At 65.3% G+C, this 57,037-nt stretch carries 50 protein-coding genes and 4 tRNA genes (2 of these 54 cut by a window edge); 31 read left to right on the top strand and 23 right to left on the bottom strand.

Annotation, left to right across the window (positions count from 1 at the left end):
• The 4 genes from G473_RS0101715 to G473_RS0101730 all read right to left on the bottom strand — a co-directional run.
• Positions 1–283: the 5' portion of an ABC transporter permease gene (locus G473_RS0101715; protein ID WP_029011688.1), read on the bottom strand. Its footprint begins 389 nt before the window's first position; the window shows 283 of its 672 coding nt (coding positions 1–283); the start codon lies at positions 281–283; its stop codon lies off the left edge, out of view.
• Positions 284–296: 13 nt separating this feature from the next.
• Positions 297–1,010 (bottom strand): ABC transporter permease, encoded by a 714-nt coding sequence (locus G473_RS0101720; RefSeq protein WP_029011689.1) that lies wholly within the window; start codon positions 1,008–1,010, stop codon positions 297–299.
• Positions 1,011–1,062: 52 nt separating this feature from the next.
• The gene (locus G473_RS0101725; RefSeq protein ID WP_029011690.1) at positions 1,063–1,944 is read right to left on the bottom strand and encodes a transporter substrate-binding domain-containing protein; all 882 of its coding nucleotides are present in this window, start codon (positions 1,942–1,944) and stop codon (positions 1,063–1,065) included.
• Between the two features lie 92 nt (positions 1,945–2,036).
• Positions 2,037–2,831 (bottom strand): ABC transporter ATP-binding protein, encoded by a 795-nt coding sequence (locus G473_RS0101730; protein ID WP_029011691.1) that lies wholly within the window; start codon positions 2,829–2,831, stop codon positions 2,037–2,039.
• Positions 2,832–2,998: 167 nt separating this feature from the next.
• On the opposite strand from G473_RS0101730, the gene G473_RS24525 reads away from it, so the two are divergent.
• Positions 2,999–3,958: a hypothetical protein gene (locus G473_RS24525; protein WP_035704984.1), complete on the top strand. Its 960-nt coding sequence runs from the start codon at positions 2,999–3,001 to the stop codon at positions 3,956–3,958.
• 689 nt (positions 3,959–4,647) lie between these two features.
• Here G473_RS24525 and G473_RS24530 read toward each other — a convergent pair.
• Complete coding sequence (locus tag G473_RS24530; RefSeq protein ID WP_084437577.1) at positions 4,648–7,995, bottom strand: SIS domain-containing protein; 3,348 nt, start codon at positions 7,993–7,995, stop codon at positions 4,648–4,650.
• Positions 7,996–8,203: 208 nt separating this feature from the next.
• Here G473_RS24530 and G473_RS0101750 point away from each other — a divergent pair, with 208 nt between their 5' ends.
• Positions 8,204–9,535 carry an MFS transporter gene (locus tag G473_RS0101750; protein WP_029011693.1) on the top strand — a complete coding sequence of 444 codons (1,332 nt, stop codon included), beginning with the start codon at positions 8,204–8,206 and terminating at the stop codon, positions 9,533–9,535.
• Positions 9,536–9,678: 143 nt separating this feature from the next.
• On the opposite strand, the gene G473_RS0101755 is transcribed toward G473_RS0101750, so the two are convergent.
• Both G473_RS0101755 and G473_RS24535 read right to left on the bottom strand, forming a co-directional pair.
• Entirely contained in the window at positions 9,679–9,909 is a 231-nt protein-coding gene (locus G473_RS0101755) for a hypothetical protein (protein WP_029011694.1), read from the bottom strand.
• Between the two features lie 296 nt (positions 9,910–10,205).
• The gene (locus G473_RS24535; RefSeq protein ID WP_154667212.1) at positions 10,206–11,027 is read right to left on the bottom strand and encodes a tetratricopeptide repeat protein; all 822 of its coding nucleotides are present in this window, start codon (positions 11,025–11,027) and stop codon (positions 10,206–10,208) included.
• A gap of 51 nt (positions 11,028–11,078) precedes the next feature.
• Here G473_RS24535 and G473_RS0101765 point away from each other — a divergent pair, with 51 nt between their 5' ends.
• Together G473_RS0101765 and G473_RS0101770 are read left to right on the top strand one after the other, a co-directional pair.
• Positions 11,079–11,978 (top strand): SDR family oxidoreductase, encoded by a 900-nt coding sequence (locus tag G473_RS0101765; protein WP_029011695.1) that lies wholly within the window; start codon positions 11,079–11,081, stop codon positions 11,976–11,978.
• Between the two features lie 129 nt (positions 11,979–12,107).
• Positions 12,108–13,367: a DUF445 domain-containing protein gene (locus tag G473_RS0101770; RefSeq protein ID WP_029011696.1), complete on the top strand. Its 1,260-nt coding sequence runs from the start codon at positions 12,108–12,110 to the stop codon at positions 13,365–13,367.
• Positions 13,368–13,416: 49 nt separating this feature from the next.
• On the opposite strand, the gene G473_RS24540 is transcribed toward G473_RS0101770, so the two are convergent.
• The 4 genes from G473_RS24540 to G473_RS0101790 form a co-directional block, all read right to left on the bottom strand.
• A complete protein-coding gene (locus tag G473_RS24540; RefSeq protein WP_154667213.1) occupies positions 13,417–13,851 on the bottom strand; it encodes a hypothetical protein in 435 nt (144 codons plus the stop codon).
• Positions 13,848–14,516, bottom strand: coding sequence for a DsbA family protein (locus G473_RS24545; protein WP_051329777.1), 669 nt, complete (start codon positions 14,514–14,516; stop codon positions 13,848–13,850). Before G473_RS24545 ends, G473_RS24540 begins: the two co-directional genes overlap by 4 nt.
• 109 nt (positions 14,517–14,625) lie before the next feature.
• Positions 14,626–15,000, bottom strand: coding sequence for a hypothetical protein (locus tag G473_RS0101785; protein ID WP_154667214.1), 375 nt, complete (start codon positions 14,998–15,000; stop codon positions 14,626–14,628).
• Between the two features lie 96 nt (positions 15,001–15,096).
• Positions 15,097–15,870 carry an ABC transporter ATP-binding protein gene (locus G473_RS0101790; RefSeq protein ID WP_035704986.1) on the bottom strand — a complete coding sequence of 258 codons (774 nt, stop codon included), beginning with the start codon at positions 15,868–15,870 and terminating at the stop codon, positions 15,097–15,099.
• 122 nt (positions 15,871–15,992) lie between these two features.
• Here G473_RS0101790 and G473_RS0101795 point away from each other — a divergent pair, with 122 nt between their 5' ends.
• Positions 15,993–17,312 (top strand): ActS/PrrB/RegB family redox-sensitive histidine kinase, encoded by a 1,320-nt coding sequence (locus tag G473_RS0101795; RefSeq protein WP_029011699.1) that lies wholly within the window; start codon positions 15,993–15,995, stop codon positions 17,310–17,312.
• A 38-nt stretch (positions 17,313–17,350) separates the two neighbouring features.
• Positions 17,351–17,938, top strand: coding sequence for an ActR/PrrA/RegA family redox response regulator transcription factor (locus tag G473_RS0101800; RefSeq protein ID WP_029011700.1), 588 nt, complete (start codon positions 17,351–17,353; stop codon positions 17,936–17,938).
• Positions 17,939–18,016: 78 nt separating this feature from the next.
• On the opposite strand, the gene G473_RS0101805 is transcribed toward G473_RS0101800, so the two are convergent.
• Entirely contained in the window at positions 18,017–18,838 is an 822-nt protein-coding gene (locus G473_RS0101805; protein WP_029011701.1) for a zinc-ribbon domain-containing protein, read from the bottom strand.
• Positions 18,839–19,032: 194 nt separating this feature from the next.
• Between G473_RS0101805 and G473_RS0101810 the strand changes: the two genes are divergently transcribed.
• The 9 genes from G473_RS0101810 (at position 19,033) to truB (ending at position 29,422) form a co-directional block, all read left to right on the top strand.
• Positions 19,033–19,917, top strand: a complete 885-nt coding sequence (locus tag G473_RS0101810) for a cell division protein FtsX (RefSeq protein WP_029011702.1) — start codon at positions 19,033–19,035, stop codon at positions 19,915–19,917.
• The gene (locus G473_RS24550) at positions 19,914–20,543 is read left to right on the top strand and encodes a YdcF family protein (protein WP_245579967.1); all 630 of its coding nucleotides are present in this window, start codon (positions 19,914–19,916) and stop codon (positions 20,541–20,543) included. Before G473_RS0101810 ends, G473_RS24550 begins: the two co-directional genes overlap by 4 nt.
• A 102-nt stretch (positions 20,544–20,645) precedes the next feature.
• Positions 20,646–21,413 carry a lysophospholipid acyltransferase family protein gene (locus tag G473_RS24555; RefSeq protein ID WP_035704989.1) on the top strand — a complete coding sequence of 256 codons (768 nt, stop codon included), beginning with the start codon at positions 20,646–20,648 and terminating at the stop codon, positions 21,411–21,413.
• 224 nt (positions 21,414–21,637) lie between these two features.
• Complete coding sequence (rimP, locus tag G473_RS24560; RefSeq protein WP_084437571.1) at positions 21,638–22,429, top strand: ribosome maturation factor RimP; 792 nt, start codon at positions 21,638–21,640, stop codon at positions 22,427–22,429.
• 35 nt (positions 22,430–22,464) lie between these two features.
• Positions 22,465–23,961 carry a transcription termination factor NusA gene (gene nusA / locus G473_RS0101830; protein WP_029011703.1) on the top strand — a complete coding sequence of 499 codons (1,497 nt, stop codon included), beginning with the start codon at positions 22,465–22,467 and terminating at the stop codon, positions 23,959–23,961.
• A gap of 51 nt (positions 23,962–24,012) precedes the next feature.
• The gene (locus G473_RS0101835) at positions 24,013–24,780 is read left to right on the top strand and encodes an RNA-binding protein (protein WP_245579968.1); all 768 of its coding nucleotides are present in this window, start codon (positions 24,013–24,015) and stop codon (positions 24,778–24,780) included.
• 47 nt (positions 24,781–24,827) lie between these two features.
• The gene (infB, locus tag G473_RS0101840) at positions 24,828–27,599 is read left to right on the top strand and encodes a translation initiation factor IF-2 (protein ID WP_029011705.1); all 2,772 of its coding nucleotides are present in this window, start codon (positions 24,828–24,830) and stop codon (positions 27,597–27,599) included.
• A gap of 364 nt (positions 27,600–27,963) precedes the next feature.
• Positions 27,964–28,488, top strand: a complete 525-nt coding sequence (gene rbfA / locus G473_RS0101845; protein WP_029011706.1) for a 30S ribosome-binding factor RbfA — start codon at positions 27,964–27,966, stop codon at positions 28,486–28,488.
• Positions 28,478–29,422 carry a tRNA pseudouridine(55) synthase TruB gene (truB, locus tag G473_RS0101850; protein ID WP_029011707.1) on the top strand — a complete coding sequence of 315 codons (945 nt, stop codon included), beginning with the start codon at positions 28,478–28,480 and terminating at the stop codon, positions 29,420–29,422. Before rbfA ends, truB begins: the two co-directional genes overlap by 11 nt.
• Before the next feature lie 101 nt (positions 29,423–29,523).
• Here the strand turns inward: truB and G473_RS0101855 are convergent, their stop codons facing one another.
• Positions 29,524–30,945: a hypothetical protein gene (locus tag G473_RS0101855; protein WP_029011708.1), complete on the bottom strand. Its 1,422-nt coding sequence runs from the start codon at positions 30,943–30,945 to the stop codon at positions 29,524–29,526.
• A gap of 198 nt (positions 30,946–31,143) precedes the next feature.
• On the opposite strand from G473_RS0101855, the gene G473_RS24565 reads away from it, so the two are divergent.
• A complete protein-coding gene (locus G473_RS24565; RefSeq protein WP_051329779.1) occupies positions 31,144–36,012 on the top strand; it encodes an alpha-2-macroglobulin family protein in 4,869 nt (1,622 codons plus the stop codon).
• A gap of 52 nt (positions 36,013–36,064) precedes the next feature.
• On the opposite strand, the gene G473_RS0101865 is transcribed toward G473_RS24565, so the two are convergent.
• A complete protein-coding gene (locus tag G473_RS0101865) occupies positions 36,065–37,246 on the bottom strand; it encodes a M14 family metallopeptidase (protein ID WP_051329780.1) in 1,182 nt (393 codons plus the stop codon).
• A 66-nt stretch (positions 37,247–37,312) separates the two neighbouring features.
• Here G473_RS0101865 and G473_RS24570 point away from each other — a divergent pair, with 66 nt between their 5' ends.
• The 3 genes from G473_RS24570 to G473_RS24575 are packed head-to-tail and all read left to right on the top strand — an operon-like array spanning position 37,313 to position 40,442.
• Positions 37,313–38,590, top strand: a complete 1,278-nt coding sequence (locus tag G473_RS24570) for a hypothetical protein (RefSeq protein WP_051329781.1) — start codon at positions 37,313–37,315, stop codon at positions 38,588–38,590.
• 12 nt (positions 38,591–38,602) lie between these two features.
• Entirely contained in the window at positions 38,603–39,535 is a 933-nt protein-coding gene (locus G473_RS0101875; RefSeq protein ID WP_154667215.1) for a hypothetical protein, read from the top strand.
• A gap of 4 nt (positions 39,536–39,539) precedes the next feature.
• The gene (locus G473_RS24575; protein ID WP_051329782.1) at positions 39,540–40,442 is read left to right on the top strand and encodes a glycosyltransferase family 2 protein; all 903 of its coding nucleotides are present in this window, start codon (positions 39,540–39,542) and stop codon (positions 40,440–40,442) included.
• A 57-nt stretch (positions 40,443–40,499) separates the two neighbouring features.
• On the opposite strand, the gene G473_RS24580 is transcribed toward G473_RS24575, so the two are convergent.
• The 6 genes from G473_RS24580 to G473_RS0101910 all read right to left on the bottom strand — a co-directional run bounded on the left by G473_RS24580 (position 40,500) and on the right by G473_RS0101910 (position 47,963).
• On the bottom strand, positions 40,500–40,973 hold the full coding sequence (locus tag G473_RS24580; RefSeq protein WP_035705058.1) for a helix-turn-helix domain-containing protein: 474 nt from the start codon (positions 40,971–40,973) through the stop codon (positions 40,500–40,502).
• A gap of 188 nt (positions 40,974–41,161) precedes the next feature.
• A complete protein-coding gene (locus G473_RS0101890; protein ID WP_029011711.1) occupies positions 41,162–41,956 on the bottom strand; it encodes a glycosyltransferase in 795 nt (264 codons plus the stop codon).
• Positions 41,953–44,952 carry an SLBB domain-containing protein gene (locus tag G473_RS0101895; protein ID WP_029011712.1) on the bottom strand — a complete coding sequence of 1,000 codons (3,000 nt, stop codon included), beginning with the start codon at positions 44,950–44,952 and terminating at the stop codon, positions 41,953–41,955. Before G473_RS0101895 ends, G473_RS0101890 begins: the two co-directional genes overlap by 4 nt.
• 123 nt (positions 44,953–45,075) lie before the next feature.
• Positions 45,076–45,954, bottom strand: a complete 879-nt coding sequence (gene aguB, locus G473_RS0101900) for an N-carbamoylputrescine amidase (protein ID WP_029011713.1) — start codon at positions 45,952–45,954, stop codon at positions 45,076–45,078.
• Between the two features lie 135 nt (positions 45,955–46,089).
• On the bottom strand, positions 46,090–47,079 hold the full coding sequence (locus G473_RS0101905; protein ID WP_210163204.1) for a FecCD family ABC transporter permease: 990 nt from the start codon (positions 47,077–47,079) through the stop codon (positions 46,090–46,092).
• Between the two features lie 2 nt (positions 47,080–47,081).
• Positions 47,082–47,963 carry an ABC transporter substrate-binding protein gene (locus tag G473_RS0101910; RefSeq protein ID WP_051329784.1) on the bottom strand — a complete coding sequence of 294 codons (882 nt, stop codon included), beginning with the start codon at positions 47,961–47,963 and terminating at the stop codon, positions 47,082–47,084.
• 88 nt (positions 47,964–48,051) lie between these two features.
• Between G473_RS0101910 and G473_RS28865 the strand changes: the two genes are divergently transcribed.
• The gene (locus tag G473_RS28865; protein WP_161630927.1) at positions 48,052–48,627 is read left to right on the top strand and encodes an AAA family ATPase; all 576 of its coding nucleotides are present in this window, start codon (positions 48,052–48,054) and stop codon (positions 48,625–48,627) included.
• Between the two features lie 24 nt (positions 48,628–48,651).
• Here G473_RS28865 and G473_RS0101920 read toward each other — a convergent pair whose 3' ends face one another.
• A complete protein-coding gene (locus tag G473_RS0101920; RefSeq protein WP_029011716.1) occupies positions 48,652–49,959 on the bottom strand; it encodes a pentapeptide repeat-containing protein in 1,308 nt (435 codons plus the stop codon).
• Between the two features lie 112 nt (positions 49,960–50,071).
• On the opposite strand from G473_RS0101920, the gene phoU reads away from it, so the two are divergent.
• The 3 genes from phoU (at position 50,072) to G473_RS0101935 (ending at position 52,303) form a co-directional block, all read left to right on the top strand.
• Positions 50,072–50,797, top strand: a complete 726-nt coding sequence (gene phoU / locus G473_RS0101925) for a phosphate signaling complex protein PhoU (RefSeq protein ID WP_029011717.1) — start codon at positions 50,072–50,074, stop codon at positions 50,795–50,797.
• A gap of 126 nt (positions 50,798–50,923) precedes the next feature.
• Positions 50,924–51,415 (top strand): PAS domain-containing protein, encoded by a 492-nt coding sequence (locus G473_RS0101930; protein ID WP_029011718.1) that lies wholly within the window; start codon positions 50,924–50,926, stop codon positions 51,413–51,415.
• A gap of 90 nt (positions 51,416–51,505) precedes the next feature.
• The gene (locus tag G473_RS0101935) at positions 51,506–52,303 is read left to right on the top strand and encodes a hypothetical protein (protein WP_154667216.1); all 798 of its coding nucleotides are present in this window, start codon (positions 51,506–51,508) and stop codon (positions 52,301–52,303) included.
• Between the two features lie 20 nt (positions 52,304–52,323).
• Here the strand turns inward: G473_RS0101935 and G473_RS0101940 are convergent.
• Together G473_RS0101940 and rlmB are read right to left on the bottom strand one after the other, a co-directional pair.
• Positions 52,324–52,398 (bottom strand) — tRNA-Thr (locus G473_RS0101940).
• Positions 52,399–52,453: 55 nt separating this feature from the next.
• On the bottom strand, positions 52,454–53,617 hold the full coding sequence (gene rlmB / locus G473_RS0101945) for a 23S rRNA (guanosine(2251)-2'-O)-methyltransferase RlmB (protein WP_084437574.1): 1,164 nt from the start codon (positions 53,615–53,617) through the stop codon (positions 52,454–52,456).
• A gap of 137 nt (positions 53,618–53,754) precedes the next feature.
• Here rlmB and G473_RS0101950 point away from each other — a divergent pair.
• The 8 genes from G473_RS0101950 to rplA all read left to right on the top strand — a co-directional run.
• Positions 53,755–53,839: transfer RNA gene (locus G473_RS0101950), tRNA-Tyr, on the top strand.
• Between the two features lie 77 nt (positions 53,840–53,916).
• Positions 53,917–53,990, top strand: a tRNA-Gly gene (locus G473_RS0101955).
• A 63-nt stretch (positions 53,991–54,053) separates the two neighbouring features.
• The gene (tuf, locus tag G473_RS0101960; protein WP_029011721.1) at positions 54,054–55,241 is read left to right on the top strand and encodes an elongation factor Tu; all 1,188 of its coding nucleotides are present in this window, start codon (positions 54,054–54,056) and stop codon (positions 55,239–55,241) included.
• A gap of 259 nt (positions 55,242–55,500) precedes the next feature.
• Positions 55,501–55,576 (top strand) — tRNA-Trp (locus G473_RS0101965).
• Positions 55,577–55,682: 106 nt separating this feature from the next.
• Positions 55,683–55,880, top strand: a complete 198-nt coding sequence (gene secE, locus G473_RS0101970) for a preprotein translocase subunit SecE (RefSeq protein WP_029011722.1) — start codon at positions 55,683–55,685, stop codon at positions 55,878–55,880.
• A 2-nt stretch (positions 55,881–55,882) separates the two neighbouring features.
• Positions 55,883–56,413, top strand: coding sequence for a transcription termination/antitermination protein NusG (gene nusG / locus G473_RS0101975; RefSeq protein WP_029011723.1), 531 nt, complete (start codon positions 55,883–55,885; stop codon positions 56,411–56,413).
• A 140-nt stretch (positions 56,414–56,553) separates the two neighbouring features.
• Positions 56,554–56,988 carry a 50S ribosomal protein L11 gene (gene rplK, locus G473_RS0101980; protein ID WP_029011724.1) on the top strand — a complete coding sequence of 145 codons (435 nt, stop codon included), beginning with the start codon at positions 56,554–56,556 and terminating at the stop codon, positions 56,986–56,988.
• A gap of 3 nt (positions 56,989–56,991) precedes the next feature.
• Positions 56,992–57,037, top strand: the 5' portion of a protein-coding gene (rplA, locus tag G473_RS0101985; protein WP_029011725.1) for a 50S ribosomal protein L1. Its footprint extends 662 nt past the window's final position; 46 of the gene's 708 nt are visible here — the first part of the coding sequence; its start codon is at positions 56,992–56,994; its stop codon lies off the right edge, out of view.

The raw sequence follows: 57,037 nt of genomic DNA on the forward strand, positions 1-57,037 counted from the left end.
ACCAATAAGGTTCGCGCAGCAGCGGCCACAGGAAACTTTCCCGCACGGCGACGAACTGGCCGGCGCCATAATAGATCAGGAAAAGCTGCACCAGCAGCGGGGTGGACCGGAACAGGAAGACATAAAGTGCCGCCGGCCCGGCAATCAGCCGGTTGGGCGACAGCAGCGCCAGCGCTACCAGCAGCGCCAGCACCAGCCCCAGAGCCAGCGACCAGGCCACAAGCTGCACCGTGACAAAGGCACCGGACAGCAGCGACGGCAGGGCGGACAGGATCATATCCATCGTGGGTCCCCCTTCAGGCCGTGGCGGTGCGGCGCACGCCGCGTTCGGCCCGGCGGCCCGCCCAGCGGAAACCCATGTCCGACAGGCTGGTCATGGCCAGATAGATCAAGGCGGCCGTCAGATAGAACAGGAAGGGCTGGCGAGTGGATTGCATGGCCATATAGGCTTGGCGCATCAACTCGGCCAGCGTGATCACGGAAACCAGGGTCGTATCCTTCAGGGTCATCTGCCAGACATTGCCCAGCCCCGGCAGGGCAAAGCGCAGGGCCTGGGGCACCAGGATGCGGCGCAGAATCAGCAGCCGGTGCATGCCCAGTGCCCGCGCCGCTTCCAACTGCCCCTTCGGCACGGCCTGCACCGCCCCCCGGATCACTTCCGCGGCATAGGCGCCGGACACAGTGCCCACGGCCAGGACGCCGATGCCAAAGGCCGGCAGTTCCACCCGCCCGCCATAGCCGAACAGGCCCGCCATCCAGGTGACCAGCCCATTGCCACCAAAAAACAGCAGCCAGATCACCAGCAGCGCCGGCACGCCGCGCACGATTGTGGTGTAGCTGGCGGCCAGCCAGCGCAGCGGGGCCGGCCCTGCCAGCTTGGCCGCCGCCGTCAGCGACCCGGCCACCAGACCGACCAGATAGGCCAGTACGGCAACCATCAGTGTCATCCCGGCCCCGGCCAGGATCTCATCACCCCAGCCGGTGGGACCGTAACTCAACAGTTCAAGCATGGGTCATCCGGCGGAAGGGGAGGGGACCAATAAACAGACAGGCATCAAGGGATCAGGGCATCGCGGTGTCGAAGCCGAACCACTGCACCGACAGGTTCTTCATGCTGCCATCGGCCTTCATCTCCGCCAGCGCCTTGTTCAGCGCGGCCAGCAGGTCCGGCCGGTTCTTGGCGATGGCGATGCCCTGGCCCCGGCCAAACAGCCCGCCATCGAAACCGGGACCGAAAAAGCTGAAATCCTTGCCTTCCGGGCGTTGCAGGAAGGCGTTCCAGGTCACGGCATCGGCCAGCCCCACCTCAATCCGGCCGGTCTGCATGTCCAGTGCCAGATTTTCCTGCGTGTCATAGCGGCGCAGGGTGACGACATCCCCCAGATATTGTTCAGCGAAATTGGCATGGATGGTGGCTGTCTGCACGCCCATCACCTTGCCCTTCAGGGCGGCGCGCAGCTTGTCGATGGCGGCCTGTTCTTCCGGCGTAATTTCGGTCAGGTCCACCTTTTCCACCCCGAAATCCTCCTGCTGGAGCGGGTTGGCATTGGCGGAAACCAGATAGGCCGGGGTCGTGGTGTAGCCGGCGGAGAAATCCACAGCCTGCGCGCGCTCATCGGTGATGGACATGCCGGCAACGATGGCATCGAAACGGCCGGCCTGCAGCGCTGGGATCATCCCATCCCAGGCCTGGGCGACGAACTGGCATTCCGTCCCCATCCGCTTGCAGACATCCTTCATCATGTCGATCTCAAAACCGACCAGATCGCCGCTTGCGTCCACCATGTTATAGGGCGGATATGCCCCTTCCGTCGCCACGCGCAACGGGTTGGGGACGCCGCCGGCCGCATTGGTGCCCGCCGTCTGCCCGGCCTGATCATTCTGGCCGCAACCGGCCAGCGCCGTAACCCCCGCCAGCGCCAGCGCCGCGATCCACTTCTTCATGCCCGACCCTTTCTGAACCCAGATTATATCGTCTTGTTGGTTTGTAGTGTCCGGGTCCTGGCGGCCCGGCGTCAAGCCTCTTGGGGGCCCTGTCAGTGTTGGCCCTCACGGGTCAGGAACTGGCGGCACCGCTCACTTTTCGGATTGCCGAACACCTCTTCCGGCGTGCCCTGCTCCTCAATCCGGCCCTGATGCAGGAACACCACCTTGTGCGCCACTTCGCGGGCAAAGGCCATTTCATGGGTGACGATCAGCATCGTGGCCCCTTCGGTCGCCAGATCACGCATCACCCGCAGCACTTCCCCCACCAGTTCGGGGTCAAGAGCCGAGGTCGGCTCATCGAACAGCATCACCTGCGGCCCCATGGCCAGCATGCGGGCAATGGCGGCGCGCTGCTGCTGCCCGCCCGACATTTGCGACGGGTAGGCGTCCCGCTTGGTGGACAGGCCCACCTTGGCCAGCAGGCTTTCCGCCCTGGCCACCGCCTCTTCCCGGTTCTGCCCCAGCACATGGACCGGCGCTTCGATGATGTTCTCCAGCACCGTCATATGGGTCCAGAGATTGAAATTCTGGAACACCATGCCGCAGCGCTGGCGGATGCGGTCCACCTGACGCCGGTCGGCAGGCTGGGCCCGGCCTGCGCGATCCTTCTTCATGGCGATTTCCTCGCCCTGGATCAGCACGCGGCCATCATCGGGGATTTCCAGCAGGTTGATGCAGCGCAGCAGCGTGCTTTTGCCGGAACCGGAGGACCCGATCAGCGCCACCACCTCCCCTTGGGCCGCGGACAGCGACACGCCCTTCAAGACCTCATTATCGCCGAAACGCTTGTGAAGCCCGTCAATCTGGACAGCGGGGGCGGCAATGGCGGCTTGGGAAGGGGGCATCGGGGACCGGGGGCCAGAGAAACAGATCACCGGCAAAGCTAGCCTGCCATGCCGTGCTTGCGAAGGGGGAAAACCGGGCGGGCATGGATTGGGGGGCGGCACCGAACGCGGCAACGTGCTATGCCAGGATATTCACGCGCCTGCCCGTTGCCCTGAGAGCTGCCCTTATGGAACCGACCCCGAACCGGAGCACCCATTTCCTGTTCGAACATAAGGTGTTCACGCTGGAAGGGTGCCGCTTCGTCTGGTCCCGCAGTCTGGATGAAGCGGTGATGCGCTTCAAGCTGGGCAAGGTGGAAGCCGAAGTCGCGGTCGACAAGCTGGGCAATGAATTCAAGATCGACCCGAAATCCTTTGATGGCCAGCTTTTGGCCATGGTGGTCAAAGGGTTGAAATATGTGCGGGAAATCCGCCCCGGCGACACGATCCCCAACGAGTTGATCGACGGCACCGCCTCCTGGCGGGTGGATGACCGCCATTACCTGATCGCCAAGGGCCGCCTGACGGTGCAGATGGTCACCTGGCTGACGGGGGGCGAATCGGTTGTTTCCAGCCCGGAACAGCTTGAACAGATCGTGGAAGACCCCGGCATCAAGACCCGCGTGCGGGAGGCTTTCGCCGTCATCGCCAATAAGCTGGCGCTGGGCGGTGATGCCGAACAGGTGGTGGAAACCCGGATCGAGACATTGGCGAAGGAACTGTCTTTCATCGAGGCGCTGCGCGAGCGGGCGAACAACCTGTCCGCCATCCGCACCGGGCTGGAAGTGGCACACCGCATCTACAAGAATGAACGGACGCTGCGCGAAGAGGTGGTGCGGATGCAGACCCTCTGCCTGCCGCCTTTGACGGATATCGAGCAGCGTTTTGCGCAGGTTGACGCCCAGACAGGGGAAATCCTCGTCATGCTGGGCAAGTTCGACCAGAATATCCGCTATATCCGCGAGATGCGCGACGACCTGCACCAGACCCTGAGACCCTGGGATGAGGTGCTGGAGGATTGGGAAGGCGTGGTGGCGGAGAAGAGCCAGGCTTTCGAACTGGTGCTGAAAAAGACCTACCAGTTCCTGGCCCGCAGCTATTCCCAGGCCAAACATTGGCGTCTTGCTGCGCGTCCAGCCCCGCGGTAAGGGGGCAATATGGGGTTGAACATCTCGTTTGAAGTTTGTTTTCCACCAGTCCCTGCCACACCTGCTCAGCTTTGAGGACAGGATGCAAGTTCGGTATCATGGGCAGATGAAGGACAGAATACTCAGAGCGGTTTGCTTCTGGATCGCGGTCTTCGCAGGGCTCGCATCGGTGGCCGGCATTCTTGTCCCTCCCGTGCGCTTCATTCTACCGCCGTGCATGATCTTTGTCGGCGCAACAGCTTTCCTTCTCTTCTTGAGGATGCTTTTCAGCCGGACTTACCGACAGGGTATTGATGCCGTAAATCGGGAGATGCAGGGTAACGGTTCGTCCTGGCGCGGTCGGCGAATCAAGTTGCTCGACCCAGATTGGGGACTCTTCGGTAGCCGAGCGGGATCGCCGGCGCTGCTTTGGCTGCGAGCCGTGCTTTTCCTGGGGGCATTTGTCATGCAATTCCTCCGAAACAGGGTTGGGGATGAAGTTTTTTTGCTTTGGATCGCCGGCACCTTCGTCGCAATGTCTCTCAGCATGATGCACGCAGCGTTGTCGCAACCGCGCTGAGTTCATCCTGCCATGTCAGCCGGTATAAATTTACGACCTCGTATGAAGTTTGTTTTTCGCCATTCCCGCGTAGGTGGGCATGGCAGGTGAGAGAGCCGATCCGGTGCCCTTGCCCTGGATTATTCCCCCCTCACCCCGCCGCTTCACGCGCCAGATCGACCGGGCTGCGGAACAGCAGGTCACGCGGGTGGCAGCGGGCGATGAAGGCGGCGAAATCGCGCGCCTCGCCATGCACCACTTCGTGATAGGCGTCGAACAGATCCTCGTAGAGATGCAGTTCCTTCAACAGGGCCGTCTTCTGCTGGAGCGATGCCTGATCCACCAGATCGGTATGCAGCAGGGCCAGCCCCGCCACCCGCCATTCCGTGCCGGCGAAGAAGGGGATCAGCAGCAGGTTTTCCGCCTCGCCCGTGCCGGCGGAAAAGACCGTGCGGCCCAGGCGCAGGGCGCGGCGCTTGCTGCCGGCGGCAATGCGCCCGCCATCATAGCCCGAAGGCTGGCCGGCGGACCGCCCGGTCCGGGCCCCGGCCACCAGCTTCGGCCCATCCTTGCCTTCGCCGGCCAGCTTATAGACGATGCCGCCTGTCACCGCCGTCAGCACAGCGGAATAGGCGGTCAGGGTCTGGCGGTCGGCTTCCGACAGGGCTTCTGCCGCCACGCCCATTTCCGCCAGGGTGGACAGGATGGCCGGGGCCACTTCCCGCGTCGGGCGGGAAATGCCCACCGTCACCGTCTTGGCCTGATGGCGGATCGTGTCGATGGGGCGGCTGGTTTCTTCAAACAGGTCCCGCATCAAGGTGATGCCGTCTTCCAGCACCTTGTCCCGCTGGCTACCAGCCGCCGGTTCCTGCCGCAGTTTTTCCGCCAGCAGGGCCAACCGGGCAACGCCCTTGGGCGGCAGGGCGGCATCCTGTTCCCCCTGCGCGATGCGCTCCATCTCCACCTGCACTGCCTGGGTCAGGGGAGCCAGATTCTGGTCTTTTTCCACCAAGGCCTGTTCCAGCGCCACGCCCAGCGCGCGGAAACCCTGTGACCGCCGGTCAATGGCGCGGGCGGCGTGGAAACCCCAGAGGTGGCCCGCCACCGTCGCCAGCACAAAGTCCAGCCCGGCCCCGGCCGATGGCACCCGGATCACGCATTCGGCATAGGGGTCGAAGCAGGTTTCCCCCTTGGCGGCCACCACGATGGGTTTGCCGGCATGGGCTTTGAAGATCGCCACTTCCTTGGCCGTATCCTGTGCCAGCAGGGGCGGCAGGTCATTAGCGATGACCAGGGTCAGCGGCTCGGTCGACAGGTCGATATGCTTCTTATCCTCGGTATAATCGACCGGGATGGATTTGTAGCAAAGCTCCGACAGCTTGATGCGGATTTCCTCCGCCGCCACCTTGTTGGCCCCATTGCCCACCACCGCCCAATAGCGGTTATAGGGGGCATATTGCTCGGCACAGGCGGCAATGGCTGCCTCGTCATCCAGCACCTCCTGGATGCGGGCGGGCAGCCCTTCCAGGGCCACCAGTTCATCATGGATTTGCACCGGTCCCATGGTGCCCAGCGCATCGGCGATGCACAAAGCCGTCAGCTTGCCCGCCGTCACCTGGGAATAGAACGCTTTGGTGCTGGCCACGGCCATTTCAATGTCGCGGCCATCGCTGGTGAACAGGTGGCTGTCCGCCTTGCGCACCAGGGTGCTGTTGCGGCGGTTGACGATGGCGTGAATCCACGCCCCCGCCGCCCGCGCCAGATCGACCGTGCGGTTGGTGTCCGTCGTGGTGCCGGACTGGCTGATGGCAATCACCAGCGTATCATCCAGCGCCACCCCTTCCAGGTTGGAAGAAAGCTCCGACGCTTTCGCCGCTTCCACATGGATGGCGCTGCCGGTCAGGGCCTGGCGTAGCAGATGGGCGATTCCCATGCCGGCAATAGCCGCCGTGCCCTGGCCGGTGACGAAGATGCGGCGGATGGCCGGCTTTGCCGGATCGCTCAACCGCCGGCGCAAGGCGGCCCAGATGCCATCGGGGCCCAGATCGAAGCGGGCCTGCCGCCCGGCGCGGCTATAGCGGCCGATCAGCGTCTTGCGCACGCTGCCGGCGGATTCATGCACTTCCTTTTCAAAGAAATGTTCGAAATCACCACGGAAGATATCCCGGCTGAAAATCTCGATCGGGTCGGGCTTCAGCGCGATCGGCTGACCATCATCAATGGTGCGGGCGGTCAGCCCCGGTTCCCCCTCCGCCCTGGACAGGGTGACGGACAGGCCGCCTTTTTCCACCTTTGCCATGGCGATGGAGGCCCGCGCGCGCGGCGCCAGACCGTAATTCTCCGATGACAGGATCAACCCATCTGCCACTTCCGCCACGAACAGGGCCTGACCGCTGCCCTTCTGGCCCAGATACAGCCGGTCGGGGTCAGTGGGATGCAGCAGGCCGATGGCGACCGACCCTTCAAACCGGCGCAATGCTGCCAGGAAGCGGTCGGCGATGCCATTGCCGGACGACAGGCGGAAGATGACGGGGATGATCTTGGCATCGGTGGTGACAGGGGTGGGGATGGTGAAGCCGGCTGTAGCGACCAGCCCATCCTTCAGCGCCCGGTAATTGTCGATATCGCCATTCAGAACGCTGACAATATCGGCATCGGCGGCCAGCACCGACCCTTCATCTTCCGCCAGGGCGCCGTTCTGCGGGTGGCAGTTGGGCAGGTTGATCGCCCCATGGGAAGCCCAGCGCGTATGGGCGATGATACCCACCTGCTCCGTCCGCGCCGCCAGGGACCAGAGCAGACTATCAGCGCGAAGTTTGGCCCGGATGGCGCTGCCATTATCGCCCAGCTTGCCGATAAGCTGGGCCACCTTATAGGTAAAGCGCACCGTGGCGCCGCCATCGGGCAGCGGGTGGAAGGCAACGGCGCCGTCGCTGTCAAACCCGCCCTGGCCTCTGGCGGCGATGTTGGCATTATTGATCGGGCCGGGCAGGCGCAGTTGGATTGAAATGCCGGCACTGTCACGCCCGCGCACTTCCAGCCGGTCCAGATTCTCAATCACCTGCTCCACCGCCCAGGCGGTGAAATGCTGGGCGCGGACGGGGGCCGTGACCCCGTTCAGCAGGGACAGGGTGCGGTCAATATTGGCCAGTACCTCATGCGTCAACTGCCAGCCATAATCGCGCAACCGCTCGGCCATCCGTTCCACCCGCGGCTCGCGGGCTTGGGGGCCTTCCTTCAAGGCTGCTTCCAGGGCCGCGATGCGGGCGGCGGCGTCTGTCAGTGCCTGGCGCAATGCGGGTCGGTCGATCAGCGCCATATGGGTGGCAAACGCCATCAGATCATCAAACCGGGCATGCAGCGCATCCAGCGCCGCGCCGATCCCGTCCAGATCGGTGCTGTCGGCCCGGACCAGGGCGCTGGCAATCGCATCCATCCATGAGGTGTCGCGATCCTGCTGCCAGGAACGACCGGAAAGAAGGCCAGCGATGCCGCACATGATGATCACCTGATGTAAAGCGTTGATGCCTTGATACGCCGAGCCGGGGCCGCGGCGCAAACGGCCAGTGGCGGGACCGGCCCCGTCCTGGCGGCACCCGTCATAGGTCGGATTCATGGCAAAACAGCGTTCACCGTTTCTGTTTGGCGACCCCGTGCGGCCTGTGACAGGGTGCGCCCGGTTAAACCCCTGGCGGTGGAGCGGATCGGTGGCGCATGTGCTTGAGGGGCGGCGGCGGGCGGTGGCCGGCTGGTGCCTGTATGATTGGGCGATGTCGGCGTTCAATACCGTCATCGGCACTTTCGTGTTCAGCGTCTATTTCACCAAAGGGGTGGCGGGCGATCCTGATGGCGGGTCGGCAGACTGGGCCTTGATGCTGGGCCTGTCCGGCCTTGCCATCGCCATCCTGTCACCCATGCTGGGCGCGATTGCCGATAAGGGCGGGCGGGTGAAGCCCTGGCTGGGTGCCTTCACGGCCGCCGCCGTGCTGGGGGCGGCCCTGCTCTGGTTCGTGCGGCCGGACCCGTCCTATGCGCTGCTGGCGCTGGTGATTGTTGGCGTTGCCAGCACGGCGTTTGAACTGGCGAATGTTTTTTATAACGCCCTGCTGCCATCCCTGGCGCCGCAAAGCCATCTGGGTCGTGTCTCCGGCTGGGGCTGGGGGGTGGGCTATATTGGCGGGCTTTTGTCGCTGATGGCCTGTCTGCTCTTGCTGCTGCAAAGCGACACGCCCTTGTTTGGCCTGCTGGATACGGCGGAATCGGCCCCGGTGCGGGCGACATCTGTGCTGGTGGCGGTGTGGTACGGGCTGTTCGCCCTGCCGCTGTTTTTCTGGGTGCCGGACCGCAAGCCCACCGGTGTGCCGCTGGCCGCCACGGTGCGCGCGGGGCTTTCCACGTTGGTGGAAACGGTGCGCGCCCTGCCACGCCATGCCAATATGCTGCGGTTTCTGGTGGCGTCCGCCCTGTGGCGGGACGGGATCAACACGATCACGGCCTTTGGCGGCATCTATGCCGGCATCGTCTTCGGCATGGTGGAGGCGCAGTTGATCCTGTTCGCCATCCTGATCAATGTGTCTGCCGGCTTGGGGGCCATCGGCTTTGCCTGGCTGGATGACCGGATGGGCGCCAAGCCGACGCTGATCATCTCCCTTCTGGGGTTGATCGCGTCCAGCGTGATGCTGCTGATCATCGGCACACCGGCCTGGGATTGGGCGCCGGACCTGAACCTGCCGCTGGATTTCACGCCCGACCAGCAATGGCTGCTGATGTTGGGTCTGATGCTGGGCTGTTTCTTCGGCCCGGCGCAGGCGGCGGCGCGGTCCATGATGGCACGGCTGGCCCCGGCGGGGATGGAGACGGAGTTTTTCGGCATCTATGCCCTGACCGGTCGTGCCGTCGGCATCCTCGGGCCGCTGCTTTATGGCGCTGCCGTCACCCTGTTTGCCAGCCAGCGTGCCGGCATGATGACGGTGGTGGTGCTGTTCATCCTGGGGCTGCTTTTGTTGCTGCGCGTGCGGGAGCCGGGGCGGGGCGCCTGAGACGGGTGCTGGAAGGATGAATGGGGGCCGCCACCCCCTTGGGGAGATGATGGCGGCCCCCATCCACGGTGGGACCAACGGATCTGTTTGGGGCGCGAGAGGCCCGCCGGTCCAACCGGTTGGGGAATATCGTGGAGGCGGCGTCAGCGGTGGAAATGGTCGGACAGGCCCTTGGCTTCCATCTCCGCCTTGATAAAGCCGGCATCGGCCACCTGAACGTGCTGCCCTGCATCCGTATCAGCCCGCAGCAGGGGGCGGCCTGTGCCAGCGGCCAGGGCAGATGCCAGCATCAGGGCCAGCGTCGCCAACACCAGTCCGATGGCGGACAGGCGGCGTTGATCGGGGCTGCGGCGGCGGATCAGGATCTGGGACATGGGGGCTTCTCCGTCTTGTGGCCTCCACGCCTCAAGCGGCGGTGGCAAGACGTAGAAGACAGGGCGGAATTGGCGCCTCTTGGCCGGGATGGCGGCGATTTTGCGGCAGTTTCGCCGCCAACCCGTGGCGCGGTTTCTTGGGCCGGCCTCTCTTGATCGTGACCGATCAAGAGAGGTTTCGTTTTCCCTCAGCGCCGGGCGGCGGCATCTGCCGCCTTGGCTCGCGGCGCACGAGCGCCGGGCTGGCAGTCGCCAGCCTCCAATCTGCCAAGGGTTAAACCCTCGGCAGATTGATATTACTTCTTTTTCTGGCTGTCGGCCTTTTCCGTTTCCAGGCGCGACAGGGCGTTCAGATTGTCGGTGGCATTTTCAGCCGCAGGCGTGCCGGGGGCAACGCGGCGCACGCTTTCCCAATCTGCCTTGGCGCGCACGCCATCGCCGGCATCGGCGCGCAGATTGCCGCGCAGCAGCAGGGCCTGCCCGTTCTGCGGTGCCAGGCTCAGCGCCATTTCCACATCATCCATGGCCTTGCTGTTCAGCGCCAGGATACGGTGGGCCTGGGCACGCAAAAGCCAGGCTTCCGCCTGTTTCGGGGCCTTAGCGATAACCTTGTCCAAATCCTCGATCGCTTCCCAATAGCGCTCGGCACTGGCGCGCGCGATGGCGCGGTCGGTCAGGATCTGGATATCGTCGGGCATCAGGGCCAGGGCCTTGCCATAGGCGGCATCGGCCTGATCCAGCTTATGCGCATTCAGCCAGGACAGGGCCGCACGGGACCAGAGATCGGCCCGGGCGGCGGCGCTATCGCGCGTCAGTTCCTGGGCCGACGCTTCCAGCTTCGGGGCGGCCAGTTCCCAATCCCCGCGCAGCATCAGGGCCAGGGCCTGACACAGCCGGGCATCGGCAGCGCCGCCCTGCTTTTCCCACAGCTTGGCCTCTTCAAAGGCAAAATCGGGCAGGTCTTCGGCCCGCTGCAGGCAGGCGGCCCGACCGGTGAACATTGCCTGTGCTGATGCCGGCAGCGGGGCGGCGGCCATGCCGGCCAGCAGCAGCCCCGCCAGGGCCAGGGCGCGTCGTGGCCGGGGGGGCATAAGGGTAGGATTGAGTGTTCGCATCATGGCGGGGTACAAGGGGCCATCCTGTGCTGTCTGTCCAGTGGCAAAGATTTAATGTCCGACTTTCACGCCCCCGCGCCCGGCCGCCTGTTTGTTTTCGGCATGGGCTATAGCGCCCGCCATCTGGCGGCGACCTTGCTGGCGGCGGGCTGGCGGGTGGCCGGCACCACCCGTTCGCCCGAAAAGGCGGCAGAATTGCGGGCGATGGGGGTGGAGCCGTTCCTGTTCGACCGGGACCAGCCACTGGCGGATGCCGCCGCAGCGCTCGCCGGCACCACCCACCTTCTTGCCTCCGTCCCGCCGGATGGGGCGGGGGAGCCGGTGCTGGATGCCCATGGCACCGATATCGCAGCCCTGTCCGGACTGGCCTGGGCCGGGTATCTGTCCACCACCGGGGTTTATGGCGATACGGGCGGCACCTGGGTGACGGAAGATGCACCCCTGAAGGCCACCGGCACCCGCGGGCTGCGCCGGGTGGCGGCAGAGCAAGGCTGGCTGGACCTGTTTCAGAACCAGGGCATGCCTGTCCATATTTTCCGCCTGCCCGGCATCTATGGGCCGGGCCGCAGCGCCATTGATGCCCTGCGCCAGGGCACGGCGCGGCGCATTGACAAGCCTGGCCACCGGTTTGGCCGTATCCATGTTGTGGATATTGCCGGTGCGCTGATGGCTTCCATGGCGCGGCCTTATCCGGGCCGGGTCTATAATGTGGTGGATGATGAACCGGCGGAAAGTGCCGCCGTCGTCGCCCATGCCGCCGACCTGCTGGGCGTGCCGCCGCCGCCGCTACAGGCCTTTGATCCGCAGGCCCTGGGGCCGATGGCGGCCAGCTTCTATGCCGATAACCGGCTGGTCACCAATGACAGGCTGAAAGCGGAACTTGGCTATCGCCTGACCTATCCCAGCTTCCGCGACGGGCTGGCGGCCCAACTGGTGGCAGAACGGCAAGGCTGAAAAGCGCTGCTTCCATCTTTGCGTTGAAAATTCAGCCGGATTCCCAATGTCTGTCAGGGGATGGTGAACCCATCTCCCGTCCGACCGTTAGCCTTGATGACCGGAAGCAGAAGAGGGAACACCCGCGCCATGGCCGATCAACCCGCATCCCCCGCCGATAACAGTGACGATCCGGCGGCAGAATTGCGCCGCTATCGCTGGATGGCCGGCGGCTGTCTGGCTGTGGCGGCGGGCGGCTGGGCTGTCAGCCATATGGGGTTGCTGCCGCCGGAAGGGGCGGCGGGCCTGCGCGCGGTGGCGGAAGCGGGGATGATTGGCGGGCTGGCCGACTGGTTTGCCGTGACGGCTTTGTTCCGCCGGCCGCTGGGCCTGCCCATCCCGCACACGGCCCTGGTGCCACGCAACCGTGACCGGATCGCCGACGGCATCGCCGCCTATATTGACAAGGAATTCCTGGAACCGGGCATGCTGGTGGAGCAGATCCGCCGCATGGACCCGGCCAGCCGTCTGGGCCGCCTGCTGGCCGATCCGGCGGCGCGGGATAAGCTGACCGATCTGGTGATGGGGCTGCTGCCGGGATTGCTGCGCGCCGATCAGGAAGCTGCCATCCGCCAGACCTTGATCACCGCCGTGTCGGACGGGCTGGCGCGGGCCGATCTGCGGCCCGTGCTGGCCCAGGGGCTGCGGTCGCTGATGCGGTCGGAAACGGTGGAGCCGCTGATCGCGGAACTGGCGGACCGGCTGATTGATTTCGTCCATACAAGGCGCGGCTGGTTGCAGGAGGTGGTCAGCGGTCGGTCCCGCTGGTGGATGCCATCCGCCGTGGACAAGACCCTGGCCAATACCATGACCGATGCACTGCTGGGCCATCTCTACGATCTGCGCACCCCCAATTCCCCCGCTGGACAGGATTTGCGCCGCTGGCTGGAGGCTTTGCCGGACGAGGTGGAACAGGGCGGCCCCCTGGCGGAACGGCTGTTGGCCGCCGCCCGCCGGCTGCTGGGGCCGGAGAGCCTGGGCCCCCTGGTGGCGGATGCGCTGGGCGGGCTGCGTCAGGCGGTCCTGGCCGATATGGGCCGCCCCGATGGCCGCATCCGCGATCTGGTCAGTGGGGCGATCGGCTCCGCTGCCGGCCAGTTGGATGATCCCACCTTGCGGGAACGGATCAACCATAGTGTGGAACAGACCTTCCAGGGCTCCATCCCTCGCTGGCGGGAGGCGATCCGCGGGTTCATCACCGGCACCCTCAAGGCGCAGGATGTGGACCAGTTCACCGACAAACTGGAACAAAGGGTGGGCCGCGACCTGCAATTCATCCGCATCAACGGCACCATCCTGGGGGCGGCCATTGGCGGGCTGCTGTTCGTGCTGAATGGCTGGTTGTCTTAGCTGTCTGGATGAAGGCCCCGGCTGGGACCGGGGCCGTGTGATCCTTTGCCTATCCGGCTGATTGTGCCGGGACCGGGCAGACGGGCTGGAGGCGGGCTTGTCGCCATTCCCAAGCCAGGGCGGCAGCACTGATCACCACACCCAGCAGCGCCAGGTGCAGCCGGTAAGGCTCGTAATAGGCCAACAGCAGATCGGCGCCGAAGGCCAGCAGCAAAATCTTGTTGCAGGTCGGGCAGGCGATGCCGAGAAAACCCAGCACCGCGCCGATACCGGTGCCGCGCACGGCACAGCGCGGTCGCCGGATGGCGGCATAGGTGCCGATCAGCACGGCCTGCACCGCCAGCAGCCAGACCTCAAACCCCTGGGTCGGGGTCATGCGGGCAAAAAGCGGGTTGGGCCACAGGGCTGTGACCGTTCCCAGCAGCAGGAAGATGCCAATCGCCACCGCGATGCCGCGCCCATATCGGACAGGGGGCCGCATCATGGTGTGTCCCCCGTCCCCTTGGATCGGACATCGGCCACCACCCGGCGCATCATGTCCAGGTCCATCCCGCCGGGGACGATATAGTCCCCGATGACGAAACTGGGGGTGCCGCGTAATTGCAGCATGGCCGCCTGTGCGGCTGTCTGGTTCAGGGCCTCGTCCATTTCCGCCTTGCGGTCCGACAGGTCCTTTTCGGCCCGCGTCAGGTCCAGGCCGGCGGCCTGGGCGGCGGCGCGGATATTGTCCTCTCCCAGCCGGCCGGGGATCTTCATCAGCGCATCATGGACCTGGGGATAAAGGCCCTGCCAGCGGGCCGCCAGGGCCAATCGCGAGGCAAGAAGGGAAGGCGGGCCGAAGGTCGGCCAATGTTTGTGGATGATGCGAACCTTGGGGTCTGTGGCCGCCAGTGCTGCCACAACGGGATGCACCCGCCGGCAGACCGGGCATTGATAATCGAAATATTCAATGACGGTGACATCGCCTTCCGGGTTGGCGGCGATGACGGCGCTGGGCCTCTGCGCCAGGGGATTGGGTCCCATTTCGGCGACAAAAGACGGGGCGGCTTCGGTTCGCGGGGATGCAAGATGGGTGGCAATGATGGCGCCCCCGCCCAGCAGGGCAGCCCCTGCGAACAGGACATATTTTCTGAAACGCTGCGGGATCATGGGTTATTCCCTGATCGGAGGATGGATATCCCCGGACGGACCATGGCATGGCGCAGAACATCCGGCCGCAGGGCCGGGGAAGCGTCCGGGGGAGAGATGATCCGGGTGGTCAGGCGGCGCGGCGCGGGGGCGGCAGGTCCGGGGTGGGGGTGATCCCGCGCCCCGGCTCGTTGCGCGGTGGCATATAGCGGCTGGTACGCGCGGCGGGCGGGTCCAGCAGCGTGGTTGCCAGGGGCAGGCCCATCAGGCCGGACGGGCAGGCTTGCATCTTGGGGCAGGGGGCCAGATCGGCCCTTTGCGCCCGGTACGCCGGGGCCTTTGTCAGGGATGGCGGCATCACGGTTCCCGAAAGGGTGGTCACCATCCCCGGACCATTGGCATGGGCGACGGCCCATACCGGACCGGGCCGCCCGCCCGCCAGCAGCACGGCCAGCATCAGCAGGCCGAACAGAAATCCCGGAACCGTCTTGATCAGGCGTGCCATCAGGCCCTTCTTATCCGCGACAGGGCGGGGCGATGCCTCCAATCTGGGGGGTGATCCGGCTGGGGGCAAGTTTTTCCACCCACTTTTGCCCCTTCATCAGCCGGTAGCCTGTCCCGCCTGCCGGTCGCGGGCAATGTCCAGGAAGACATCTTCCATCGTCGCGCGGCCATAGCGGTCCAGCAGGTCGGCAGGCGTGCCGCGATCCACGATGCGCCCGCCCTTCATCATCAGCACGCCATGGCACAGCCGCTCCACCTCCGCCATGTTGTGGCTGGCCAGCAGGATGGTGGCGCCGGTGCGGTCGCGGAACCGCTCCAGATATGTGCGTATCCAGTCTGCCGTGTCGGGGTCCAGGCTGGCCGTCGGCTCATCCAGCAGCAGCACTTCCGGATCGTTCAGCAGTGCTTTGGCCAGGGCTACCCGCGTCTTCTGCCCGGCAGACAGGGCGCCTGACGGGCGGTGCAGAAAACCTGTCAGTTCCAGCGCTTCCGCCAGTTCGGCGATGCGCTGTTTCAAGCCTGTGAGCCCATAAAGATGGCCATAGACGGTCAGGTTCTCCTGCACCGTCAACCGATGTGGCAGATCGACATAGGGGCTGGAGAAATTCATGCGCGGCAGCACGCGATAGCGCTCCGTCAGCATGTCATGGCCCAGGATGCGCACGGTGCCCGCCGTCGGCAGCAGCAGCCCCAGCAGGATGGAGATGGTGGTGGTCTTGCCTGCCCCGTTGCCGCCCAGCAGGGCGACGGTATGGCCGGCCGGCACATCGAAGCCGATACCATCCAGGGCCGTGGCGCTACCGAACCTCTTGGTCAGATCGCGGACATGGATGGCAGGTTCATGGCTTGCAACGGCGCTGTCAGTCGACATGGAAAAGGATATGGTCCCGATTCTGGAGATGAAGTGTCCTGGTTACGGTCTGCCGGCCGGGCCGGCGATGAACAACCCCTGCCGACAGTGCCGACAGGGGGCAACTATGGTGGGACATCGGCATGAGTGAAGCAACCCCGAATAACCAGCCGGCCCTGGTGCCGGCGGCCCTCAGTCCCGTGGCTGAAGGCCGGGTCAGCGCCCGCACCCTGGTTACCATCCGCTGGGCGGCTATTGTGGGCCAGGCGGCGACGCTGGCCATCGTGATGCAGGGGCTGGGCATGCACCTGCTGTTGCCCCACGCGCTGGGGGCCGTGCTGGTGTCGGTTGCGGTCAACCTGTTCGCCGTGCGCCGGCTGCGCCAGCAGCCCTTCCTGGCTGACCGGGATGCCGCCCTTTATCTCGCCTATGACATGGTACAGTTGGCCGTGCTGCTGTACCTGACCGGCGGGCTGGATAATCCCTTCGCCGTCATGATGCTGGCGCCGCTGACCGTGGCGGCCAGTGCCCTGGGCCGGACGGCGGTGGCATCGCTGACGGCCCTGGCTGTGCTGTGTTTCACTGCCCTGGCCCTGGTGGCCCTGCCGCTGCCCTGGCCGGGGCAGGAGGAGGCGGGGCTGCCCTTGCTGTACCGGTTCGGGGTCTGGGCGGCGCTCACCCTCTCATCCGGTTTCATCGCGGCCTATTTGTTCCAGGTGGCGCAGGGGGCGCGGCGCCTGTCCATGGCGCTGAATGCCAGCCAGGAGAGTCTGGCCCGCGCCCATCATGTATCGGCTGTCGGTGCGCTGGCGGCGGCGGCGGCGCATGAACTGGGCAGCCCGCTGGGCACCATCGCCGTGGTGGCCAAGGAACTGGCCCGCGATATCGACCCTGCCAGCCCGATGGCGGAAGATGTGGCCCTGCTGCAAAGTCAGGTCGCCCGCTGCCGCGACATTTTGGCCGAACTGTCGCGCCATCCGGGTGACCGGGGCGGGGCGGAACCGATTGTGCCGATGCCCGCCCTGATTGAGACGGTGGCCAGCCCCTATGCCCGGCCTGAGATCGCCCTGGAGATCGAAAGCCTGAACGAACCGGAAGACGGGCCGCCCTCTGTCCAGTCGGTGCCGGAGGTGGTGCATGGGTTGGCCAATATCCTTCAGAATGCCATGCAGTTCGCCCGTTCCCGCGTGCGGGTGACCATCGACTGGGCGGGACCCGGCCTGACCCTGACCGTGGCGGATGACGGGCCGGGTTACCCGCCCGCCCTGCTGGACCGGCTGGGGGAGCCTTATGTCAGCGGGCGCAGCCTTGCCGCGCGGGAGACGGCAGGCAATATGGGGCTGGGATTGTTCATCGCGCAGAGCCTGCTGGAGCGGTCCGGGGCCTCTGTACGCTATGCCAATGGGAAAAGCGGTGGGGCGGCTGTTGCCATTCGCTGGAAAACGCCTAGCTTCACCGTGTAGAACCATTCCCGCCTGAAGAATCGTCGAAAGCACGAAGAATGAGCGAAAGCGATGATGTCCTCAACACGGCGGACCAGCCGAAGCTGACCTTTACCGGTGATGCCTCGCGCAGCCTGCTGATCGTCGATGACGATGCGCCCTTCCGCACCCGTCTGGCCCGCGCCATGGAGCGGCGCGGTTTTGATGTCGTGGCCGTGGATACCGTGAATATGGGTGTCGAAGTGGCGCATGAAAGCGCGCCGCGCTACGCCGTGGTCGATCTGCGCCTGGGCGACGGATCGGGCCTGGATGTGGTCAAGGCCCTGCGCGACGCTCGGCCCGATGCCCGCATCGTCATGCTGACCGGCTATGGCAATATCGCCACCGCCGTGGCCGCGGTGAAGTTCGGTGCGGTGGATTATCTGCCCAAGCCGGCCGATGCCGATGCCGTGGAATCGGCACTGCTGGCCGATGGGCCGCTGCCGCCGCCGCCGGAAAGCCCGATGTCGGCCGACCGGGTGCGGTGGGAACATATCCAGCGCGTGTTCGAACAGTGCGACCGCAACGTGTCGGAAACGGCCCGCCGCCTGAAGATGCACCGTCGCACGCTTCAGCGCATTTTGAACAAGCACGCGCCGCGGGCCTGATGCCCGGCGCGTGATGCCAAAGTAGCTGGTGCCAAGTGGGTGATGGTTGAGGGGGGAAGCTTTGGCTTCCCCCGCCCGTCAGGGGGCCACGGCTTCCGGTTCGATGTAGCGGAAGCCGATATTCTTGGCCTGGGCACCTTCACGCTCCGGCACCCGCGACTCGAACTTGGTGGTCTGGTTCGGGAACAGGCGGCGCACGGGCGGGATGATGCGCCAGGCAAACAATTCCTTGCCATCCTCACCATAGGCCACGGCCTGGATATCGGGCACGTCGCGCTGCCGGTCGGACTGGTTGGTGATTGCCCCGGTCACGAACAGCAGGTTGATCCCTTCCAGATCGCGCACTTCCACCTTGGTGGTCTTGCTGTCGCCGGGTGCGGTCAGGCCGGTGCCGATCAATTCCGCCAGACCCACCATTTCATACAGGCGGAAAGAGGCGGGCCAGACATCCATCACCTTGTCCCGGCCCAGCACGGCCCCGCCACCAACCAGCACCAGGGCGGCGGTGATGCCGCTCCAGGCCAGCAGGCTGCGCAGGCGGTCCTTGTTGAGCCGCGTACCCGGCAGGGCTGGCAGGTTGGAGCCCTTGGGGAGCGGACGCTGCCGCATCGACCGCATCAGCGGCGCGACATCATCTTCGGGCTTCTCGTTCGCGGCCATGGAATCGGCGCCCGTCGGCTCCTCCTCCCTCCCCTTCATGGCGAAGGGCGGCGGTGGGGAAGGGGGGGCCTTTTCCCGTGCGTCGGGCCGTGACGGCGCCGGTTTGGCCGGGCGGGTGCCGGGGGGCGGCTCGGCAAACCAGATATGGCCGCACTGTCCGCATTTCACGCGCCGGCCCTGGCCCAGCAGCCCCGCATCGAGCATGAAGCGTTTTGTGCAGGACGGACAGGTCAGGATCATCGGATATGGGCGCCTGGGAAACGGGCGGGAAGACGTATGATCCGTTATATGGACCGATACGCTTTTACGCAAGGAGAGGGGGTGTGCGGCGATACCCGCCCTTTACGAGCGGGCGTTACGCATGCCATTGCTAAGCCTGGAAGCCCGCCGGCCTGTCCGGTGCGGCATCTCGCAACGCCGGATTTTCAGGAACGATGAGCCGTCGCGCCCATTTCGACATACCGCTGAAACAGGATGCCACCGGTCGCTTCCTGCCCTGGATCATCGCCTTGATGGTGTTCCTGGCGGTGCTGGCGCTGGCGGTGTCGCTGGTTCTGTCCGGCATGGCCCGGCGCTGGGACAGCGGCTTGACCGGTACGGTCACCATCCAGGTCAGCCCCGCCGGCACCAGCGGTGCCATGGCCATGGAAGACCGGGTCCGGACCGTGATGGATCGGCTGGCCGGCAGTGCCTTCGTGGCCGATGCGCAGCGCCTGCCCGATGGCGATGCCCGCGCGCTGGTGGAGCCCTGGCTGGGCGAGGGGGCGCTGGTGGTGGAACTGCCGCTGCCGGTGCTGATTGATGTGCGCCTGACTGAAGGGGCGGCGGTTTCGTCCCTGGCGGAACAGTTGGCCTCTCTCGCGCCGGAAGTGACGGTGGAGGATCCGGCCCTGTGGCTGAATGATCTGCACCGGCTGGCCCGCACGGTCCAGGGTGTTTCCATCGCCATCATCGCCCTGATCGGCGGGGCGGCCATCGTCTCCATCATCTTTGCCGCCAGTGCCGGATTCGCCGTCCATCGGACGGAGGTGGAATTGCTGCATGTCATGGGCGCGTCGGACAGCTATGTTGCCGGCCAGTTCCAGCGCCATATCCTGCGCCAGGCCATCATTGGCGGCGGGCTGGGTTTCATCCTGGCGCTGCTGACCCTGTGGGGGCTGGATCAGGCCGGGCGCGGCATGGATGCCGCCCTGCTGCCCGATATGCGTCTTGCCCTGGCCGATTGGGTCTGGCTGCCGGCTGTACCGCTGGCCGCCGCGGCCCTGGCGGCGCTCACCGCCCGGTTGACCGTGATCCGGGCGCTGGAGCGGCTGCCGTGACCTCCCCGGCCGGTATGCGCCGCACGATCCGTCGTATATTGCTGGTTCTCGGATCGATTGTCGGTCTGTGGGCGGCAGGCTTGTTCCTGTTCGCCGCCTCCCTGCCACGGCACACGCCGGGCGTTGACGGGCCGCCTACCGATGGCATCGTCGTGCTGACCGGCGGCAGCGAGCGGATGGAGGTGGCCTTTGGCCTGCTTCGCGCCGGCAAGGCCCGCAAATTGCTGATCAGCGGTGTGCATAAGGGGGTGGCCCTGCGCGACCTGCTGCCCGTCTCTGGCGCTGGTGATGTGGCGGAGCTGGAATGCTGTGTCGTGCTGGGCTACGAGGCGGACAATACCGAGGGCAATGCTGTGGAAACGGCCCGCTGGGTGCAGCGGGAAGGCTTCCATTCCATCCGGCTGGTGACGGCCAATTACCACATGCCCCGCAGTCTGGTGGAGTTGCGCCGTGCCCTGCCGGGCGTGGAGGTGGTGGCCCATCCCGTGGCGCCGGGCAGCGTGCGGCTGGAAAGCTGGTGGAACTGGCCGGGCACGGCGGAATTGATCATCAGCGAATATAATAAATATGTGGCGGCCATGGTCCGGGCGGCCATCACCAATACCCCGGCCGACAACGCGGGCTGACCCGTTCTTTCGGTGCGGGGGCGACGGCTGTGGCTTTACAAGCGTCGCCGGCCCTGGTTATTGCTGCGCCCGCCTGTCCGTCCCGCCCATGGAATATTGCTGATGCTGTTCATCCGGTCCCTGCTGTTCAACATCATCTTCTATGTGCTGACGACCATCTGGTGTCTGGGGATCATCTGGACCCTGGTCATGCCGCGCCAGGTAGGCGTGGCGGCAGTACGCACCTATATGCGCATCCTCGCCTTTTTCGAGCGCGTCGTGATCGGCCTGCATTACGAGGTGAAGGGGCTGGAACATCTGCCCAAGGACGGCGCGGTCCTGATCGGGGCCAAGCACCAGTCGATGTGGGAGACGATGAAGCTGCATCTCATGTTCCACGATCCGGCGATCGTGCTGAAGCATGAACTGCTTTATATCCCGATCTGGGGCTGGTACGCGGCCAAGTCCAAGATGATCCCGGTGAAGCGCGGCAAGCGTGGGGCGGCCATCAAGTCGCTGGTGGCCGGCGCGCAACAGATGAAGGCCATGGGGCGGGAGATCGTGATCTTCCCCCAGGGCACCCGCGTGGCGCCGGGTGTCTATGCCCCTTATAAGGTGGGCATTTCCATGCTGTATGAGGCGCTGGGCGTGCCGCTGGTGCCGATGGCGCTGAATTCCGGCGTGTTCTGGGGCCGTCACAGCTTCATCAAGCGGCCCGGCACCATCACCATCGAATTCCTGCCCCCCATCCCGCCCGGCCTGTCCAAGGAGACGGCCCTGTTCGAGCTGGAAGCAAGGCTGGAAGCGGCATCCGACCGGCTGGTGACAGCCGTGGGCGGGCCAGCGACCCTGAATCCCACGGCCGCCGGGCACGCCGCCCCGTCCCGCTGATTGCCAGCATGCCCGGCGCAGGGCTGCCGGGCGCGGGTTTATTTCTGCTTCCCTAATGGGGGGAACGGGTCTATATAACGCGGTATTGAAATCCCATACGGACCAGCCAGCGAACGTCGTTGGCGGGCTGGTCTGCTTTGCGGGTGGGCCTTTGGCCCGCCTTTTTGTTTATCTGGGCCTTGCCGATCCATCTTCGCGTGGACGGCAAGCGGAGTTGCAAGCGAATGGACGTGCTGGAGCGCATTGGACAGATCATCGGCCCCTCGATTGAAGCGATGGGATACGAGATCGTGCGCCTGCAGATTTCGGGTGGGCAGCGTCCCACCCTGCAGATCATGGCCGACCGCGCCGATGGCGGCGCGATGACGGTGGATGACTGCGCCGATATTTCCAACGCCGCTTCCGCCCTGCTGGACGTGGAAGACCCGATCAGCTCTGCCTATACGCTGGAAGTCAGCAGCCCCGGCATCGACCGGCCGCTGACCCGGCTGAAGGATTTTGAGCGGTTCAAGGGCTTTGAGGCCCGGATCGAGACGGATGTGACGCTGGATGGGCGCAAGCGCTTCCGCGGCACGCTGTATGGTGTGGAAGGCGAGGCGGTGCTGATCGCACTGGACGCCAAGACCGGCCAGGCGCCCAAGCGCAAGCCGGGCGCCAAGATTTCCGCCAAAGCCAAGGCAGAAGCGGAAGCCGCGGCTGCCGCTGGTACCGTGGACGTGGCCGAAATTCCCTTCTCCCTCATCGCCCGCGCCAAGCTGGAGATGACGGATGAATTGCTGGCCGCAGCGGCGGCAGCACAAGGTGACGTCCCCGCGACGGAGGGCGGTACCATGGATGTGGGCGACGACGCCAAGCCGGTGAAGCGCCCCAAGCCGCAGCATCCGGGGCCGAAGGCCGATCAGGCCGTCGTTCCCAAGAAAAAGGGTCCGGGGCGCTTCGCCCGCAAGGGCCAGCAGGATGGACAAGACAGCGACACCACCGATGGTCAACCCGACGCCGTGACGGCGCGGGACTGACCGGACGCATTTGAAAGAAGGCAGGGTTCGCCAGGATGGAACTGCTTCAGGTAGCCGACGCGGTCGCCCGCGAGAAGAACATCGACAAGGAGCACGTGCTCGAAGCCATGGAGGAGGCCATCAAGAAGGCTGGCCGCTCCAAATATGGGCACGAGCACGACATCCGCGCCCGCATCGATCGTAAGACGGGCGATATCCAGCTCACCCGCCACATGGAAGTGGTGGAGGTCGTGGAGAACGAGGCGACGCAGATCGACCTCGCCAAGGCCCGTCGCAAGAAGGCCAATGCGGCCTATGGCGATTTCATCGTCGACCCGCTGCCGCCGATCGATTTTGGCCGCATTGCCGCCCAGACGGCCAAGCAGGTCATCGTGCAAAAGGTCCGTGAGGCCGAGCGCGACCGTCAGTATAATGAATATATCGACCGCAAGGGCGAGATCGTGAACGGTCTGGTCAAGCGCGTCGAATATGGCAATGTCACCGTCGATCTGGGCCGGGCCGAAGCCGTGCTGCGCCGCGACGAGTGCCTGCCGCGCGAACATTTCAAGACTGGCGACCGTGTCCGCGCCTACATCTATGATGTGCGCAAGGAGCCGCGCGGGCCGCAGATTTTCCTGTCCCGTACCCATCCGATGTTCATGGCCGGCCTGTTCAAGGCCGAAGTGCCGGAAATCTATGATGGCATCATCGAGATCAAGGCCGTGGCCCGCGACCCAGGCTCCCGCGCCAAGATCGCCGTGATCTCCAAGGACAGCTCCATCGATCCGGTGGGCGCCTGCGTCGGTATGCGCGGTTCCCGCGTTCAGGCCGTGGTGGGCGAGCTGCAGGGCGAGAAGATCGACATCATTCCCTGGAAGCCCGATCCGGCCACCTTCGTCGTCAATGCACTGGCCCCGGCGGAAGTCGCCAAGGTCGTGCTGGACGAGGAGACGGGCAAGATCGAAGTGGTGGTGCCTGACGACCAGCTTTCGCTGGCCATCGGCCGCCGCGGCCAGAATGTGCGTCTGGCCAGCCAGTTGACCGGCTGGACCATCGACATCATGACCGAGGCCGAGGAACGCGAGCGCCGCCAGACGGAATTCTCGTCGCGTTCGTCCCTGTTCATGGAAGCCCTGGACGTGGACGACATGATCGCCCATCTGCTGGTCAACGAAGGCTTTACCTCGGTCGAGGAAATCGCCTTCGTCGATCTCAACGAACTGACCGGCATTGAGGCGTTCGACGAGGACGTGGCGGCCGAGCTTCAGGAGCGTGCCCAGAACTTCCTGGCGCAGCAGAATGAAGTTCTGGATGCCAAGCGCCAGGAACTGGGCGTGGAAAATGACGTCGCCGCCATTGAGGCGCTGACGCCGACCATGCTGGTCAAGCTGGGTGAGAAGGGCGTGAAGACGCTCGACGATCTGGCCGATCTGGCGGGTGACGAGCTGATCGACATTGTCGGCAAGGATGCAATGACGCTGGACGAGGCCAATGAGGTGATCATGGCTGCCCGCGCCCATTGGTTTGCTGACGAAGAGGATGCCGCCGGCTGATCCTTGATCGGCAGGTGGTTGGGTTAAGTGAGGGTGTTGGGAATGGGGTCCATGGACGACAAGGTCGCGATGACCGGTGACGGTCAGCCGGCGGTGGCAGTCCCGACCCCGGTTCCCGATCCGGACCGGTCCGGTCCGGCGGCACCGATCCTGGCGGAAGAAATTCCGGCGGAAGCGGTGGCGGATGAACCGGAGACGGTGGCGGGGCGGAAAAGTCCGCTGCGCCGCTGTATTGGCAGCGGTCGCGTGGGGGACAAGGCGGGCATGGTCCGTTTCGTCGTCTCCCCCGATGGTTTGCTGGCACCCGACCTGGAGGAAACCCTGCCCGGACGTGGGCTGTGGTTGACGGCGGACCCCACCTTGGTTGAAAAGGCCCTGTCGAAAGGGTTGTTCGCCAAGGCGGCCCGTCGTGCTGTCAAGGTACCGGACGATCTGCCGGGAATGTTGCGCCGCCTGATGCGGCGCCGCCTTCTCGGTCTGATCGGCATTGCCCGCAAGGGTGGTGGTGCCCTGGCGGGGTTTGAAAAGGTACAGGCTGCATTGCGTAGCGGCGTTATAGGCCGACCGGGCGGTGCAGGCCAAAAGAGTGTAGGGTTATGGCTCGAGGCGTGCGACGGGTCCGACGATGGTCGGACCAAGCTGCACGGCTTGGCCCAGGCGCGAGGGATCCGGCTGATCGACCTGTTCGGTCGGGCGGAACTGGGTGCGGCTTTGGGCCGGGACGAGGCGGTGCATGTGGTGCTGGCGGCGGGACCGTTGGCCTCACAAATCCGTCGTGAGGTGGAACGGCTTTCCGCACTCGGCGGAGCAGGCTCCTGAAGGTTTGGGGCCTGATTAGGGATCAACGGCTTACTGTCGGATTAGGGATGAGCGATACCAACGACCAAAACCGCGACAAGAAAGTACTCAGCCTGTCCGGTCGCGGCACGCTTGGGCTGGGTGGGGGTAACAAGCCGAAGGCGGCTGCCCCCGCACAGCCGGCAGGTGGTGCTGCAGGCACCGTGCGTCAAAGCTTCTCGCACGGACGAGGCAAGGAAGTGGCGGTCGAGGTCAAGCGAAAGAAGACCTTCGAGAAGGGTGCCGTGCCCGGCGTGGCTGACGGCGGTGCCGCCGCGCGTCGTGCTGCGGAGGGCGCTTCCGGTGGTCGCGGGCCGTCAACGCGGGGTGCTGCCCCGCGTGGCCTGAGCGATGCTGAGCGGGAAGCCCGTCTGCGCGCCCTGCGTGGCGCTGCGGAGGAGGCGGAAGCTGCGGCGATTGCCGAGGCTGCCCGCGCCAAGGCAGAGGCAGAGGCCCGGATCATTGCCGAGCGGGAGGCCGCCGAGGCTGCTGCCCGTGCTGCTGCCGAAGCCGAAGCCCGTGCCCGCGAGCCGCTGGACGAGGAAACCGTCCGCAATCGCGAACTGGAAGAGCTTCGCGCCATCCAGAACGCCGAGAAGGCAGCCGTCGAGGAAGCCGAGCGCAAGCGCAAGGAAGCCGAGGACGCCCGCAAGGCTGAAGAGGCCCGCCGCGCTGCCGAGGCGCGTCCGCGCCAGGGTGCCGCTGGTGCGGCACCGGCGGGTGGCGATGATGATCGCACCCGTCCGGCCCCGGTTCGTCCGGCCACTGTTACGGCTGCCCGTCCGGCTTCCGACTTCGAGGAAGAAGACGGTCCGCGCCGTGGCAAGGTTGCCGGTCCGGGCAAGGCAGCACCCGCAAAGGTGCCGGCTGCCCCGGCCAAGGCCAAGGTCGACGATAAGCGCCGTGGCGGCAAGATGACCATCTCGCAGGCTCTGTCTGGTGATGATGGCAGCCGTCGTGGCCGGTCCATGGCCGCCGCCAAGCGGGCACGCGAACGCGAACGTATGCGGCTGTTCGGCCGTCAGGAGACGCAGAAGGTGACCCGCGACGTGACGATCCCGGAGGTCATCACGGTCGGCGACCTTGCCAACCGTATGGCCGAACGTGGCGCCGACGTGGTGAAGGCCCTGATGCGCATGGGCGTGATGGCCACCATCACCCAGACCATTGATGCCGATACCGCTGAACTGGTGGTGCAGGAACTGGGTCACCGCCCGTTCCGCGTCTCTGAAAGCGACGTGGAAATCGGTGTGAAGGGCGAACAGGACCGGTTGGAAGACCTGCGTTCCCGTGCGCCGGTCGTCACCGTCATGGGCCACGTTGACCATGGCAAGACCTCGCTGCTGGACGCGCTGCGCCGTACCGACGTGGCCGCCCGCGAGGCCGGTGGCATCACCCAGCATATCGGCGCCTATCAGGTGGTGCTGAAGTCGGGTGCGAAGATCACCTTCATCGACACCCCCGGTCACGCCGCCTTTACGGAAATGCGTGCCCGTGGCGCCAATGTCACCGACGTGGTGGTGCTGGTGGTGGCGGCCGATGACGGCGTCATGCCGCAGACGATCGAGGCGATTAATCACGCCAAGGCCGCCGGTGTGCCGATCATCGTTGCCATCAACAAGTGCGACCTGCCGTCCGCCAAGCCGGATCGCGTCCGCCAGGAACTGCTCCAGCATGAGCTGGTGGTGGAAGGCATGGGCGGCGACATCCTGGATGTGGAAGTGTCGGCCAAGGCCGGCCTGAACCTGGACAAGCTGGAAGAAGCCATCCTGCTGCAGGCCGAAATCCTGGAGCTGAAGGCCAACCCGAACCGCACCGCCGAAGGCGTGGTGGTGGAAGCCAAGCTGGACAAGGGCCGTGGCCCGGTTGCTACCGTGCTGGTGAAGCGCGGTACGCTGAAGGTGGGCGACATTGTCGTCGCCGGCAGCGAGTGGGGCCGCGTGCGCGCCCTGGTCAACGACCGTGGCAGCAACGTGCCGGATGCCGATCCCGCCACCCCGGTGGAGGTGTTGGGCCTGGGCGGCGTGCCGCTGGCGGGCGAGGAAATGGCGGTGGTGGAGAGCGAGGCCCGTGCCCGCGAAATCACCGAATACCGTGCCCGCAAGAAGCGCGAAGCCGAGTCGGCCAAGTCCGGTCGCGGCAGCCTGGAACAGATGTTCAAGCAGATCCAGGCCGGCGAGGCCAAGGAACTGCCCATCGTCATCAAGGGCGACGTGCAGGGTTCGGTGGAAGCCATCTCCGGTGCTCTGGAGAAGCTCACCGCCGAGAATGTCGAGGTGAAGGTCCGTGTGCTGACGTCCGGTGTGGGCGCCATCACCGAGAGCGACATCACGCTGGCCAATGCGTCCAAGGGTCTGGTTGTGGGCTTCAATGTCCGCGCCAATCCGCAGGCACGCGACATGTCCAAGCGCGATGGCGTGGAAATCCGCTACTACTCGATCATCTATGACATCATCGATGACGTGAAGCAGATGCTGACCGGCATGTTGGCGCCGACGCTGCGGGAGAAGTTCCTGGGCAACGCGCAGATCCTGCAGGTCTTCAACATCACCAAGGTCGGCAAGGTCGCCGGTTGCCGCGTCTCCGAAGGTATCGTCAAGCGCGGTGCCAAGGTTCGCCTGCTGCGCGACAATGTCGTGATCCACGAAGGCACGCTGAAGACCCTGAAGCGCATGAAGGACGAAGTCCGCGAAGTGCGCGAAGGGTTCGAATGCGGTATGGCGTTCGAGAATTACGACGATATCCGCGAAGGCGACACGATCGAAGCCTTCGAGATGGAGGAAATCGCCCGCGTCCTCTAAGGACGTTTGCGGTTCCCCCTCCTTCCAGGATGGATATTACAAGCCGGTCGGCTGCGGAAACGCTGCCGGCCGGTTTTGTTTTGGTGGTCGGGGGAGCCGGCGCCTGCCCCTGTCATGCTGTCGTTTGCCGCCCTGTCAAACTAGCAGGTGCCGTCAGCGTGACTATATGATACCCCACGCGGCTTCATATTATACCAATCCACCGAAAGTCTGATCTTCGGTGGATTGGAGGCCGCCGACCGGCGGTCCGGCGCTTGAGGGCCGCCTTGATGCTGACCATCGGCCCGCATCAAGGCGGATTGTTATTACGCATGATGAACCCGGTGCCAGGGTCCGAACCCCCGGCCGGGAGAGAGGTATAGAGATGAGCAGGAAACGTGACGGTGGTGCTTCCGCCAAGGGTCCCAGCCAGCGCCAGTTGCGCGTGGGTGAGGAACTGCGCCATGTACTGGCCGACATTCTGCGCCGTGCGGATTTCCGCGATCCGGCGCTGATGGATATGAATGTCACCGTCACCGAGGTTCGGATTTCGCCGGACCTGAAGAATGCCACGGTTTTCGTCATCCCGCTGGGTGGCGGCAATCCGGAACTGATTGCGGCGCTGAACCGGGCATCGGTCTTCCTGCGCAGCCAGGTTGCAAGCGCGGTGCGGTTGCAGCATGTGCCGCGCCTGTCCTTCCAGGCCGATAGCAGCTTCGAATATGCCAGCAAGATTGACCGTATCCTGCATGACCCGCATGTGGCGCAGGATATTGTCCGCCATCTGGATGCCGAGGGCGTGCCGATGGACGATGAGGTCGAGGCGCTGCTGGAAGAGGGTGAAGACCTGGCCGTCGAGGATGAGGCCGAGGTGACGGAAGAGGCCAAGGACGACCGCCATGGCGCGTAAGCGCAAGGGCGTTCCCCGCCATGGCTGGCTGGTGCTGGACAAGCCCGGCACCATGACGTCCACCCAGGCCATGGCCAAGGTGCGGTGGTTGTTGAAGGGGGAGAAGGCGGGCCATGGCGGCACGCTGGACCCGATTGCCACCGGGGTGCTGCCTATCGCCTTTGGTGAGGCGACGAAAACCGTCCAATACGCCATGGACGGGCACAAGACCTATCGTTTCGTCATGAAATTCGGTGAGGCGACGGATACCGATGACCGGGCCGGCCGTGTCATCGCCACCGCCCCCGGCCGCCCGACGGACGAGCAGATTGAAGCCGTCCTGCCCCGGTTTACCGGGATGGTCAGCCAGATCCCGCCGCAATATTCCGCCATCAAGGTGGATGGGGAGCGGGCCTATGATCTGGCCCGGGAAGGCGAAGCCGTGGAACTGGCGGCCCGTATCGTGCGGGTGGACAGTTTCCTGTTGACGGGCCGGCCGGATGAAGACCATGCCGAATTCGAGGTGGAGTGCGGCAAGGGCACCTATATGCGCAGCCTTGCCCGTGATCTGGCGGTGGCGCTTGGCACCCTGGGGCACATCACGGTGCTGCGCCGCCTGTCGGTTGGCCGCTTCAACCTGGAAAACGCCGTGACGCTGGAAGAGCTGGAGCAGATCATCGCCGAAGGTGCGCGCGATCCGGATGATCTGCTGCTGCCGATTGAAACAGCGCTGGACCAGATCCCCGCCGTCGACCTGACGGGGGAAGAGGCGCAGCGTCTGCGCCATGGCCAGGGGGTGCTGTTGCTGCGCCGGGGCGATCTGGCCCGGCTGGAGGAACTGCGCCAGGATGAGCGCGACGCCGGCACCGCGCTGGCGACCGAGCGCGGGCGCCCCGTGGCTCTGGTGCGCCTGGACGGGGCCGAATTGAAGCCGGTCCGTGTGCTGCACGTCTAGGCCCAGCCCCTTTTGGGGCGGGCTGGGTGAGTACATATCCCGTGGGATGATCGGTTTCGCCGCGCCTGGACGCGGGCAGCCGATCATCCAACGGGTTTTTTTTATGTGCGCCGCCGCTCCCACCATTCAATCGCAGCCATGACCACCACCAGGGTGGCCAGCCAGACCAGCCGGCTTTGATAGCGGTCATGGGGGTTGGACAGGGCGCCATTGATGAAGGCATTGCCCAGCAGGGCCAGCAGGGTGAACAGCGCCAGCGCGCCCAGATCATGCCGGCCCTGGCGGAAACCCCAGCCGGTCACGATGACCAGTCCCAGCATGGACAGATAGCCTACGGGGATATGGATCAGGTTCAGCGCATTGAAAAGCGACTGGGTGACGCCGCCATTCTGCTGCCGGGCCGCCAGGAAACCCAGATTCTGCTGTTCCGGCAGCAGGGTGGCGAAGACCCAGCGCGTCACTTCCTGCCATTCATCCAGCCCGTCACCGGTGTGGATTTTCACCATCTGCTCGCCCGTCGCGACCAGGGCGGTGGACAGGAACTCCCCCGGATAGGCGGCGATGATCTTCTTGCTCAGCGCGGCAAGTTCCGGTTCTGCCCCGTCCCACCAGCCGATCTGGCGGAAGGGGCTGTCCGTGTGCCACAGGAAATCATTGGCGGTTTGCGGCATCCGGTCGCGATAGGCGCAGAGTTTGAAAGGGGAGGCCGCGGCATCGGTCGGGCAATTTTCCGCCAGATAGCGCTGTGCCAGCCCATCCTGCACCAGCCGGCCGAAGATGAAGGCGCTGCCGCCCGGCGTATAGACGGCCTTGCCCACGACAGAGAGATGGGCCAGGGGCATCAGAATCAGGCTGGCGGCAACGATGGCCGCCGGCGGCAGGATGCGGGGTGCGATGGTCCAGCCCAGCCGGGGCGCCAGCAGCCGGGCGATGATGGTCACCAGAACCAGCCCCAGGGCGAGCGCCATGCCGCTCATATGCGACAACAGGCACAGCAGGGCGATGGCGGTCACGCCCATCCGTTCACGCACGGACAGCGTATAGCCCTTGAAGCCCAGCAGCCAGAGCGACAGGACCAGCAGCGGCAACAGGATGTCGGGCATCAACTGGCTGCTGTACCACGCGATGCCGGTCAGCAATGACAGGATCAGGGCTGTGACGCCGGCGCGCGCGCGCGGCTGCCAGGTGGCGGGGCCGGTGCCGTGGGCGCGCAGCACAAGATGGATCAGCCACAGGCTGGCACCACATTGGGCCAGTACCGGCCCCCAGAAGCTGAGCCAGCCCCCCGAGGTGCCATAGAGGAACAGGCCGTAGAAAAAGGACCGGCCCGGCTCCAGCCCCCAGTCGAAGATGCGCTTGATATAGCCACCCGTGTCGAAGAACACGATGGCGAAACCGTTCCAGATGGCCGGGCCCGCCAGCGCCATCAACCCGCCCCACAGCGCCAGCCGGGGCCAGTCGATACCGACATTGGGGCGGGCGGGGCTGCCGGGCTGTTCGGCGTCGGGGGTGTCATTCGTCATGGTGATCCCAGCTTTCATGGGAATTGAGGCTTGTTTGCGGGCGCCAGGATGGCGGAAGTGGCGCCGGATGCAACGGGCCTGTTGCAAAGCGATAGAAAACAGCGTCCTGTTGGCCCCGGTGGTGCCATATTGCCCCGCCAACCGTTGACGGTACCGATTGTTCCCGCCCACCGCCGATCAGCCAAGAATACATTGCCCATGATGCTGCGCCTTCCCGCCGCCCTGCTGTTTGTCTCCGGTCTGGTTCTGACACCGGCCGCCCTGGCACAGGAGGCAGCCCTCCCGCAAGCTGAACAGCCGCCACCCCCGCCGCCCATGGCACCGCCCACGGCGCCGCCGCCAAAACCGGTGCCGGCGGAGGAGCGGCCGTTTGAGCTGTCGGGTGTGGAGGTGGCGTCTGAACGCGACCGGCCGCAAGCCTGCTTCACCTTCACCCGCTCGCTGCCCCGCCCGCAAACACGCGGCAAGGGGGTGGACCTGTCCCGTTTTGTGACGGTGGAGCCGGCGCAAAAGGTGACGGTGACGGCGCGCGACCGCGATCTGTGCCTGGAAGGGCTGGCCCATGGCCAGCGCTATGCCATCACCATCAAGGCCGGCTTCCAGGCGGCAGGGGGCCGGGAAAAGCTGGCCGAGGCGGTGACGCGCGAGGTGCAGGTGGCGGACCGCAAGCCCAGCCTGTCCTTCCGGGGGCAGGGCTATATGCTGCCGCGGATCGGGGGCGAGGGCTTGCCGCTGCGGGGCGTGAATGTGGACCGGGTGCGCCTTCAGGTGCTGCGCGTCAATGACCGCGCCCTGGTGGAACAGATCTATTATGGCCGTATCAACCAGACCATGACCGATTTTGAGGTCGGTGACATCCTGGACCAGAAGGGACAGGTGGTCTGGAAGGGCGAGATGGCGATGGGCGGGCAGCGTAACCGCACCACCCAGACGCCGTTCCCCGTCGATGCCGTGCTGGGCACCCTGTCGCCCGGCGTCTATGTCGCGGTGGCGGAGAATGCCGCCTTGCCCATGGTGGCCTGGGACCAGCGCGCGACCCAATGGTTCGTCGTGTCCGATGTCGGGCTGACCAGTTTCAAGGCCGCCAACGGGCTTTATGTCTTCGCCCGCTCCCTGGCCGGTGCCAAGCCGTTGCCGGGCGTGGAACTGCGTCTGGTTGCCCGGAACAAGCAGGAATTGGGGCGCACGACGACCGGGGCCGATGGGATGGCCCGGTTTGACGCCGCCCAGGTGGATGGGCGGGATGAGCGCACGCCCCAGGCCCTGTTTGCTGCCGGCCCGGATGGTGGCTTCTCCCTGCTGGATTTCGGCGCGCCGGTGGTGGAACTGGCGGGTCGGGGGGATGGTGGCCGTGCCACACCCGGCGCTGCGGATGCTTTCCTGTTCAGCGAACGCGGGGCCTACCGGCCCGGCGATGCGGTTTATCTGACCGGCCTGCTGCGCGATGCCGACAGCCGCGCCGTGACGGGCCAGAAGCTGACCGTCAAGCTGCTCCGCCCGGACGGGCTGGAGGTGGAACGCCGTGTCGCCGACGATATGGGGGCCGGCGGCCATCTGCTGCGATTCGAGTTGCCGGCCAATGCGCCGGCCGGGCGCTGGACGGCCACCGCCCATCTGGACCCGACCGGCCCGGCCATTGGCCGTACGCAGTTCAATGTCGGGGAGGTGACGCCGACACGGCTGGAATTCTCCTTGTCCAGCGACCGGCCGCGCATCGGTGCCGATGGCAAGCTGGTCCTGTCCATCGACGGGCGCTATCTGATGGGCGATCCGGCCGCGCGCCTGCCGGGGGAACTGACCCTGATGCTGCGCCCGGCGGAAAAACCCTATCCTGAGCTGGAAGGCTATCGCTTTGGCCTGGTGCAAAAGCCCCTGGCGCCGGAAAAGCGGGCGCTGCCCGGCTTCACGACCGGTCCCGATGGCAAGGCGCAGGTTTCCATTTCCCTGAATGAGTTGCCGGAGACCAGCCGCCCGATGGAGGCGGTGCTGCGCGCTACCCTGCATGATATTGGCGGTCGGTCGGTGGACCGGGAGATCGTGCTGCCGGTTGATCATCAAGCCTTCGCTTTGGGATTAAAGCCCAATTTCACCGGCGATGCCGTGCCGGAGGGGGCCACGGTTTCCGTCCAGGTGGCGGCGGTGGGCGCCGGCGGAAAGCCCCAGGCGCGCAAGGGCCTGTCCTGGGAGCTGTTCGAGGAAGAGTATGATTATGAATGGTATGCCGCCGATGGCCGCTGGGAATATCGCACCATTGTGAAGGACCGCCGGCTGACCGGCGGATCGGTGGATGCGGCGGCGGACAAGCCCGGCTTGATTGAAGAGCAGGTCCGCGCCGGCCGTTACCGGCTTGAAGTGTTTGACCCCGGTACCGGGGTGGCCAGCTCGCTGCGCTTCTCCGCCGGCTGGTGGGTCAGCGCCAAGATGGGCGATACGCCGGACGCGGTGGAAGTGGCGGTGCAGCAGCCGTTGCATGAGCCGGGCGGCACGGCCCGCGTTTTCGTGCGCCCCCCCTATGCCGGCACGGTGGCGGTTGCCCTGGCTGACCGGGCCGTGCGCCATACGGTGGTGCGGGAGATCGGCACCGATGGTGCCTTCCTGGATCTGCCGATCCCGGCTGATGTGACGGCGGGGGCCTATGTGCTGGTCACCGCTTTCGCCCCCGCCGATCCCGCCAGCCGTACCCCGCCCCGCCGGGCGGTGGGCAGTGGCTGGGTGGCAGTGGACCCGGCACAGCGGACGCTGACTGTGGACATGGCAGTACCGGACGAGGTGCGGCCGCGGGGGCAGGTGACCATTCCTGTCACCATCGCGGGTGCCACGCCGGGGGAAAATGTGCGTCTGGCCCTGCTGGCTGTGGATGATGAGGTGGCAAAGCTGCCGGAGAGCCTGCCCATTGACCCGGTCACCTGGTTCCTGGGCAAGCGGCGCTTATCGGTGGAATTGCGCGATGTCTATGGCCGGCTGGCCGGTCCTGCGGAAACCCCGGTTGCGGCGGCCCCGCCCGCCCTGCCAGTGGCGGCTGATGCGGCATCGCGCGGGCCGCGCGTCACCAATGTGCAGCCGGTTCCCCGTTCCGGCCCCGTAACGTCTATCCATTCCGGTATCGTTACGGTGGGGCCTGACGGCAAGGCATCGGTGACCCTGACCCTGCCGGATATGCAGGGCCGGCTGGCTCTGACCGCCATCGCCTGGAGTGATGGCAAGGTGGGCAAGGCCCAGGCCAGCATGCTGGTGCGCGATGCCGTGACGGCACAGGTCTCGCTGCCGGGCTTCCTGGCACCGGGCGACAAGGCGCAGATCACCTTCAGCCTGGAAAATATGGATGGCCCGCGCGGCACCTATAAGCTGACCCTCGGGGCGGAAGGCCCGGTCCGGCTGGAAGGCGGTCGCAACCAGATTGATTTCAAGGCCCTGGCCAAGGGGGGCCGGGTTACCGCCACCCGCACGCTGCTGGCGGGTGATCCCGGTTATGGCGTGCTGGTCCTGACTGTTACGGGGCCGGAAGGGTATAAGCAGACCCGGCGCGTCCCGGTGAATATCCGTCCCGCCCACCCGCTGGAGGTGGTGCAGACGCGGGGTGAGATCGCGCCCGGTGCCACCATGGCACTGAACGCGCCGAAATTGCCGGGGCCGGTGGCCGGTGCCGCCAGCCGTATCGCCATGGTCGGGCCGCGCCCGGTCTTCGATGCGCCGGCCCATCTGCTGGCGCTGGACAGCCGTCCCTTCGGCTCGGCCGATCAGTTGGCGGCCCGGCTGCTGCCGCTGACGGACATGAATGACTGGGCCAAAGGGGCCGGATTGCCGGCGGATACCAAGCTGAAGGCCAAGGCTGACGATCTGGTCGAACGGTTGATCGGCCGGCAGCGGTCCGACGGCGCCTTTTCGCTCTGGTCCCTGGATGGGCCGGCGGATGTGTGGCTGACCGCTTTTGCCCTGGATGTGCTGACCCGGGCCAAAGAAGCGGAATTCGCGGTGCCGGAGGATGCCTATCGCCGGGGCATGGATTATCTGGTTCGTTCCATCGGCAATAGCTGGATAGAGGATGCGGAACTGCCGGCGCGGGCCTATGCGCTTTATACGGCGGCCCGCGCCCGCGCCATCGACACAGCCCCCCTGCGCTTTTTCCAGGAAACCTTTGCCGCCCGTGTGCCGACCCGTCTGGCGCGGGCGCAACTGGGTGCCGCGTTTGCGACCTTGGGCGAAGGGGAGCAGGCCGCCGCCGTCCTGTCGCGGCTGGATGATCCGCTGCCCGCTGTGGTTGGTCTCCATGATTACGGCACCCTCTTGCGTGACCGGGCGGCCATCCTGGCGTTGCTGGTCGGGGCTGGGGCCAGTGCTGAACGGGTAGATGCCGAACAGGCCGCCCTTCAGGGTTTGCTGCGCGATCCGATGCAGGTCTCCACGCAGGAGCGGGCGTGGCTGCTGGTGGCGGCGCGCGCCCTGGCCACACGGGGGCCGGGCATTAATGTGACGGTGGATGGCCAGTCCGTTACCGGTAATCAGGCGCTGATGCGGGCGCTGGCCGGCGCGGATTCCCGCATCCAGGCCAAGAATAATGGTGATCAGCCGCTGCATGTTGCCACGGCTACGGCGGGCATCCTGTCCGGGCCGGATGAAGAGGTGGCACAGGGGATTACGCTCAACCGCCAGATCCTGGACGCCAAAGGCAAGAAGGCGGATCTGGCCCGTATCCGGAATGGTGATCTGCTGGTCGTCCTGCTGGAAGGCAAAGCCGACCGACCGATCAATAATCCGCTGCTGCTGATCGACCCGCTGCCCGGCGGATTGGTGGTGGAAAATGTCCGTCTGGCCGGCAGTGCCCAATTGGGCGACCTGTCCTGGCTGGGGGAATTGTCTGATGCCGCCCTGGTGGAGTTCCGCGATGATCGCTTCGTCGCGGCGCTGGACGGCATGCCGGAAGGCGGCACCTTCCGGCTGGTCTATCTGGCGCGGGCCGTGACGCCCGGCACCTTCACCCTGCCATCGGCACGGCTGGATGATCTGGTGGATGGTGCCCGTTTTGCGCGCACCGGGTCCGGTACCTTGACGGTGGGGGCCAAGCGCTAATGCCTGTTCGGATGCCGGTGGGGGACCCCGCCGGCATCCTTTCCAGCGCCGATTACCGCGCCGTCAGCAGGTGGGAGCCGGTGGCCAGCGGTTCCCGTCCGGCGATGGACAGGATGATATCGTCCGGGCTGGCATAGCGGGCGCGGCTGCGCGACCAGACCGGCCCGTCGATACCGGCCTGACAGACATGGCGTTTGCCGCTCAGCGGTTCCAGCACCGTAGCGACGGGCTGGCCGGCGCGCACGCTCTGCCCCGGTTCCACATGGAACAGGACGATCCCGCCAACCGGTGCGCGGATACGTTCCACCCCTGCAAGCGGCGTTGCCAGATCCAGTGCCGTCTCCACAGGCGGTGCCGACAGGGCCAGATGGCCACGCCAGGACAGATGGTCCAGCAGCGCTTTGGCATCGGCGGCAGCCAGCATATCGTCGACATCTCCCTCGCCGCGCAACTCCACCGTGGTGGCGGCGCAGCCATCCGGAATCGGGTGGCCGGCGGGGGCGAATCGGGCCTGCAGGTTCTGCCAGGGCAGGGAACAGGCCTCATCAAACGGCTCCCCACCTGATCCTTCCGCCAGGAAGGCGGCTTCACAGCCCAGGCGGGCGGCCAGATCGGCAAAGCCGCCCCCCCATCCAGCGCTGGTGGTGTAGAGATGCATCACCGCCTCGCTGTCGCAATGCAGGTCCAGCACCAGATCGGCATCAATGGCGTGGGAGAGCAGGATTTGCCGCAGCCCATCGGCCTGGGTGCGTGGGGACAGAGAGATGGCCGCCGCGGCCAGAGCCGCGCGGACCAAACCGGCATTGACCTGGGCGTCACTGCCAAGCGGGGCCGGTTGCCCCGCCGCCAGCATATCGCCCGCCGGACCGGATAGATCTGCGAAGGCGCGGTTGAAATTGACACCCCCCGCCAGTTCGAATCGACCGGACAGGTCGCCATGCAGCACCTGATCCAGCCCGATCGGGTTGGCCATGGGGACCAGCACGATTTCCCCCCGGATGGCGCCGGCGGCATCCAGTGAAGCCAGCTTTTCGGCCAGATGCTGGGCCACGAGCATGCCGGGCAATTCCCCCGCATGCAGGCCTGCCTGGATATAGGCTTTGGGGCGCGCCCCTTCCTGGCCGAAACGGTGGATGCGGATATGGCGGACCGTGCCCGGCCGACCATGGGGAAGAGCGATATCATCAATGCGATGGGTCATGATGTCCGCAGCATTGGCCTTTCCGGCGACCATGTCCACAAGCCTTTATCGTTAACCGTCCCCATGCCATGCTCGCGATAGCTGTATAATGGAGATGTTATGCCAGCACCGGGCGGGGTGGGGCCAGGAAGGCTGCGCTGCGCCGGTTTTGCCGGGGCGCTGCTGATCTATGGGGCGGCGGGCATGCCGGCCCCGCCCGGTATCCGGTGGCAGGAATTGCTGATTTTTGCTGGCCTGCTGGCCATGACGGGGCTGGCGGGACCGGCGCGTCTGGTGACCGGGTTGGCACTGGGGCGCCGGGACCGGGGGCCGGCGCCGGAATTGGGGGTGGCCTCTGCCGTGCTGATGCTGCTGGTCTGGCTGGGACTGGTGCGGGGGATATGGAACGGCTGGACGGTGCGCGACATGGTGCGCGATATCGTGCCACTTGGCTTTCTCGCCCTGCCGGTATTGCTGGCCCCATCGCTTGCGCTTCTATCTGCTCGGATGCGCGATCTGCTTGCCGACTGTGCGGGTCTGGCGGGGGTGATGCTGGTGCTGCGCTGGGCCCACAATGTGGGGCCGCAGGCCCTGGCCAGCATTGGCACGACACCATTGGGCGAGGGTGGGGATTATCTGCTGAACAGCGCCCTGGTGCCCTTCGCTGCTGTCTGGCTGGTTCTGCGGGCAATTACCCTTCTGGATGGCGGGGCAGCGGATGGCTGGCCCTGGCGGCGGTTGCGCGCCGGCCTGTTTCTGTCTGGGGGTATGCTGTGTCTGCTGGCGATGGCGGCTACCGTTCACCGGGCTGGACTGGGCCTGTCGCTGCTGGCCCTGCTGATCGGGTTGGGGCGCCCGTTGATGCGGCGCCCGTTCCTGGTCCTGCTGGCGCTGGCTTGCCTTATCTTGGTGCCCATCCTGGCGGGCGCGCCGATGACCGGGATGCTGGCGCTGGCGGCTGACAAGACCCAGGCGGTCGGCGTGAACAACCGGTCATCCGAGATTTTGGCGGTGCTGGAGCAGGTGTGGCGCGATCCGGTCCCTTTTTTCATCGGGGATGGGTGGGGTGCCCTGGTTGTCAATCCGGCGGTTGGCTATTGGCGGGTATCTTATACGCACAGCGCGCCCAGCTATTTTCTGTTGAAGGTCGGTGTTTTGGGTTGCGTCGGGATTGCCCTTTACGCCGGTTGTCTGGCGGCCCGGATGGGGGCGTTGTGGAAAGGGCACCCTTACCTGGTGCTGGCAGCGCTGCCACCCACCCTTATCGGAAGCCTGCTGCACACCAGTTATAAGTATATATGCTTCAGTCTCATTGTCTCATTGGTGGTCGGCTCTTCATATAATTCCCTTTACAAGTGTATTCAGCGTCTACACTCTTTCCCTCGGGATGGGTTTTGATCGGGGTTGACGGTGCCGGACAGCCTTGTTGCACGTCTTGAGCTGCCATCGCCGGGCCTTGCGCTGCTGCTGGGCCAGGTGCGCCGGATGTGGCTACTGCTTGTCCTGTCGCCGGTCCTGGGGCTGGTTCTGGCGGCGGGTGCGCTTCACGTCTTCATACCCCAATATACCGCCAGCATGGTGGTGGGGCCGACGGGGCGTTCCGGCCCGGTTGGGATGGGGCTGCGGGTGCCGACAGCCAACCCCGTCGCGGCCCGTGGTCTTGCCGAACAAGGCACGCCGGAAGAACTGATCTCCGATTTCTCACGCTATCTGGCGCTGCTCACCTCTGTTCCCGTGGCGGAAAGCCTGACAGGGGATGAAGCCTTGATGCGCCGCCTGTTTCCTGCCGACTGGGATGAACAGGCGCAGCAATGGCAGCCGCCATCAGGGCTCGGCGCGCGGCTGACCCAGGGGCTACGTTGGCTGGCTGGGCAGAAACCATGGATGAGGCCGGATGCCGTCGATCTGTCACGCCATTTGAAACGGTACCTGGTGGTTGATCGGGTGGGAGAGGGGCCGTTGCGCCGCCTGAGCTACCGGCATCAGGACCGCGATTTTGCAATGGCCCTGCTGGCCCGCCTGCATGCGGCAACGGAAACCCATTTGCGCGTGGAGGCCCAGCGACGGTTACGGGCGGAAATGGGGCATGTCGGCAAAAGACTTACGACCCTGTCCAACATGGATAATAGCCGCGCCTTGTCGGGCTTGGTGGCGGAGCAGGAGCGGGTGCTGCTGATGCTGGATGTGGGGCTGCCCTATGCCGCCGATGCGTTGGAGACACCGTCGGCCCTGTCGCTGCCGGACTGGCCCAATCCGGTCCTGATGCTGCCGACGGGTGCCGTGGCTGGCCTGACCCTGGCCTTGTTCTTTATCGGTGTTCGCCATGGCTGGCGGCGGGAATAGCGGCATGGATACCGCAACAGGCCCCATTCCCGTCTCTGTCATTGTGATGACCCGTAATGAGGCGGCGAATATCGCGGCGTGTCTGGCATCGCTGACAGCGTTCGATCAGGTGGTGGTGGTCGATAGTGCTTCCCAGGACGGGACGGATAGTATTGCCTGCGCAATGGGGGCTGAACTGGTGCCCTTCCTGTGGAATGGCCATTATCCCAAAAAAAAGCAGTGGTCGCTGCAATGGCCGGGACTGCGCCATCCCTGGGTCCTGCTGGTCGATGCCGATGAAAGGGTGCCCCCGGCGCTGGCGGCTGAGATCCGGGACCTGATGCGCCATCCGCGCGAGGAAGGCGCCTTTTTCCTGTCCAGTCGGCCGGTCTGGTTAGGGCGCACGCTGCGCCATGGCAGCCCCTACCGCAAGATCGCCTTGATGCACCGGGCGCGGGCCCATTTTCCCGTCTGCGATGATCTGCATGTTGCCACCATGTGGGAGGTGGAGGGGCATTATCAGCCGGTAGTGCAGGGCCCTGTGGGGCGGCTGCGCCACCCTTTCCTGCATGATGATGGCAAGCCGCCATTTGCCTGGCTGGAGCGGCATAACCGCTATTCTGATTGGGAGGCGATGCTGGGCATGGGCCATGCGGCCCGACTGGCGGGGGAACGGGGGTCCCGGCGGTGGGCAAAGCATCTGCTGCGTATGCTGCCTTTCCGGCCTGCCCTTGTTTTCCTGCACAGCTACATTCTGTGCCTGGGTTTTCTGGATGGGCGGGCCGGGCTGCATCATGCGGCGGCGCGCGCCTTTTACTATTGGCAGATCGGTTTTAAGCGCGATTGGCTGGCTGCCCAGGGGCAAGCCAGCCAAGCAAGGTACCGCATCGACAATTCCGCCATGGCAGAGCAGACGGAAAGGGCCTGACCTGTCATCCCTGCGCCAGTCGGCGAGGATATCAAGGTCAAGATTCTGGCCTTGGTATCAGGCGTCCTTGCTGCCTTCGCTATTGTCGCCAGCCAGGGCCTTCACGAGTTCAAAGGTGCGGCGGCGGACATTCTCTTCCGGAATGCGGTAATAGGCACGCACCAGTTCCAGCGTCTCGCGGCGGGCCATGGACTCGAATTCCTGGGTCTCGCTCTGTTCTTCCACTTCGGTTTCCATGTCCTGCACCGGCAGGTCATCGAAGAAGAAGGTCACCGGCACGCCCAGAACCTGGGACAGGTTGAACAGGCGGCTGGCGCTGATCCGGTTGGCACCACGCTCATATTTCTGAAGTTGCTGGAAGGTGATGCCAACAGCTTCGCCCAGCGTCTCCTGGCTCAAGCCCAGCAGGGTGCGGCGCAGACGCAGACGCTGGCCGACATGGATATCAATCGGGTTGGGGCCTTCGCCACGCTTGGACAGAGAATAAGGCTGGGCGAGGCCTGACTTGGCAGCAAGCTTACGATCAAGCATCAGAAACTCCATGAATGCATTAACCTTAGGTATAGGGATTTCGGGCTTGGCGTCAAACACCGCAAATTGTATAGGCCCATCCACCTATAGGTGCTGATGTCGTACCTATTTACAATTTTAAGCAATTTTTACGGGCTGCAAGTTGTGTAAATAGTAGGGCGCGCGAGCGAATTATGGTTAAAACCTTCTTATTGGTACCGTCTGAACCGGCCGAAGGCATATAGCTTCGGTGATAGATGGCGCAGGTTTTCTGCGACAGTTTGAAGCATGGTAATTGCGAAAAAAATCGGAGTTGGAAACGAAAAATGTATCTCGCGGATACGTTTTTGTTCTTCCCGCCCCAATGTCGCATGCCGGCGCGACAGGCCGCCGGGGGCGAAGGCGGCGATAATGACGGATAATTGGACGATCCGTTGTGCCCTGCGCAGGGCATCCAGGGTCACTGCATAATCGCCGGCAATGCGATAACCCTGGTCGAAGCAGAGGCCGGCAAGCAGCGTCCGGCGATAAAGGATGGCGCAATGATGCGCCGGCATCCCATAGAAGGCCCAGCGCCAATGGCGCGCCGGTTTGCATCGGGGCTTGCCGTCCCCAGGGTCTTCGATGGAATCGCCATAAAGGATATCGGCGGCCCCCACCCCCGTCATATGGGGGATGAGAGCAGCGAGCACCCCCGGCCCTGCCAGCCGGTCACCGGCATTCAGGAACAGCAGATAGGTCCCCCGTGCCTGCCGCATTGCCCTGTCCATCCCGGCGAAAGGGCCGCCATCCGGACGGCTGTCCAGCCAATCCGGTCTAGGGCCGGGCTGGTCCAGTACCGAAAGGGTGTCATCATCGGAGCCGCCGTCGGCAACCAGCCATTCATAGTCGACCGGCCCTTGGGCGGTGATGCTGGCCTTTGTTGCCGCCAAGCCGGCCGCATCGTTGCGGACGACAGTGATGATGCTGATCAAAGGCGGTTGATCGGCGGGTGCGGGCGTCATTGGCGGATACTGGCAATGGCGGCGGCGGAAAAGGCGATCTGGCTCAGGATCGTTGTCAGGCTCTGTGCCAGGGGCAGGATCTCCAGCGGTTCCGCATCGCGCGGCACCACCAGCATGGCGCCCGGCGTAATGGCGAGCCGTCGGTGGCGCAGGCCCCGCCCGGACAAAGGCTCGGCGCTGCCATCGGGATGGATCAGGAAGATGCGGTCATCATCGGCAAAACGGGTCAGGCCGCCGGCCTCCCGCAGATAATCATCCGCGCTTTTGCGTGGGTCGAACAAAAGCGAGGCCGGTGACAGCACTTCGCCCGCCACGGTCACGGTCAGGGGACGCTTGGGCATGAAGATGCGGTCGCCGGGCTGGAGCATGATGTCCAGTTCTGGCCGCTGGGCCAGCCTGTCCGGATCGGTCTGCACCGTGATCCGCCCCAGGGTGGGCGCGGTCCGCAACTCGTCCGATAATTGCCGGACCAGGGTGACGCGGGCGGGGTCGGGCGGGTTCTTGCCGCCCAGCATCTGGGCCAGTTCCCGGTCCAGTTCGCGTGCCGCGCGGCGCAGGCCCTCTTCCTCCGTCAGGCGGGCGCTTTCACGGGTGAAGATGGCGCCGGCCGGATAGGCATAGGGTGTCAGGCCCCCCGCCCGCATCAGCAGGGCGGACAGTTTCTCCCCCGGTACCAGATCATAGGTTCCGGGTTGCATCACCTCGCCGGCCAGCAGGATGCTGCGCGCTTCCTGCGGGCGGCGGGCCAGGGCGACCCTGACCGATTCGCCGGGCTGGATAAGCCGGTCTGCCGCCACGCCACCCGGCACAGGCTGGGGCGTGGCGGCATCATGGTCATCGGCGGCGGGAATGATTTCCACCTGCCTGTTATCTGCTTCGGGGCGCAGCCCCCCGGCTGTGCGCAACAGCAGGGCCAGTCCCACCGGGCCGGCAACGGGATAATCCCCCGGATGGCGCACACCGCCGCGCACGCCGATCAGCCCACCCGCCAGCAGGTCGCGCTGGGCATGGGTGAGAGAGGGGGTGGATGGGGTGGGACTGGCATCGGGTGCATCGGGGGACACTGGTTCCGGTATCGCAGCCGGTGCCGTTGCGGGCGCCGGCAATGGCGGCGGCAGGGGAGCAAAGGCGGCTGCCACCGCCTGACGTGACAGGATTGTCACGCGGTCGCCGTCGCGCAGGCGCAGGTCGAACCGTCCTTCCACCACCGCGACGGGAGAGAAAATCTGGCTTTGCGCATCCAGCCGGTTTTCATCCACCCGTTCCAGCAAGGCGGCCAGGCCATAGGCATCCTGGGGTAAAGCAGCACCGTCGGTCAGCAAGGCGCGCAGCGTGGGGGCCGTGCGCAAGCTCCGCCGCCCCGGTTGGCGCACTGCGCCGGCCAGAAGCACCCCATCGCCCCCCAGATCGACGATCAGGCCGGGGCCAATGGTCCCGGCCGCATGATCCAGACCTTCCACTGCGCCTGCCAGGGGGGCGATGGCAGCCAGATCGGCGTCCGCCGTCACCGGGTAGGGTCCCGGCCGCAACACACCACGGCGGAGCAGGGCCGCGTGACGCAGCAGAAAAGGCAGCAGGTCCGGTTCCGTCTTGAACAGGGCGGGGCAAGGCATGGGCGGCCCGGCCATTCCCCTTGCCGCAAGGGCGATGGGGCCTGCGGCCAGGGTGCCCTGGGGGTCGGCGGCAACGGCGGCGGTCAAGGCTGCGAGGCCAGGGCAGACGGCATCTTCCATATCCTCCCCCGCCGTGCCGGACAGACGGGCCAGCACCGGCCCGCTGCGCAGAAAGGCGATATCACCGGCGGTGAGCAGCACCAGCCGGTCACCGTCCTGCGTCTTTTGCCGGTCGCGGCCCGCCAGCAGCGACGCCAGATCGACCGGCCGCATCTCTGGCGCGCCACCCTGATCGGTCCGGCGCAGCAGCACGGCGAAAGGGCGGTACAGGTCGGGCGGCAGCGTATCGGGCGTTACCAGGGCGGACAGGGCGGCGCCCGGCGGCAAGGGGCGCGGGCCCGCCTGATCCACCGGGCCGGTCAGGCCGGCGGCGCCGGTCAGCGGCCCGCCATCGGGCGCATGAATCAGGATATCGCCGTCGCGCAGCGGTACGGGCGCCATGGCTGTAATGGCCAGGGCCTGCTGCGTGCCATCCCGGGCATAGCGCAGCAGGGTGGAACTGTCCGTTCCCGGTCGCAAGGGACCGCCGGCCAGGGCCAGCAATTCCCCGCTATCGGCTGGCCAACCGGCAGTGGGTTGGGCGGGCAGTTCATAAATACCGGGCCGCTTGACCGCACCGGTCACCGCCACCGTTTCCCCGATGGGGGGAACCAGCAGCCGGGTCCCTTCCAGCAGGGGCAGGGCGGCCCCGCCGCCGCCTTCTTCCAGCAGGTCATAAAGGTCGATCAGGGTCTGGCTGCCATCGGGCGCGATCATGCGGATGGCGCGCAGGCTGCCGCCGGGCTGCACACCGCCGGCTGCCATCAGGGCATCCAGGGCGGTGGCGAAACCGCTCAACCGATGCCGTCCCGGTCGGGGGACATCACCCAGCACCAGCACGCCGATCTGCCGGGCGGCGGCCAGGGACAGAAAGGTCCGGGTCTGGAGATGGGCATCGGCCATCGCCTGTTCCACCTCTGCCCGAACATCCCCCAGCGTGCGGCCGGTCGCCACGATCGGGCGGATATCCTCAATGGTGATGGTGCCGTCGGTGCCAATGCGATGGCGGCTGGTCCGGCTGATCTGACCCCGTAGGATCAGCGTCAACTCATCCCCCCCACCCAGCCGGTAATCATCCGGCACGGCGCCCAGAATCGGGGCGTCCGGGCTGCTGCTCCCCCCGAAAATTCCATAACCATGCAGAGACAGGGCCATACCGGCCCGGTGGCTGAACAGGGTTTCCAGCCGGCTGGGCGGTGCAGTTTCCCCCAACGCTGCCGTTTGACCGGTGGCGATGGCTATCCAGAGATAAAGGATGATCCCAGGAAAGACGCGTTTCAGCATAGGTCCGGCAGATATCTATCTGCTCAAACTTGTAATCGCTGAAAAATATGCAATCAATAAGATATTCTCGCCGGCAACACCACTCCATGGCTGTGGGGGTGTTGCCGGCTTCCGGGTCGGTGATCAGCCGTGGCGCAGGCTGCCATCCAGCGACAGGATGGGGGCGTAGAGCGAAGGGCGGCGGTCGCGGAAGACACCCCAGCCGGTGCGGGTGCGGGCCACCTCATCCAGGTCAAAGCGGGCGGTCAGCACGGCCTCCTCATCCCGGCCGGCCTCGGTCAGTTTTTCCCCCTTCGGGCCGGCGATGAAGCTGGAACCGTAGAAGGTGATGCTGCCCGTGTCGAAAACCTCCCGCCCGATGCGGTTGCTGGCGATCAGCGGCACCAGATTGGCGCCGGCATGGCCCTGCATCACGCGCTGCCAATGGTCGCGGCTGTCCAGGCTGGCATCCTGCGGCTCCGATCCGATGGCGGTGGGATAGAACAGCAGTTCCGCCCCCTGCAGCGCCATCACCCGGGCTGCTTCCGGGAACCACTGGTCCCAGCAGATGGCGGTGCCGATGCGGGCATAGCGCGTCTGATGCACCTGGAAGCCGGTATCGCCGGGGCTGAAATAGTATTTTTCCTGATAGCCCGGCCCGTCGGGGATGTGGCTTTTGCGGTAGATGCCCAGGATGCTGCCATCGGCATCGATGGTGGCCAGGGAATTGTAATGGGCATTGTTCGCCTTCTCGAAGAAAGAGAGCGGCAGCACCACTTCCAGTTCCCGCGCCAGATCGCACATGCGCTGCAACAGCGGATTGCCCTCCGCCGGGGCGGCCAGCTCAAAATATTCCGGCTTCTGGTCCTGGCAGAAATAGGGGGTCTCGAACAGTTCCTGGATCAGGATGATCTGGGCGCCCTGCGCGTGGGCCTGACGGATCAGGGCTTCCGCCTTGTCCACATTGCCGGCGCGGTCCCAACTGCACGCGAACTGGGTCGCGGCCACGGTCACCTGTCGCATCTGTCGTCCATCCTCAAAAGCGCATGGGGAAAGAAAAGGGTTGGTGCCACCATAGCCAAGCCCGCCCCCGGATGCCCAGCCCGATCCGGGATATTCCCCTTCTGATCGCCATGACCCTTTGGTGACAGAAGGTAATCAGGCCATGCGGTTGCGCAGGCGCAGCACCAGCCACAGGAAAAAGGGTGCGCCCAGCAGGGCCGTGGCCACACCCAGCTTCAGTTCCGCCCCCGGCCCGCCCAGCCGCACGGCCGTATCGGCCAATAGCAGCAATGCCGCCCCGCCCAGGGTGGAAAGCGGCAGCAGGCGGCCCGGCCTGTATCCTGCCAGCGGGCGCAGCAGATGCGGCACGATCAGGCCAATAAAGCCGATGGCACCGGCCACCGCCACCGCCGCGCCGACGGCCAGGGCCGTGCCCACAATCACCCGCAGCGCGATAAGCCGGGTGGAAAAACCCAGGGAGCGCGCCGTCTCATCCCCCAGCGACAGGGCATCCAGTCCCCGTCCGACCGAGAGCAGGGCCAGCGTGCCCAGTGCCATGAAGGGGGCGGCCACCTGCACATGGGCCATGCTGCGGTCGGCCAGCGACCCCAGCATCCAGAAGACGATTTCCGACAGGGCGAAAGGATTGGGGGACAGCGACAGGGCCAGGGAGGTCAAGGCTGCCGCCAGACTGCTGATGGCGACGCCGGCCAGGATCAGGCTCAACATCCCTGATTGGGAGCCGGCCAATATATAAAGAAGCAGCACGGCCAGCATGGCCCCGGCAATACCCCCCAGGGGCAAGGCCAGCGGCCAGATCAGGCTGACCCCGCTATAGAAGGCGATCACCGCCCCCAGGCCGGCGCTGGCCGACACACCGATCAGCCCCGGTTCCGCCAGCGGGTTGCGCAGCAACCCTTGCAGTGCAGCCCCGGACAGGCCCAGCACCCCGCCGATGAACAGGCCCAGCAGGGCACGGGGCAACCGGATTTCGGCAAAGATGATGGCCGCACTGCCATCACCGCCGCGCCACCATTCCATCAGGGCCAGACGCGGTGAAATCGCACTGGGCCCCACGGACAGGGAAGCGGCGAAGGCCAGCAGCACCAGCAGGCACAGCAACGGGATCAGCCAGCGATTGCTCATGCTCATGGTTCGGCCTGTGGTGAAGGAAGGGGGGCGGGACGCAGGGCCGCCAGCCGCGTCACGGCTTCCGCCGCGAAGGGGCCGCCGCAGGTCCAGAGCCGGGCGGGCAGGTCCACACGCCGGTCCGGGGGCACGGCAGCGGCAAGAACCGGATGGGACAACAATTGACCGGCCAGTGAGGGGCGGGCTTCTGCGCCAATATTGGCGATCAACAGGTCGGGCGGGTCGGCGGCCAGGGTTTCCAGCGCCAGATAGCCATAGCCCGCCAGCCCCTTCTCCGCTGCGTAATTGCGCAGGCCCGCCGCCCGGATCACCGCATCATGCAAGGTGCCACTGCCGGCGGTGAAGGCGCCGGTCGTCATGTTCAGGATGCGGGGGCCGGGCGCCGCATCAACCGGGGGCGTGGCGGCTGCCAGTTGCGCATCCATGGCGGCGATCAGCGCTTCCCCCGCCGCCACCCGGCCCAGGGCAGCGGCCACCTGCCGGGCCTGGGCGCGAATCATGTCGAAATCATCCGCCAGATCGATTTCCAGCACTTTCACGCCGCGCGCCTTCAGCAGGGCCACCGTCGGGCGCGCCGTGTAGCGTCCGGCCAGGACCAGATCGGGGGCAAGTGGCAGCACCTCCTCCGCCGTGCCATGGGTCAGCGGCAGGTCGCCGACCTGCTGCCACAGGGCGGACAGATCGGGATCGACGGCCAGGCTGGACAGGGCGGCGATATGGTCGCGCGGGGCCAGCAGCAGCAGCCATTGATCGGTGCAGAGATTAAGCGAGACGATCCGCCTCGGCGCTTCCGCCTTTACGGTTGTGGCAAGTGCCATAAACAGTGCCACAACAATGACAAACAGGCGGGCGATCAGGGATTGTCCGGTTCGGGACGGCACTTTGTCATCCTTTTGGACCGGGGACGCGGGCGCGATCCTATGGTTGACTTATAGCCAGCAGCCAAGGGCGACGGCAATGGAGGTGGAGATGGCATATCACCCCCGGATCGGCATTACTGGCAGCGCGGGCACGGGCAAGACCACCCTGGCCGGCCAGATCGCTGCCGCCCTGGGCGCCCCCCTGGTGGAAGAAGCGATGCGCCGCCGGCTGGAGCAGGGGTTCGATTTTCACCAGATCGACCGTGCCGCCCATCGCGCCCTGCTGGCATCGGAGGCGGAAGATCTGGCCCGTCTTCTGGCTGCCCCCAACCCGCGGGGGCTGGTGACGGACCGCACGCCCCTGGATATGGCCGCTTTCTGGCTGTCCAACGGCTATGGGATGGATGATCCGGCGGCGACCGAGGCGCTGCTGGCCCGCGCCATCTGTGCCATGGCGGATTACGATGCTGTGCTGCTGCTGCCCTGGGGGGGATTGCCGCTTGAAGCGGATGGTATCCGCAGCGCCAATCCCTGGCTGCATCTGCATTTTCAGACAGTGATGGAAGGGCTTTGCCGACGCTGGCTGGCGCCAGACCGTTTCTTCATCCTGCCGGAAAGCGTGAAGGGCCGGGGAGCCCGACTGTCCTGGGTGATGGACCGGTTGAACATGGCGGTGGCGGCCTGAGGTTCGTTAGCCTTTGACCGGGGATCAGGCGAAATCCTCGTCATCCGCATCTGGTTCCGGCAGGGCGGCACCCTGCACATTGGCGCCGGTCATATCGGCGCCGCGCATGTTGGCTTCCAGCAGATTGGCGGCGCGCAGATCCGCCTGACGCAGATCGGCCCCGGACAGATTGACCCCGCGCAGCGCGGCCCGGGTCAGGCTGGCCTGGGCCAGTTTTGCATTGGACAGGTTGGCCGGCCATTTACGGCCGGTGCCGCGCCCGTTCGGCCCCTTTATCTCCACCGATCCGATCTTGGCCGAATCGAGCTTGATGCCGGTCATGTCGCTGCCGCGCAGATTGGCGCCATCCAGCGTGGCCCCGGTCATGTCGGCATATTGCAGGCTGGCCTGGGACAGATCGGCCATGATCAGCAGGGCGTCGCGCAGCTTGGCGCCGGAGAGGTTGACGCCCTTCAGGTTGGCGCCGCCCAGATTGGCGCCGTTCAGATCAATATGGGACAGGTCCTGGCCTTCCAGGTCGGCCCGTTCCCCCTTGGCCCCGCTGGAGGTGATCCATTGCTGATGCGATGACAGGATGCGCTGGATGGTGGCAGAGAAACTTTCCGCCGACCGGCTGAAATTGGCGCCCAGCATATCGACATTGCTCATGTCGACCCCGTCCAGGTTGGCGCCTTCCAGGTCGGCATTGCGCAGATTGGCCCCGGCCAGCACGGCCCCTGTCAGGTTGCAGTCGCGCAGCCTGGCGCCGGCCAGATTCGCCCCGCCCAGATTGACACCGCGCAGGTCGCTGCCGGTGAAATTGGCATTTTTCAGCACCGAGCGGGCCAGATTGCATCCGGCCATCTGCGCCCCGGCGCAATCAGCCCCTACCAGCGAGCATTCCGACAGGTCGGCCCCGGCCAGATTGGCGTTGGACAGGGTCGCGTCATCCATCTCCGCCCCACGCAGGTCGGACGGTTCCATTTTTACCGATCCGGGGCTGCGGCGGTCCAGCAGCGCCCCGCCGCGCAAATCGGCCCCCCGCAGGCTGGCGCCCTTCATCCGCGCACCGCGCAGATGGGCGCCCCGGAGATCGGCATTGGTCAGGTTGCAGTTGGTCAGGATGGCCCGGTTCATCCGGACGGCGAACAGGTCCGCGGCCGTCAGGTCGGCACCGGTGAAGTCGCACTCTATCAGGTTGGCACCTGACAATTTGCAGTTCTGCAGATTGGCGCCACTGAAATTGTGGCCTTGCAGGTCCGCCAGCGCCAGCATGGCCCGCGCACCGCCGGTCAGCCGTTTCAGCCAGCGTTCATGCTTTTCAATAACGGCGATGAGTTCGTGTGGGGTCATGATGGGGCACTTTGATGAACTTTCTTTGAAACTGCCACATTCGCCATGACATGTGTTAGACGCTTCGTAGAAATTTGTTCTTTCCCAGCGGACTTTCCACCGGAGTTTTCTCGTGGACGACAAGATAAACCCGATCCCGACCCGCCATATCGTCACTGCCTATGACGAACAGTTGGGCATTCTTCATGGCTATGTCCGGGAGATGGGGCGCCTCGCCGTCGCCCAGATCAATGATGCCATCACGGCAATGATCGGTCGCGACCCCGATCTGGCCGGTCGCGTCATGGCGCGGGATGAGGCGCTGGACACGCTGGAACGTCAGGTGGAGGCGCAGACGGTGCGCCTGCTGGCGCTGCGTCAGCCGGTGGCCAATGATCTGCGCGTCGTCATTGCCGGCATGCGCATTTCCAGCAATCTGGAAAGGATCGGCGATTTCGCTGCCAATATCGCCAAGCGCAGCCTGACACTGGATACCCTGCCGGAAGTGGCGCTCTCCGCGTCCATGCAGCCGATTGGCCGCGCTGTGGCCGATATGCTCTCCCAGGTCATGGAAGCCTATGACCAGGATGATATTGAATCCGCCCTGGCCGTGCGGGCGCGGGACGAGGAGGTCGACCGCGCCTATACTGCCCTGTTCCGGGAATTGCTCACCTATATGATGGAAAGCCCGCAGCGCATTACCGCCTGCACCCATCTGCTGTTCGCCGCCAAGAACCTGGAACGTATCGGCGACCATGCCACCAATATTGCCGAAACCCTGTGCTTCCGTATCCAGGGCCAGCAGGTCCAGGAAGAACGGATCAAGGGTGACGCCACGGCCAGCCTGACCGAGCTCTGATCTTATCCATCCGCCTCGCTGCCACCACCGATGGATGCCATTGAAGGGTGACCATCGGTGGAATAATGTGGTGCCCACACCATATGGATGACCTGTTGCCGTCAAGAGCAGGTGATCGGAGCGGGGATGGAAGACGCCTTTACCCTGGTGCCCTTATCCGACTCGCAGGAACCCCAGGCGCCGGATCTGCGCTTGCTGCGTGGGCTTTGGCAGGGGGGCAGGCCGGCAGAAGGCAGCATGGCGGTTGCAGCCGTGCTTGAAGCCAGCCTTACCGATGCCATGCATGAGGTCATATGGTGGATGGATCTGGGCGCCATCGCCCCCGATGGCCAGCCGGGTTTTATCTGCCGCTATTTCGGTCCCCATATGCGCCAGCTTTACGGCATTGATCCGCGGGGGCTGGAACTGATCCATTTTTTGCGCCAGCCTTATATGGCCCGGGCCATCGCCATCCTGCGCGCTGTCGCACGGACAAGGCTGCCCCACCGCTTCACGTCGGAAACCTCGGTTATTCCCGGCGCCCCGCTTTATGATGTGGAGGCGCTGGCCCTTCCCGTGGGGGATGGGCAGGGGCATTTGACGGGTGTGGTGGGCGCAACCATCGTTCGCCCGCTATGAGCAGGGCCTGACACGGCTGGGCTGGCACGCGGGTTGCTTCTCCTCCGATGCGCCCCTTTTCCTGCGCCGCCCAGAAGCCGGAACCTGCCCATGAACCCGCGACGCCTCTCCCCTTTCCCATCTTCCCCCGCGATCGGGCGGCGACCGCGCGCCATGGGGCTTTTGTTGGCGCTGGGCTTGGCGGCTGGGCTGGGGCTGGGCGGCTGTACCGCGCGGCCCATGGCCGTAGGTGTGGCCATGAAACCCCAGCCTCTGCTGCAATCAGCCGGTCATTGGCAGGTGGTGGCGGAAGATGTCGCCTCGGCAATTTCCGCCCATCTGGAAAAGCAGATGGGCAGGAAGGTGCCGGTCCAGGTCTATATGATGCGGCGGTCGGATACATTGTTTGCCGACGCTTTCATCAGCGCGGTGACGACGCGGCTGGTTCAGAAAGGCCATGCGGTGGCCGTGGATGCCCGACCGGACGTGGTGGCGGTGGGCATTGATGTGCTGACGGTGAAAAGCAACGGGCCACGTCTGGCCGCAAGTCCCGTTCCGGGCCCCATCACCCTGCTGGCGGCGGGGGTCGGCGTGGCATCGCTGTTGACCGGGGGCGATCTGGCGAAATTCCCCTGGGGCATATCGGCTGGTGTGGCGGCGGCAGGCTGGGAAACACTGGCCGGCAACCGGCCGCCAGAAACCGATACGGAACTGATTCTGACGGTTTCCATCGCGCAGGAAGGTTTTTTCACCTTCCGCACCAGCGCGGTCTATTACGTCAATGCCGAGGATCTCGGCCATTATAACGGGATCGGAGGGACGGGGCCGGGCGGCTACGCTGATCTGAACAGCGCACCGCAAGGCACGGTCAAATATGATCTGGCGGGAAATCCCTACATCATCCGCTGAAGCGGGGAGGGAAGCGCCGCTGGTGCCGGCTGTCAGGATTGAACTGACGACCTACCGCTTACAAGGCGGTTGCTCTACCACTGAGCTAAGCCGGCAAACCAGGGGCTGCGTACCGGCTGCGGGAAGGTCTCCCGCAACCGGGCCGGGACATTAGCGCCGACGAGCGACCTCGTAAAGGGCTACGGCAGCAGCATTGGAAACATTCAGGCTTCCGACAGGCCCGCCGGTGGGCAGACGCACGATCTCATCGCAGCGTTCGCCCGTCAGGCGGCGGATACCTTCCCCTTCCGACCCCAGAACCAGGGCCGAACGGCCGGTCAGATCCACCTCATGCAGGTGGCGCTTACCCGACTCGGCAAGGCCCACGGACCAGAAGCCGGCAGCCTTCAGATCGTCGATGGCGCGGGCCAGATTGGTCACGCGGACCAGGGGCACGGCCTCTACGGCGCCCGATGCCGTCTTGGCCAGGGTGCCGGTGACGGGCGGGGCGTGGCGATCCTGAACGATCACGGCCTTGGCGCCAAAGGCGGCAGCCGAACGCAGTACGGCGCCGACATTATGCGGATCGGTCACCTGATCCAGCACGACGACCAGCGCCTGCGGGTCGTTGGCGGCGGCGATGCAGATGTCCTCGATCTGCACTTCCGGCAGCGGGGCGCAGGACAGCGCCACGCCCTGGTGTACGGCACCCGGCGGCAGCAGCTTGTCCAGGTCTTCCTTTTCCACCAACTGCGGCTCGGGACGGTCCAGTTCTTCCTGCGAGGCCTTGTCGAAGGCGCTGTCCAGCGCTTCCAGCCCGGCTTCGGTCACGAACAGGTCACGAATCTTGCGGGTGGGGTTGACCCAGGCGGCGGCAACGGCATGCACACCATAAAGCAGGTTATGCTTGTTGAGCGCCGGACCGGTGCTGGCGCGCAAGGGGGCGGCATCTTCCAGGCCCAGTTCCTCGGCGGCGGACATCGGCCGGCCAGGGTTGGACCGGGCCGGACGACCTTCGCCGCGCGGCGGACGCGACGGTGCACCATCGCGGCTCTGGCGGACCGGTGCCCCATCGCGGGGCGGCCGGGTGCCGGGACGGGTGTCCTCACGGCGGGGGCCGCGCTGGGGCCGGCGTTCATCCCCCTGCTGCTCGCTGCGCTCACGCGCAACACGCGGGCCGCGTGCGGGCCGGTCATCATCGCGCGTAAAGCTCTTGGCCGCGCGAGGGCCCTTTGCGGGCGCGCCGGGCTTGCCGCGACCCGTGTCACGGCCGGTGTTGGAGGGGCCGCTTTTGCCGCGGCGATCGGATTTGGAGGAGGGGGGTCGGTTTCTCATAGGCGCACTCTCCGTCAAACACGGGTTTTTCACCAGCCACGAAAAAATCTGATGGGGTGTGTAAGAAAGTCATTGACGGAAATTTCTGAGCCTTTATAACCCGCCCCCGTTCCGGCCGCGGTCGAGAACGGCACCGAGGAAGGGTGGCCGAGTGGTTAAAGGCAGCAGACTGTAAATCTGCCCGCATAGCGTACGCTGGTTCGAATCCAGCCCCTTCCACCAGTTCAGGCGCGCCTCAGATGATGGGGCGCGCCGTTCTGCTTGAGGTGACGTTGATGCCCCGGGCGAAACAAACCCGTGCGGGTGTAGCTCAATGGTAGAGCAGAAGCCTTCCAAGCTTACGACGAGGGTTCGATTCCCTTCACCCGCTCCAACGTTTCAAGTTCTCCACGACCCGGCGTCTTTATAGACGGATCAGGCAAGGGCACAGGATACCATGGCGAAGGCAAAGTTTGAGCGGACGAAGCCGCACTGCAACATCGGCACGATCGGCCACGTTGACCACGGCAAGACGTCGCTGACCGCGGCGATCACCAAGGTTCTGGCCGAGAAGGGCGGCGCGACCTTCACCGCCTATGACCAGATCGACAAGGCCCCGGAAGAGAAGGCTCGTGGTATCACGATCTCGACGGCGCACGTTGAGTATGAGACGGACAACCGTCACTACGCGCACGTGGACTGCCCGGGCCACGCCGACTATGTGAAGAACATGATCACCGGTGCCGCCCAGATGGACGGCGCGATCCTGGTCTGCTCTGCCGCTGACGGCCCGATGCCGCAGACCCGCGAGCACATCCTGCTGGCGCGTCAGGTTGGCGTTCCGGCGCTGGTCGTGTTCCTGAACAAGATGGATCTGGCCGATCCGGATCTGGTGGAACTGGTTGAGCTGGAAGTGCGCGAGCTGCTGTCCAGCTACGGCTTCCCGGGCGACGATATTCCGATCGTGAAGGGTTCCGCGGTTTGCGCGCTGAACGACACGAACCCGGAAATCGGCCGTGACGCGGTCCTGGCCCTGATGGCCGAGGTTGACCGTTACATCCCGCAGCCGGAGCGTCCGGTTGACAAGGCCTTCCTGATGCCGATCGAAGACGTGTTCTCGATCTCCGGTCGCGGCACCGTGGTGACCGGCCGCGTTGAGAGCGGCATTGTGAAGGTTGGTGAGGAAGTCGAGATCGTCGGTATCCGTCCGACGACGAAGACGACCGTCACCGGCGTTGAAATGTTCCGCAAGCTGCTGGATCAGGGCCAGGCTGGCGACAACATTGGCGCGCTGCTGCGCGGCACGAAGCGCGACGATGTGGAGCGTGGTCAGGTTCTGGCGAAGCCGGGCTCGATCAACCCGCACACGGACTTCGAAGCCGAGACCTACATCCTGACGAAGGAAGAGGGTGGCCGTCACACCCCGTTCTTCGCCAACTACCGTCCGCAGTTCTACTTCCGTACGACGGACGTGACCGGTTCGGTGACGCTGCCGGAAGGCACCGAGATGGTGATGCCGGGCGACAATATCCGCTTCGCCGTGAAGCTGATCGCCCCGATCGCCATGGATGAAGGCCTGCGCTTCGCCATCCGCGAAGGCGGCCGCACCGTCGGCGCCGGCGTCGTGTCGAAGATCGTCAAGTAAGGTCCGTCCCCTCGGGGAAGGACAGGGGAGGCCGCCATCCTTCGGGGTGGCGGCCTTTTCCTATTTATAGGGAGGCCCGCCTCGGCTGGTTTCCCTGGAATGCGGCGGGCGCAATGATCCAATGCGGCAAAACCTTGAAACCAGAGCAATCTGGTTGTTGCTTTGCCGACGCATCTGCGCTATCTACCCGCACTCCCGAGGCTGGCCGGCCCGGTGATGGATTATGTTTCATCATCATGCTGGTTAGGGTCGGGCGCGTAGGAGTGTAGCTCAATTGGTAGAGCACCGGTCTCCAAAACCGGGGGTTGGGGGTTCGAGCCCCTCCACTCCTGCCATCCTTCACCGGATGGCACCTCGCCGAAGATCGGCCCCTTAGCCGATGCCCGTGCCGGGGAGCGCAAGCCGGGTCGTTCGCAATCAGGAATGATGGCTATAGCCGCCATGGCGAAAACAAGTCCCGCAGAGTTCTTGCGCGAGGTGCGCCGTGAGGTCGCCAAGGTCTCTTGGCCGACGCGGAAAGAGACGACTGTCTCCACCATCATGGTCTTCGTCATGGTGATCATGGCGTCCATCTTCTTTCTGGGGGTGGATCAGATCATCGGTTTTGGCATCCGCCTGATTCTGGGGATTGGGGGCTGATCATGGCGATGCGCTGGTACGTCGTTCACGTTTATTCCGGCTTCGAGAAGAAGGTCGCCCAGGCGATCCGCGAGAAGGCGGCCCAGAAGGGTCTCGACGAGAAATTCGGCGATATCCTGGTCCCGACCGAAGAGGTTGTGGAAGTGCGCCGCGGCGCCAAGGTCAATTCCGAGCGCAAGTTCTTCCCCGGCTATGTTCTGGTGAAGATGGAGCTGGAAGACGAGACCTGGCATCTGGTCAAGAATGCGCCCAAAGTGACGGGTTTCCTGGGCGGTGGCGGCAAGCCGCAGCCGATCTCGGAAACCGAGGCGCTGCGCATCATGAACCAGGTGCAGGAAGGCGTGGAGCGGCCCAAGCCCTCCATCACCTTCGAGGTGGGCGAGAGCGTCCGGGTCACGGATGGTCCCTTCACCTCCTTTACCGGCCTTGTCGAGGAAGTCGACGAGGACAAGTCCCGCCTCAAGGTCGCTGTGTCCATCTTCGGGCGCGCCACCCCGGTGGAACTGGAATATACCCAGGTCGAAAAGATCTGATCCCATTCCGGCCGGTGCCTTCGGGTATCGGCCGGTCTTCATGCGTGGGAGGTCGGGCCCCAAAAGTCCAGGGGCCGCCGCACCACGCGATCCCATGATGGGGCGGCCCGGCTGCCCTGTCAGTTTTTGAGGATTGAGCCATGGCGAAGAAAATCGTCGGTTACATCAAGTTGCAGGTTCCGGCCGGCAAGGCCAACCCGTCGCCGCCGATCGGTCCGGCGCTGGGTCAGCGCGGCCTGAACATCATGGAATTTGTCAAGCAGTTCAATGCGAAGACGGCCCAGCTTGAGCAGGGTATGCCGATCCCGGTCGTCATCACCGCTTATGGTGACCGTACCTTCACCTTCGTGACCAAGACCCCGCCGGTGACCTACTTCCTGAAGAAGGCCTCGGGCATCACCAAGGGTTCCGCCACCGTCGGCAAGTCCGCTACGGTCGGCAAGGTGACCACCAGCCAGGTCCGTGCCATCGCCGAACAGAAGATGGTCGATCTGAACGCGAACGATGTGGAAGCTGCGATGAGCATGATCATCGGCTCCGCCCGTTCCATGGGTCTCGAAGTGGTGGAGGGCTGATAGATGGCCATCGGTAAGCGTCTGAAGAAGGCCAATGCCAACGTTGACC

Source organism: Niveispirillum irakense DSM 11586 (assembly GCF_000429645.1).
Classification (GTDB): Bacteria; Pseudomonadota; Alphaproteobacteria; order Azospirillales; family Azospirillaceae; genus Niveispirillum; species Niveispirillum irakense.

Bases quoted from the DNA above. Each gene is read 5' to 3' on its own strand.
- G473_RS0101720 (WP_029011689.1), bottom strand. From the start codon at position 1,010: ATGCTTGAACTGTTGAGTTACGGTCCCACCGGCTGGGGTGATGAGATC.
- G473_RS0101725 (WP_029011690.1), bottom strand. From the start codon at position 1,944: ATGAAGAAGTGGATCGCGGCGCTGGCGCTGGCGGGGGTTACGGCGCTG.
- G473_RS0101730 (WP_029011691.1), bottom strand. From the start codon at position 2,831: ATGCCCCCTTCCCAAGCCGCCATTGCCGCCCCCGCTGTCCAGATTGAC.
- G473_RS24525 (WP_035704984.1), top strand. From the start codon at position 2,999: ATGGAACCGACCCCGAACCGGAGCACCCATTTCCTGTTCGAACATAAG.
- G473_RS24530 (WP_084437577.1), bottom strand. From the start codon at position 7,995: ATGTGCGGCATCGCTGGCCTTCTTTCCGGTCGTTCCTGGCAGCAGGAT.
- G473_RS0101755 (WP_029011694.1), bottom strand. From the start codon at position 9,909: ATGTCCCAGATCCTGATCCGCCGCCGCAGCCCCGATCAACGCCGCCTG.
- G473_RS24535 (WP_154667212.1), bottom strand. From the start codon at position 11,027: ATGATGCGAACACTCAATCCTACCCTTATGCCCCCCCGGCCACGACGC.
- G473_RS0101765 (WP_029011695.1), top strand. From the start codon at position 11,079: ATGTCCGACTTTCACGCCCCCGCGCCCGGCCGCCTGTTTGTTTTCGGC.
- G473_RS0101770 (WP_029011696.1), top strand. From the start codon at position 12,108: ATGGCCGATCAACCCGCATCCCCCGCCGATAACAGTGACGATCCGGCG.
- G473_RS24540 (WP_154667213.1), bottom strand. From the start codon at position 13,851: ATGATGCGGCCCCCTGTCCGATATGGGCGCGGCATCGCGGTGGCGATT.
- G473_RS24545 (WP_051329777.1), bottom strand. From the start codon at position 14,516: ATGATCCCGCAGCGTTTCAGAAAATATGTCCTGTTCGCAGGGGCTGCC.
- G473_RS0101785 (WP_154667214.1), bottom strand. From the start codon at position 15,000: ATGGCACGCCTGATCAAGACGGTTCCGGGATTTCTGTTCGGCCTGCTG.
- G473_RS0101790 (WP_035704986.1), bottom strand. From the start codon at position 15,870: ATGTCGACTGACAGCGCCGTTGCAAGCCATGAACCTGCCATCCATGTC.
- G473_RS0101795 (WP_029011699.1), top strand. From the start codon at position 15,993: ATGAGTGAAGCAACCCCGAATAACCAGCCGGCCCTGGTGCCGGCGGCC.
- G473_RS0101800 (WP_029011700.1), top strand. From the start codon at position 17,351: ATGAGCGAAAGCGATGATGTCCTCAACACGGCGGACCAGCCGAAGCTG.
- G473_RS0101805 (WP_029011701.1), bottom strand. From the start codon at position 18,838: ATGATCCTGACCTGTCCGTCCTGCACAAAACGCTTCATGCTCGATGCG.
- G473_RS0101810 (WP_029011702.1), top strand. From the start codon at position 19,033: ATGAGCCGTCGCGCCCATTTCGACATACCGCTGAAACAGGATGCCACC.
- G473_RS24555 (WP_035704989.1), top strand. From the start codon at position 20,646: ATGCTGTTCATCCGGTCCCTGCTGTTCAACATCATCTTCTATGTGCTG.
- rimP (WP_084437571.1), top strand. From the start codon at position 21,638: ATGGACGTGCTGGAGCGCATTGGACAGATCATCGGCCCCTCGATTGAA.
- nusA (WP_029011703.1), top strand. From the start codon at position 22,465: ATGGAACTGCTTCAGGTAGCCGACGCGGTCGCCCGCGAGAAGAACATC.
- G473_RS0101835 (WP_245579968.1), top strand. From the start codon at position 24,013: ATGGACGACAAGGTCGCGATGACCGGTGACGGTCAGCCGGCGGTGGCA.
- infB (WP_029011705.1), top strand. From the start codon at position 24,828: ATGAGCGATACCAACGACCAAAACCGCGACAAGAAAGTACTCAGCCTG.
- rbfA (WP_029011706.1), top strand. From the start codon at position 27,964: ATGAGCAGGAAACGTGACGGTGGTGCTTCCGCCAAGGGTCCCAGCCAG.
- truB (WP_029011707.1), top strand. From the start codon at position 28,478: ATGGCGCGTAAGCGCAAGGGCGTTCCCCGCCATGGCTGGCTGGTGCTG.
- G473_RS0101855 (WP_029011708.1), bottom strand. From the start codon at position 30,945: ATGACGAATGACACCCCCGACGCCGAACAGCCCGGCAGCCCCGCCCGC.
- G473_RS24565 (WP_051329779.1), top strand. From the start codon at position 31,144: ATGATGCTGCGCCTTCCCGCCGCCCTGCTGTTTGTCTCCGGTCTGGTT.
- G473_RS0101865 (WP_051329780.1), bottom strand. From the start codon at position 37,246: ATGGTCGCCGGAAAGGCCAATGCTGCGGACATCATGACCCATCGCATT.
- G473_RS24570 (WP_051329781.1), top strand. From the start codon at position 37,313: ATGCCAGCACCGGGCGGGGTGGGGCCAGGAAGGCTGCGCTGCGCCGGT.
- G473_RS24575 (WP_051329782.1), top strand. From the start codon at position 39,540: ATGGATACCGCAACAGGCCCCATTCCCGTCTCTGTCATTGTGATGACC.
- G473_RS24580 (WP_035705058.1), bottom strand. From the start codon at position 40,973: ATGCTTGATCGTAAGCTTGCTGCCAAGTCAGGCCTCGCCCAGCCTTAT.
- G473_RS0101890 (WP_029011711.1), bottom strand. From the start codon at position 41,956: ATGACGCCCGCACCCGCCGATCAACCGCCTTTGATCAGCATCATCACT.
- G473_RS0101895 (WP_029011712.1), bottom strand. From the start codon at position 44,952: ATGCTGAAACGCGTCTTTCCTGGGATCATCCTTTATCTCTGGATAGCC.
- aguB (WP_029011713.1), bottom strand. From the start codon at position 45,954: ATGCGACAGGTGACCGTGGCCGCGACCCAGTTCGCGTGCAGTTGGGAC.
- G473_RS0101905 (WP_210163204.1), bottom strand. From the start codon at position 47,079: ATGAGCAATCGCTGGCTGATCCCGTTGCTGTGCCTGCTGGTGCTGCTG.
- G473_RS28865 (WP_161630927.1), top strand. From the start codon at position 48,052: ATGGCATATCACCCCCGGATCGGCATTACTGGCAGCGCGGGCACGGGC.
- G473_RS0101920 (WP_029011716.1), bottom strand. From the start codon at position 49,959: ATGACCCCACACGAACTCATCGCCGTTATTGAAAAGCATGAACGCTGG.
- G473_RS0101930 (WP_029011718.1), top strand. From the start codon at position 50,924: ATGGAAGACGCCTTTACCCTGGTGCCCTTATCCGACTCGCAGGAACCC.
- G473_RS0101935 (WP_154667216.1), top strand. From the start codon at position 51,506: ATGAACCCGCGACGCCTCTCCCCTTTCCCATCTTCCCCCGCGATCGGG.
- rlmB (WP_084437574.1), bottom strand. From the start codon at position 53,617: ATGAGAAACCGACCCCCCTCCTCCAAATCCGATCGCCGCGGCAAAAGC.
- tuf (WP_029011721.1), top strand. From the start codon at position 54,054: ATGGCGAAGGCAAAGTTTGAGCGGACGAAGCCGCACTGCAACATCGGC.
- secE (WP_029011722.1), top strand. From the start codon at position 55,683: ATGGCGAAAACAAGTCCCGCAGAGTTCTTGCGCGAGGTGCGCCGTGAG.
- nusG (WP_029011723.1), top strand. From the start codon at position 55,883: ATGGCGATGCGCTGGTACGTCGTTCACGTTTATTCCGGCTTCGAGAAG.
- rplK (WP_029011724.1), top strand. From the start codon at position 56,554: ATGGCGAAGAAAATCGTCGGTTACATCAAGTTGCAGGTTCCGGCCGGC.